This window comes from Streptomyces sp. MST-110588, from assembly GCF_022695595.1.
Classification (GTDB): Bacteria; Actinomycetota; Actinomycetes; order Streptomycetales; family Streptomycetaceae; genus Streptomyces.
In genome coordinates, this window is sequence record NZ_CP074380.1 from 283,283 (window position 1) to 340,953 (window position 57,671).

42 protein-coding genes and 4 pseudogenes (2 of these 46 running past the window's edge) are annotated in these 57,671 nt (G+C 73.4%); 37 read left to right on the plus strand and 9 right to left on the minus strand.

Annotated features, from left to right (window positions below):
• Nucleotides 1-291: the 5' portion of a DUF393 domain-containing protein gene (locus tag KGS77_RS01305; RefSeq protein ID WP_242578281.1), read on the minus strand. Its footprint begins 105 nt before the window's first position; 291 of the gene's 396 nt are visible here — the first part of the coding sequence; the start codon lies at nucleotides 289-291; its stop codon lies beyond the left edge, outside the window.
• 24 nt (nucleotides 292-315) lie between these two features.
• Nucleotides 316-699 carry an STAS domain-containing protein gene (locus tag KGS77_RS01310; RefSeq protein WP_242578282.1) on the minus strand — a complete coding sequence of 128 codons (384 nt, stop codon included), beginning with the start codon at nucleotides 697-699 and terminating at the stop codon, nucleotides 316-318.
• 541 nt (nucleotides 700-1,240) lie between these two features.
• Here KGS77_RS01310 and KGS77_RS01315 point away from each other — a divergent pair.
• The 13 genes and pseudogenes from KGS77_RS01315 to KGS77_RS34520 all read left to right on the plus strand — a co-directional run bounded on the left by KGS77_RS01315 (nucleotide 1,241) and on the right by KGS77_RS34520 (nucleotide 27,865).
• Nucleotides 1,241-2,338, plus strand: a complete 1,098-nt coding sequence (locus KGS77_RS01315; protein ID WP_242578283.1) for a PP2C family protein-serine/threonine phosphatase — start codon at nucleotides 1,241-1,243, stop codon at nucleotides 2,336-2,338.
• A gap of 440 nt (nucleotides 2,339-2,778) precedes the next feature.
• Nucleotides 2,779-3,717, plus strand: coding sequence for a 3-oxoacyl-ACP synthase (locus tag KGS77_RS01320; RefSeq protein WP_242587237.1), 939 nt, complete (start codon nucleotides 2,779-2,781; stop codon nucleotides 3,715-3,717).
• Nucleotides 3,714-4,067 carry an acyl carrier protein gene (locus KGS77_RS01325; RefSeq protein WP_242578284.1) on the plus strand — a complete coding sequence of 118 codons (354 nt, stop codon included), beginning with the start codon at nucleotides 3,714-3,716 and terminating at the stop codon, nucleotides 4,065-4,067. Before KGS77_RS01320 ends, KGS77_RS01325 begins: the two co-directional genes overlap by 4 nt.
• Entirely contained in the window at nucleotides 4,064-5,368 is a 1,305-nt protein-coding gene (locus tag KGS77_RS01330) for an acyl-CoA dehydrogenase family protein (RefSeq protein WP_242578285.1), read from the plus strand. The genes KGS77_RS01325 and KGS77_RS01330 overlap by 4 nt, the downstream gene beginning before the upstream one ends.
• Nucleotides 5,365-6,630, plus strand: a complete 1,266-nt coding sequence (locus KGS77_RS01335) for an HAD-IIIC family phosphatase (RefSeq protein ID WP_242578286.1) — start codon at nucleotides 5,365-5,367, stop codon at nucleotides 6,628-6,630. The genes KGS77_RS01330 and KGS77_RS01335 overlap by 4 nt, the downstream gene beginning before the upstream one ends.
• Nucleotides 6,627-7,649 (plus strand): 3-hydroxyacyl-CoA dehydrogenase NAD-binding domain-containing protein, encoded by a 1,023-nt coding sequence (locus KGS77_RS01340; protein ID WP_242578287.1) that lies wholly within the window; start codon nucleotides 6,627-6,629, stop codon nucleotides 7,647-7,649. Before KGS77_RS01335 ends, KGS77_RS01340 begins: the two co-directional genes overlap by 4 nt.
• A complete protein-coding gene (locus tag KGS77_RS01345; RefSeq protein ID WP_242578288.1) occupies nucleotides 7,646-9,622 on the plus strand; it encodes a non-ribosomal peptide synthetase in 1,977 nt (658 codons plus the stop codon). The genes KGS77_RS01340 and KGS77_RS01345 overlap by 4 nt, the downstream gene beginning before the upstream one ends.
• A 17-nt stretch (nucleotides 9,623-9,639) precedes the next feature.
• A complete protein-coding gene (locus KGS77_RS01350; RefSeq protein ID WP_242578289.1) occupies nucleotides 9,640-11,640 on the plus strand; it encodes a polyketide synthase in 2,001 nt (666 codons plus the stop codon).
• A 214-nt stretch (nucleotides 11,641-11,854) separates the two neighbouring features.
• A pseudogene (locus KGS77_RS01355) lies at nucleotides 11,855-16,429 on the plus strand (condensation domain-containing protein); the annotation flags it as partial.
• Between the two features lie 7 nt (nucleotides 16,430-16,436).
• Nucleotides 16,437-23,864 carry a non-ribosomal peptide synthetase gene (locus tag KGS77_RS01365; RefSeq protein WP_277994169.1) on the plus strand — a complete coding sequence of 2,476 codons (7,428 nt, stop codon included), beginning with the start codon at nucleotides 16,437-16,439 and terminating at the stop codon, nucleotides 23,862-23,864.
• Between the two features lie 8 nt (nucleotides 23,865-23,872).
• Entirely contained in the window at nucleotides 23,873-26,563 is a 2,691-nt protein-coding gene (locus KGS77_RS34510) for an amino acid adenylation domain-containing protein (RefSeq protein ID WP_277994305.1), read from the plus strand.
• Nucleotides 26,518-27,333: a condensation domain-containing protein gene (locus tag KGS77_RS34515; RefSeq protein WP_277994306.1), complete on the plus strand. Its 816-nt coding sequence runs from the start codon at nucleotides 26,518-26,520 to the stop codon at nucleotides 27,331-27,333. The genes KGS77_RS34510 and KGS77_RS34515 overlap by 46 nt, the downstream gene beginning before the upstream one ends.
• Complete coding sequence (locus KGS77_RS34520) at nucleotides 27,215-27,865, plus strand: condensation domain-containing protein (RefSeq protein ID WP_277994307.1); 651 nt, start codon at nucleotides 27,215-27,217, stop codon at nucleotides 27,863-27,865. The genes KGS77_RS34515 and KGS77_RS34520 overlap by 119 nt, the downstream gene beginning before the upstream one ends.
• On the opposite strand, the gene KGS77_RS01380 is transcribed toward KGS77_RS34520, so the two are convergent.
• From KGS77_RS01380 to KGS77_RS01390, 3 genes and pseudogenes are all read right to left on the minus strand, one after another.
• On the minus strand, nucleotides 27,804-28,856 hold the full coding sequence (locus KGS77_RS01380) for an FtsX-like permease family protein (protein ID WP_242578290.1): 1,053 nt from the start codon (nucleotides 28,854-28,856) through the stop codon (nucleotides 27,804-27,806). The genes KGS77_RS34520 and KGS77_RS01380 overlap by 62 nt on opposite strands.
• A complete protein-coding gene (locus KGS77_RS01385; RefSeq protein ID WP_242578291.1) occupies nucleotides 28,853-29,473 on the minus strand; it encodes an ABC transporter permease in 621 nt (206 codons plus the stop codon). Before KGS77_RS01385 ends, KGS77_RS01380 begins: the two co-directional genes overlap by 4 nt.
• Nucleotides 29,470-30,248 (minus strand): annotated as a pseudogene (locus KGS77_RS01390) (ABC transporter ATP-binding protein). The gene KGS77_RS01385 and the pseudogene KGS77_RS01390 overlap by 4 nt, the downstream one beginning before the upstream one ends.
• A gap of 232 nt (nucleotides 30,249-30,480) precedes the next feature.
• Between KGS77_RS01390 and KGS77_RS01395 the strand changes: the two are divergent.
• The 4 genes from KGS77_RS01395 to KGS77_RS01410 all read left to right on the plus strand — a co-directional run bounded on the left by KGS77_RS01395 (nucleotide 30,481) and on the right by KGS77_RS01410 (nucleotide 33,100).
• Nucleotides 30,481-31,056: a sensor domain-containing protein gene (locus KGS77_RS01395; RefSeq protein WP_242578292.1), complete on the plus strand. Its 576-nt coding sequence runs from the start codon at nucleotides 30,481-30,483 to the stop codon at nucleotides 31,054-31,056.
• A complete protein-coding gene (locus KGS77_RS01400; protein WP_242578293.1) occupies nucleotides 31,047-31,820 on the plus strand; it encodes a histidine kinase in 774 nt (257 codons plus the stop codon). The genes KGS77_RS01395 and KGS77_RS01400 overlap by 10 nt, the downstream gene beginning before the upstream one ends.
• Complete coding sequence (locus tag KGS77_RS01405) at nucleotides 31,808-32,452, plus strand: response regulator transcription factor (protein ID WP_242578294.1); 645 nt, start codon at nucleotides 31,808-31,810, stop codon at nucleotides 32,450-32,452. The genes KGS77_RS01400 and KGS77_RS01405 overlap by 13 nt, the downstream gene beginning before the upstream one ends.
• Before the next feature lie 201 nt (nucleotides 32,453-32,653).
• Complete coding sequence (locus tag KGS77_RS01410) at nucleotides 32,654-33,100, plus strand: Rid family hydrolase (RefSeq protein ID WP_242578295.1); 447 nt, start codon at nucleotides 32,654-32,656, stop codon at nucleotides 33,098-33,100.
• 53 nt (nucleotides 33,101-33,153) lie between these two features.
• Here the strand turns inward: KGS77_RS01410 and KGS77_RS01415 are convergent, their stop codons facing one another.
• Nucleotides 33,154-33,351 (minus strand): hypothetical protein, encoded by a 198-nt coding sequence (locus KGS77_RS01415; RefSeq protein ID WP_242578296.1) that lies wholly within the window; start codon nucleotides 33,349-33,351, stop codon nucleotides 33,154-33,156.
• A 155-nt stretch (nucleotides 33,352-33,506) separates the two neighbouring features.
• On the opposite strand from KGS77_RS01415, the pseudogene KGS77_RS01420 reads away from it, so the two are divergent.
• From KGS77_RS01420 to KGS77_RS01505, 20 genes and pseudogenes are all read left to right on the plus strand, one after another.
• Nucleotides 33,507-34,228: pseudogene (locus KGS77_RS01420) on the plus strand (GntR family transcriptional regulator).
• 172 nt (nucleotides 34,229-34,400) lie between these two features.
• On the plus strand, nucleotides 34,401-34,982 hold the full coding sequence (locus KGS77_RS01425) for a 2Fe-2S iron-sulfur cluster-binding protein (protein ID WP_242578297.1): 582 nt from the start codon (nucleotides 34,401-34,403) through the stop codon (nucleotides 34,980-34,982).
• Nucleotides 34,979-35,977 carry a xanthine dehydrogenase family protein subunit M gene (locus KGS77_RS01430; RefSeq protein WP_277994170.1) on the plus strand — a complete coding sequence of 333 codons (999 nt, stop codon included), beginning with the start codon at nucleotides 34,979-34,981 and terminating at the stop codon, nucleotides 35,975-35,977. Before KGS77_RS01425 ends, KGS77_RS01430 begins: the two co-directional genes overlap by 4 nt.
• Nucleotides 35,977-38,085: pseudogene (locus KGS77_RS01435) on the plus strand (xanthine dehydrogenase family protein molybdopterin-binding subunit). The gene KGS77_RS01430 and the pseudogene KGS77_RS01435 overlap by 1 nt, the downstream one beginning before the upstream one ends.
• 472 nt (nucleotides 38,086-38,557) lie before the next feature.
• A complete protein-coding gene (locus KGS77_RS01440) occupies nucleotides 38,558-40,540 on the plus strand; it encodes a BTAD domain-containing putative transcriptional regulator (protein ID WP_242578298.1) in 1,983 nt (660 codons plus the stop codon).
• Nucleotides 40,541-40,698: 158 nt separating this feature from the next.
• Nucleotides 40,699-41,520, plus strand: coding sequence for a BTAD domain-containing putative transcriptional regulator (locus tag KGS77_RS01445; RefSeq protein ID WP_242578299.1), 822 nt, complete (start codon nucleotides 40,699-40,701; stop codon nucleotides 41,518-41,520).
• The gene (locus KGS77_RS01450; protein ID WP_242578300.1) at nucleotides 41,517-43,751 is read left to right on the plus strand and encodes a tetratricopeptide repeat protein; all 2,235 of its coding nucleotides are present in this window, start codon (nucleotides 41,517-41,519) and stop codon (nucleotides 43,749-43,751) included. Before KGS77_RS01445 ends, KGS77_RS01450 begins: the two co-directional genes overlap by 4 nt.
• Nucleotides 43,752-43,984: 233 nt before the next feature.
• The gene (locus KGS77_RS01455; protein ID WP_242578301.1) at nucleotides 43,985-45,322 is read left to right on the plus strand and encodes a cytochrome P450; all 1,338 of its coding nucleotides are present in this window, start codon (nucleotides 43,985-43,987) and stop codon (nucleotides 45,320-45,322) included.
• A complete protein-coding gene (locus KGS77_RS01460; RefSeq protein WP_242578302.1) occupies nucleotides 45,319-46,449 on the plus strand; it encodes an acyl-CoA dehydrogenase family protein in 1,131 nt (376 codons plus the stop codon). Before KGS77_RS01455 ends, KGS77_RS01460 begins: the two co-directional genes overlap by 4 nt.
• 88 nt (nucleotides 46,450-46,537) lie before the next feature.
• The gene (locus KGS77_RS01465) at nucleotides 46,538-46,984 is read left to right on the plus strand and encodes a hypothetical protein (RefSeq protein ID WP_242578303.1); all 447 of its coding nucleotides are present in this window, start codon (nucleotides 46,538-46,540) and stop codon (nucleotides 46,982-46,984) included.
• Nucleotides 46,906-47,772 carry a GNAT family N-acetyltransferase gene (locus KGS77_RS01470; protein ID WP_242578304.1) on the plus strand — a complete coding sequence of 289 codons (867 nt, stop codon included), beginning with the start codon at nucleotides 46,906-46,908 and terminating at the stop codon, nucleotides 47,770-47,772. Before KGS77_RS01465 ends, KGS77_RS01470 begins: the two co-directional genes overlap by 79 nt.
• 54 nt (nucleotides 47,773-47,826) lie before the next feature.
• A complete protein-coding gene (locus KGS77_RS01475; protein WP_242578305.1) occupies nucleotides 47,827-48,276 on the plus strand; it encodes an SRPBCC family protein in 450 nt (149 codons plus the stop codon).
• Nucleotides 48,277-48,616: 340 nt separating this feature from the next.
• A complete protein-coding gene (locus KGS77_RS01480; protein WP_242587241.1) occupies nucleotides 48,617-49,624 on the plus strand; it encodes an aminotransferase class III-fold pyridoxal phosphate-dependent enzyme in 1,008 nt (335 codons plus the stop codon).
• Nucleotides 49,582-49,710 carry a hypothetical protein gene (locus tag KGS77_RS34525; protein ID WP_277994172.1) on the plus strand — a complete coding sequence of 43 codons (129 nt, stop codon included), beginning with the start codon at nucleotides 49,582-49,584 and terminating at the stop codon, nucleotides 49,708-49,710. Before KGS77_RS01480 ends, KGS77_RS34525 begins: the two co-directional genes overlap by 43 nt.
• A gap of 30 nt (nucleotides 49,711-49,740) precedes the next feature.
• Nucleotides 49,741-50,049 carry an acyl carrier protein gene (locus tag KGS77_RS01485; RefSeq protein WP_242578306.1) on the plus strand — a complete coding sequence of 103 codons (309 nt, stop codon included), beginning with the start codon at nucleotides 49,741-49,743 and terminating at the stop codon, nucleotides 50,047-50,049.
• On the plus strand, nucleotides 50,046-50,960 hold the full coding sequence (locus KGS77_RS01490) for a beta-ketoacyl-[acyl-carrier-protein] synthase family protein (RefSeq protein ID WP_242578307.1): 915 nt from the start codon (nucleotides 50,046-50,048) through the stop codon (nucleotides 50,958-50,960). Before KGS77_RS01485 ends, KGS77_RS01490 begins: the two co-directional genes overlap by 4 nt.
• Nucleotides 50,930-51,070: a hypothetical protein gene (locus KGS77_RS34530; protein WP_277994173.1), complete on the plus strand. Its 141-nt coding sequence runs from the start codon at nucleotides 50,930-50,932 to the stop codon at nucleotides 51,068-51,070. The genes KGS77_RS01490 and KGS77_RS34530 overlap by 31 nt, the downstream gene beginning before the upstream one ends.
• Nucleotides 51,067-51,324: a hypothetical protein gene (locus tag KGS77_RS01495; protein ID WP_277994174.1), complete on the plus strand. Its 258-nt coding sequence runs from the start codon at nucleotides 51,067-51,069 to the stop codon at nucleotides 51,322-51,324. The genes KGS77_RS34530 and KGS77_RS01495 overlap by 4 nt, the downstream gene beginning before the upstream one ends.
• Nucleotides 51,325-51,350: 26 nt before the next feature.
• Nucleotides 51,351-52,379 (plus strand): SDR family oxidoreductase, encoded by a 1,029-nt coding sequence (locus KGS77_RS01500; protein WP_242578308.1) that lies wholly within the window; start codon nucleotides 51,351-51,353, stop codon nucleotides 52,377-52,379.
• A gap of 118 nt (nucleotides 52,380-52,497) precedes the next feature.
• Nucleotides 52,498-53,139, plus strand: a complete 642-nt coding sequence (locus KGS77_RS01505) for an NAD(P)H-dependent oxidoreductase (RefSeq protein WP_242578309.1) — start codon at nucleotides 52,498-52,500, stop codon at nucleotides 53,137-53,139.
• A gap of 89 nt (nucleotides 53,140-53,228) precedes the next feature.
• Here the strand turns inward: KGS77_RS01505 and KGS77_RS01510 are convergent, their stop codons facing one another.
• The 3 genes from KGS77_RS01510 to KGS77_RS01520 all read right to left on the minus strand — a co-directional run.
• Nucleotides 53,229-54,275 carry a thioesterase domain-containing protein gene (locus tag KGS77_RS01510; RefSeq protein WP_242578310.1) on the minus strand — a complete coding sequence of 349 codons (1,047 nt, stop codon included), beginning with the start codon at nucleotides 54,273-54,275 and terminating at the stop codon, nucleotides 53,229-53,231.
• The gene (locus KGS77_RS01515; RefSeq protein WP_242578311.1) at nucleotides 54,272-57,337 is read right to left on the minus strand and encodes an amino acid adenylation domain-containing protein; all 3,066 of its coding nucleotides are present in this window, start codon (nucleotides 57,335-57,337) and stop codon (nucleotides 54,272-54,274) included. The genes KGS77_RS01510 and KGS77_RS01515 overlap by 4 nt, the downstream gene beginning before the upstream one ends.
• A 327-nt stretch (nucleotides 57,338-57,664) precedes the next feature.
• Nucleotides 57,665-57,671 carry the final stretch of an asparaginase gene (locus KGS77_RS01520; protein WP_242578312.1) on the minus strand. Its footprint extends 983 nt past the window's final position, so the window shows 7 of its 990 coding nt (coding positions 984-990); the start codon falls outside the window, past its right edge; it ends in the stop codon at nucleotides 57,665-57,667.

A 57,671-nucleotide genomic window follows, 5' to 3' on the forward strand; every position in this document is an offset into this window, starting at 1 on the left:
GATCCAGCGCACCGGAGGCAGGCTCAGCGCCGCCCCCAGTACGGCCCAGCCGCCGCCCGCGCTCATGAGGAGCTTGGCGACGGCCCGGGCACCGCCGTACACCGTGCCGGCGGGGGTGACCCACAGCACCTCGTACTCGGCGCGCTCCTGGGTGACGCCCAGCGCGTCCAGCTCCGCGAACTGCCACGGGACGATCTCGCAGCGCGGCCGTACGCGCTTCTCGGCGAACGTCACAGAGGTGGTGCAGAAGCCGCAGTCGCCGTCGTAGACGAGCACAGGTCGGGAGCGCATGGCCCCATGATGCAGTGCCCGGTCTCAGAACCTGTCGCCGGGGTGGGTGACGTCGGTTCCGGAGGTGTCCAGGGGCAGCCGCAGATGCAGTCCGGTGCGGCACAGGGCGACGCGTACGGGGGTGCTCGCGGCGGTGAGTGTCAGACCGCCGTCGGCGGACCGCAGGGCGCCGTGGACGCCGAGCAGGCTGTAGAGGCTCGCGTTGTCGCACCAGGTGATCAGGGACAGGTCCAGAGCGACGCGGCAGCTTCCGCCGGCCATGGTCTCCACGACGGCATCGCACAGCGCCCGGACGGTGCCGGCGTCCAGTTCCCCGGACAGCCGCAGCACGGTACGGCATCCGCCGTCCGTGGACGTCTGACGGATTCCCAGCCGGGTCTGCGGGAAATACGCATCGGGCTTGCGCATGGCTCCTGTTCTGACGCAGTAGGGGCACGACGTCAAGAAGTACGCTCCGCAAAACGGCGTCCGGTCGCGACCGGGGCCGGGCGGACTCCTTATGGCCGTAGCGCCCATATGACGCCCGGATCGCGGCATCCGGTTGCAGTCGAGGCCCCTCAACCGGTATGCGCGAATACCTCACACCCGCACGCAGTCGAAGCACGCGGTTGAAGCCCCCCGTCCCAGCACGCGATCGAGACGGTCACGGGCAGCGGAATGTGCGTACAACTCACTGACCATTACGAAAAGATGACCGGGGAAATCCAGCCGCGCGCCCGGCCCCGTCAGCAGTGACGACGAGGACTTCCCAGAGAATTCGCCCTTATCCGGGGAGGCGCCTCCGGAGGGCCGATGTGATCATCGGAGGAAATCAAAGACGATCAGGTTGGGGTTACGAGTGATCAAATTGTGGCGGATAGCGGGCGATCAGGGATGGTTTGGCGGAACCGGTGGTACGTGTTGATGGTGCGGAGCGGCCACAGGTGAGAATGGGAGGCAAGGGGGAGGTATGCGCGGAATTCACGCGAAGAGCTGGCTGATGCTCACCGTCGTCGTCGCGGTCACCGTCGCCGTGTCCGACATCGTCGTGGGACCGGACACGAGCCTGGTGGGGGCGATGCTGCTGTGCCCGCTGCTGGCGGCCACCCGGCTGGACGGGACGCAGGCCGCCGTCGCCTGCGGCACCGGGCTTCTTCTCGCCTTCGCCGTGGCCGCGTACGAGCACACGCTCGTCCGGCCGGACCAGTGGATCCGCCTGGGCGTCCTGGCGTCCGCCGCGGCCTACGGCGTGTGGGCGGCCGGACAGCGTGCCGCGCGCGTCCGTGAACTGTCCGACGTGGCGTCCACCGCCCAGCGGGCCATCCTGCAGCCGACGTCCTTCCGCCTCGACGGCACCGCTGTCTGCGCCCGTTACCGCTCGGCCGCGCCGCAGGCCGTCATCGGCGGTGATCTGTACGCGTTCGCCCGCACCCCGCACGGGCTGCGCATGGTGATCGGGGACGTACGGGGCAAGGGGCTGGCGGCGGTACGGCTTTCCGCCGCCGCCATCGGGCACTTCCGCGACTGCGCCTACACCCACGCGAGTCTGGCCTCGGTCGTCAAGGAGATGGACCAGCGGCTCGCCGGGGACCTGGGCGAGGAGGACTTCATCACCGCCGCCGTCGCCGAGTTCACCCCCGGCCGGTTGCGGCTGGCCAACTGCGGTCACCACTCCCCCCTGCACCTGCCCGCCGACGGCCCGCCCGCCCTGCTCGACCCGCAGGAGGCGGCCACCCCGATCGGCCTCCAGCCGGACCCCGAGGTGCAGCAGTTCAACCTGGCACCAGGCGACCGGCTGCTCTTCTACACCGACGGCGTCGCCGAGGCGCGCGATCCCTCCGGCGCCATGTTCAAGATGCGCAATGTCATCCAGCCCTGCGTCCTGCCGGATCTGGACGACGCCCTCGACGGCGTTCTGGCGGCCATGTCCCGCCACACACGCGCCGCGCAGGACGACGACGTCGCCCTGGTCCTGGTCGAGCCGGCCACCGCCGTGCCACAGCAGCGGAACGAACGCCGCCGCGCCCTGGACCACGCCGTGTTCCGTACGAGCCGAGCCTCCTCGTAGCGGCGCGCCCTCTCCTAGCGGCACGCCCTTCCGTAGACGCTCACCTTTCCGTAGCCGCACGCGCCCTCATAGCAGCACGCCCTGCTCATAGCAGGCGCGCCCCTCCCATAACGGGTGCGCCCTGCGGCCCGTACGGGACAGGTCATGTCCGCAGGCGGGCGGCAGACCAATTGCGCGGCGTGGATACGGTCCACTTCACAAATCCTTGACCCGGTGCGGGCCGATTCGTTGGACTTCCCGTCGAAGGCGTATCACGCCTTTGGATGGAGTCACTCACAAGGTGAACGACACGGGCGGGCGCTCGCCATCAGCGAGCCGCCCGCTCTGTGCCAAGGAATTCCCCGAAGCGAGGATTCGTGACCGTATCACCCGCACACAGGAGCCGCGCGCCGCTCGCGGTGCGTGCCGCGGCCCAGGAGTTACCGGTCCTCGTGGCGCCCGTGGCGGAACTGCCGGAGACGGCCGGGCTGGGACCGGCCGAGCGGGGTGTCGCTCTGGGCCTGGGAATCGAACGGGTACGGGCCGACGACTCCGTGGACGCGGTGACGCTGGCCGAGCGTGCCGCGCGCGGCGCCCTGGCCGCCGCACGGCTGACTCCCCAGGACGCGGACGCGCTGATCGTCGTGGAGTCCCGGGCGCCGCAGACCCTGCTCAGCTCGGAGGCGACCCGGCTCCAGCACCTGCTCGGGGCCGACCGGGCGATCACGTTCTCGGTGGGCGGGCTGGGCTGTGTCTCCCTCACGCCGGCGCTGCTGGCGGCCCGTGGACTGCTCGCCGCCGACCCCGCGACGCGACACGTACTGGTCGCCCACGGGAGCAAGCCCGCGACTCCCGGACGCTATCGCCACCCGGTGACGGTCAACGGGGACGGCGGGCAGGCGCTGGTGCTCTCCCGGACCGGTCCGGTACGGCTGCTCGACATCGTCCAGGAGACGAACGGGGCGTACTGGGACCTCTTCCACGTCGCTTTCCGGGACCGCCCGACCGCTCGGTGGCGCGAGGAGTGCCAGGACCCGGCCGCGTACTCCTTCCGGCTGGCGATCGAGACCCGCAACCGGCTGCGGGCCCTGCTCGGCGGGCTTTTGGAGCGCAACGGAATGTGTCCCGGCGACATCACCGGATTCATCAGCCAGAACCTGTCGGTGGGCAGTTTCGGGTTCACCGAGGAAGCTCTCGACGTGAAACTCCTGCCGGTCTGCCGGGAAAACCTGCGGGAGTACGGGCACCTCGGCCCCAACGACATCTTCCTGAATCTGTATTCCGCCGTCGAGCGCAAGGAACTGGCCGTGGGCGACCGGGCCGTACTCATCAACGTGAGCCCGGTGGCGGCATGGAGTCTGCTGCTGGTGGAAATCGGAGACTTGGAGCTGACGGAATGACCTCGCCGACGACCTCGTCCGCGGCCACGAACCCGGCCACGGCCACGAACCCCGACCCGTCCACGACCGCGCCCCTCGAAGAAACCCCCGGAGCGACTCGCGAAGCATCCCTCGAAGAAACCCTCGGGGAAGTCACCGCGTTCCTCACCGCGGCCCTGCGGCAGGACATCGCGCCGGAGGACGATTACTTCGCGCTGGGGCTGGCGGATTCGCTGTTCGCCCTGGAGCTGGTGACGTTCGTCGAGGAGCGGTTCGGGCTGTCGGTGGAGGTCGAGGACCTCGATCTGGACAGCTTCCGCACCGCGGCGGCCGTCGCCGCGTTCGTCGGCCGCAAGACCGGCCGGCCATGACGCGCTCTCCTGGCGGTCCCGCGGCCCCCGCCGATGCGGCCCGCGCGGACGCGAGCCCCGTCAGCACGGCCTCCGCGAACACGGGCCCGGACCTGGTCCGTACGGCCGCCGAGCTGGCCGCCGCGCTGCGTGACCGGGCCGCCGACTGGGATCAGCGGCAGGAGCTGCCGCCCGAGGTGCGCCGTACGGTGGCCGAGGCCGGTCTGCTCGGTGTCGCCGTCCCCCCGGAGTACGGCGGCAGCGGGCTCGGTGCCGCCGAACTGGGCGAGGTCTGCGCCCACTTGGGCGGGGTGTGCAGCGCGTTGCGCGGGCTGGTCACCGTTCAGAGCATGGTGGCGGCGGCACTGCTGCGCTGGGGCACCGAGGCACAGCGCGCACGCTGGCTGCCGCCGCTGGCACGCGGTACACGGATCGCCGCCTTCGCCGCCACCGAACCGGACGCGGGCAGCGCGCTGGCACACGTACGCACCCGGGTCGAGAACGTCGAGGAGGAGGCTGCCGGGAAGAACGATAAGGACCGGGCCGAGGCGATCGCCGTCGGGTCCGGGCAAGTGGTGGTGACCGGCCACAAGCGGTGGATCACCTTCGGGCGGTCGGCAGATGTCTTCCTGGTGCTGGGCCGGTCGGCAGCGGGGCCGGTCACGGTCCTGGTGGAGGCGGACCGGCCGGGGGTGCGCAGGGAGCCGGTGAGCGGGCAGCTCGGCATGCGGGCCGCGGACATCGCGCACGTACGCTTCGACGCGGTCACCGTGCCGCGCGAGAACCTCGTGGCGCCCGCCGGGGCCGGTCTGACCCATGTGGCGGCGACCGCGCTGGACCACGGGCGCTTCACCGTCGCCTGGGGCTGTGTCGGCATGGCCGAGGCGTGTGTGGCGGATGCGGCGGAGCACGCCGTACGGCGTACGCAGGGCGATGTGGCGCTCGCCGGCCACCAGTTGGTCGGGGCGCTGCTCGCCCGTGCCGCCGTGGAGACCGCGGCGGCGCGCGAACTGTGCGCGCGGGCCGCGCGGTTGCGGACCGGGAGGGGCCTGCGCGCGGTGACCGAGACCATCGTCGCCAAGTACGCCGCCGCCCAGGCCGCCGGTTCGGCCGCGCACAGCGCCGTACAGGTGCTCGGCTCGGCAGGCTGTGGCCCCGAGAGCCGGGCCGGCCGCTTCTTCCGGGACGCGAAGATCATGGAGATCATCGAAGGGTCACAGCAAGTGGCGGAACTGCACATAGCCGACCGGCTGTTCCGACAGCACGGGCTCGGCGGTACGAGCCATGCGGACGTCACGAGCCGTACGGAGGCGTCGGCATGACCGGCGGCACCGCCGGCACCGTCGGCATACCGGAGGCCACCGCGGCACCGACGGTCAAATGTCTGGTGTGGGACCTGGACGGCACGGTGTGGGACGGCACCGTACTGGAAGGCGATGCGCCCAGGCCCTTCCCGGCGGCCCTGGAAACCCTGCGGACCCTGGACGAGCGCGGCATCCTGCACGCGGTCGCCAGCCGCAGCGACCCCGGCGCCGCCGCCGCGCACCTGGCCGAGCACGGCCTGACCGACCTGTTCACCCTGCTGGACATCGGCTGGGGCGCGAAGTCCGAGGCGGTCCGGCGGATCGCCGGGAAGCTGAACATCGGCATCGACACCGTCGCGTTCATCGACAACGACCCGATGGAGCGCGAGGAGATCGCCGCGGCGCTCCCCCAGGTGCGGTGCTACCCGGCCGACCTGGCCGCCCACCTGCCCGAACGCCCGGAGTTCCGGCCCCCGTTCGTCACCGACGAGTCCCGCCAGCGCCGTGCGCTCTACCGCGGCGAGCTGCGGCGCAAGGAGGCGCAGGAGTCCTACGAAGGGGCGCCCGCGCAGTTCCTGGCGTCCTTGGACCTGGAGCTGACCGTACGCCGGGCGACCGAGGAGGACCTGGCGCGGGCGCACGAACTGACGGTGCGGACCCATCAGCTCAACACGACCGGCCGTACGTACGACATGGACGCGCTGCGGGCGCTGTGCGCCTCGCCCCGGCACCAGGTGCTCGTCGCGAGCCTGCGGGACCGCTTCGGGTCGTACGGGACGATCGGCCTGGCGCTGACGGAGCGGACGGACCGGGCGCAGGATTCAGTAGGAGGCGAGGAGGCTCAAGGCGCGCAGAGGACGTGCGTGCTGCGGCTTCTCCTGCTGTCGTGCCGGGTGATGTCCCGGGGCGTCGGGCCCGCCCTGATCGGGCACATCGCGCGGGATGCGCTGGCGCGGGGGCTGCGCCCGCTCGCGGAGTTCGTGCCCACCGAGGTCAACCGGGTGATGCTGGTCAATCTGCGCTTCAGCGGCTTCGAGGTCGTCGAGCGTACGGAGGACCGCCTCGTGCTGGGACCGGCTCCGGGCGCGCCACTGCCCCCGCCGCCCGCCCACGTACGCGTACGGGTTGCCGACGCCGACGACGACGCCGTGGACACCGACACCGTGCACGCCGTGGACACCGGGAACACCGTCACGAAGAACCACGCCGAGCCCGGTCCCGGTCCCGGCATTCCCGATGTTCCCGGCACCGAGCCCGATGTCACCTGGAGGAACCGTTGAACGGTACGGAGAGCGGTACGGGCGGCGGCGCGGTCGCGGACCCTGTCGGCGCCGACAGACTGGTCGGGGTCGTCGGTGCGGGCACCATGGGCGTGGGCGTGGCCCAGTGTCTCGCGGAGGCCGGTCATCGTGTCGTGGTCGTGGACCCGTCCGAAGAGGCCCGGTCGAAGGGCCCGCGCCGGCTGAACGACGGACTGCGCACGGCCCGGCTGCTGCGTACGCGTACGAAGGGCGCCGCGCCCGCGTCCCCGGCCGCTTCAGCCCCCGCGCCCGGGAAGGGCCCGGCGGCGGACGTCGCCGCCCGGATCAGTTGGGTGCCGCACCTGAGCGGGCTGGACGGCGCCTCCTTCGTGATCGAGTGCGGACCGGAGCGCATTCCCGTCAAGGAGGCGGTGTTCAAGGAACTCGACGCGGTGTGCCCGGCGGACGCGGTCTTCGCCTCCTGTACGTCCGCGATCCCGGTCGCACAGCTCGCCGCGTACACCCAGCGGCCCGACCGCGTCATCGGCACCCACTTCATGAACCCCGCGTACCTCAAGGACGCGGTCGAGGTGATCCGCGGGCCGCGGACCGCCTCGAGCACGCTGGACGCCACGCTCGCCCTGCTGGCCACGATGGGCAAACGAGGACACGTGGTGCGCGATGCGCCCGGCTTCGTCTCCAACCGGATCCTGATGCCGGTGGTCAACGACGCCGCGGCGCTGCTCCAGGCGGGCACCTCCGACGCCGGAACCGTGGACAAGATCTTCGAGGAGTGCTTCGGGCACGCGATGGGACCGCTGCGCACCGCGGACCTGATCGGCCTGGACACGGTGCTCGACTCGCTCCACGTCCTGCTGGAAACCACCGGGGACCCGCGCTTCGAACCCTGTGACCTCCTGGTGGACCTGGTGCGCCGGGGCGAGTGCGGCCGTAAGAGCGGCCAGGGCTTCTACTCGTACACGTCGCACGGGGCGCACGGGGCGCACGGGGCGTACGAGTCGCACGGGTCGTACGAGTCGTACGGGAGCCGGCGATGAACGCGTTCGCCACCGGGTCCGGGCCCGAGGACGTCCTGACGCTGATACGCCGGCAGTTCCGGGCGGCGCCGGACACCACCGCCGTGGTGGTGGGCGATGTGGCGCTGAGCTACCGCGAACTGGCGGCGGCGAGCAGTGCGCTGGCGGCCCGGCTCGCCGCGTGCGGGGTCCGGGCCGGACGGGCCGTGCTGCTGTACCGGCAGCAGAGCGCGGACACGGTGGTGGGCATGCTCGCCGCCCTGTGGCTGGGCGCGCCGTGGTGCGTGGTGGAGCCGGGACAGCCGGTGGGCCGCGTCCATGCGCTGCTCAAGGACGTCGACTGCGCGGCCGTGGTGTTCGACGGTACGGACCCGGCCACGGCACCGGAGGCGGTCCGTACGGTGACGGCCGCAGGCCCCGGCCCGGCGCCGGCGCTCTGCGACTTCACGTGCGCCACATCCGATACGTCCACCGCCACGGCGCCGCCGCCCGCCGATGTGCCGGGGGACTGTGCCGCGTACGTGATCAGCACGTCCGGGTCGACGGGTGTGCCCAAGGCGGTGGTGATCAGCCGCGCCAACCTCGCGCACGTGGTCGCCACCCGCCACGAAGAAGCCGGCCTGGTCACCTTCATGCCGTGCCGGCTGTCCTGGGACGGCGGGCTGATGCTGCTCTTCCCGACATTGTGCACGGGCGGTACGGCGGTGCTGCCGGACGCCCGCCGGCTCCCCGACGCCCAGGCCGCGGCGGCGCTGCTGCGGCACCACCGGGCCGCCGCCGTCGCCGGGCCCCCGTCCTTCTACTCGCTGATGCTGCCCTACCTGGCCGGTGCGGACGAGCATCTGCGGATCGTGACGCTCGGCGGCGAGGTGGTGTCCCCGTCGCTGGTCCGGGCACACCGGGCCGCGCTGCCCGGCGCCCGGCTGGTCAACGACTACGGGCCGACCGAGACCACGATCACGGTGCTGTCCCATCCCCTGCCGGATATACCGGGCGTACCGGATGAACCGGATGTGCCTGGTGCATCGGATGGCGCGGGCGTGCCGGACTCGTCCCGGACCACGGTGCCCATCGGCCTCCCGACGGGCCGTACGACCGCGTACGTGCTCGATACGCGGCTGGCTCCGGCCGTCGCGGGCGCCGTGGGCGAGCTGTACATCGGGGGCCCGCAGGTCGGGCTCGGGTACGCGAGCCGCCCGGCGGAGACGGCCGGACGCTTCGTGGCCGACCCGTTCGCCGGGACCGCCGGGGCACGGATGTACCGTACCGGCGACCTGGCCCGTATCGGCCCGACCGGGGACATCGAGTTCCACGGACGGGAGGACGGGCAGGTCAAGGTGCGCGGCGCACGGATCGAGCGGCAGGCCGTCCGCGCCGTGCTGGAGAGCCACCCGGGGGTGGGGCAGGTGGCCGTACTCGGGGTTCCCGAGGAGCGCGGTGGCAGCGCTCTCGTCGCGTTCTGGACGCCGGCCGGGCAGGACGCCGAGGCCGTGCCCACCGTCCGGGACCTGATCGACTTCTGCGCCGGGAAGCTGCTGGAACAGGCCGTACCCGGTCTCTTCGTGATGGTCGAGAAGATGCCGCTCTCGGCCGCCGGGAAGACGGACGAGCGCGCGCTGCTGGCCCTGCTTCCGGACCTTCCGCCGGCCGGGCAGGCGCGGACATCCGAGACAGCCGGGACAGAAGGGATAGAAAGGACGCCCGGGACGACCGAGACGGTGGAGTCCTTGCAGAAGGCCGTCGCGGACCTGTGGGCCGAGGTGCTGCGGCACGACGGATTCGGCCCGCGCGACAGCTTCTTCGACGCCGGCGGCAACTCGCATCGCGTCGTGGAACTCCACATGCGCCTTCAGGACAGGTGGCCCAACGCTCTCAGAGTGGGCCGGCTCTTCGATCTGAACACCGTGGAGGCGCAGGCCGCCGCCCTCGCCGAGGCGCTCGCCGCCCCCGGCGCGGCCCGGCCCGCCGCGGCACCGATGGCTTACGAGGTATGAGCACCGTGGGAGACACCATGACGAGCGGTACCGTGTCCGCGCCCGGCGACGACGACATCGCGATCGTCGGTATGGCCGTCAGGTTCCCCGACGCCGACGACCTGGCCGCGTTCCGTACGAACCTCAAGGCGGGCCGGGACTCGGTGGGGGCCATGCCCCCGAAGCGGGCGGCGGCGACCGGGCTGGACCCGGCCGCGCCCCACCTCCCCATGGGCCATCTCGCCGACATCCACACCTTCGACTACGCGTTCTTCCACTTCTCCCGGCGCGAGGCGTCGCTGATGGACCCGCAGCAGCGTCTGGCGCTGCTCCTGGCGCATCAGGCGCTGGAGGACGCCGGGTACGCGGCGGCGGGCTTCCGCGATCTCCCGGTGGCCGTCGTCCTCAGCTCCGCGCCCTCCACCTATCAGGTCGCCGCCGCCGACCCGGGCACGCTCAGCGCGCTGGGCAATGTGCCCTTCGGACTGCCCGCCCGTATCGCCCATGTCCTGGGGCTGGCCGGGCCCTGTTACGCGGTGGACACCGGCTGCAACGCCTCGCTGATCGCCGTGCATCACGCCTGCCGTGAACTGGCCTCGGGCGAGGCGGAGTACGCGATCGCGGGCGGCGTCGGCATCCGGGCGGGCGGCGTGCCGGCGCGGGAGGCCGAGGGTCTGACCGAACTGGTGTCCCCCGGCGACCGCTGCCGGGCCTTCGACGCGGCGGCGGACGGCACCGTCGGCGGTGAGGGCGGGGCGGTGCTGCTGCTGACCACCGTACGGCGGGCGCGGGCCGACGGCGCGTCCGTCCACGCGGTGATCCGTGGCAGCGCCACGCTGCACAACGGCCGTGCCGCGGCCACCATCAGCACACCCAGCGCCGACGGTCAGGCGAAGGTGATCGCCAAGGCGTGGCGGGCCGCCGGCCTGGATCCCGTACAGGCCGGGTACGTCGAGGCGCACGGCTCGGGCACGCGCCTGGGGGACGCGGTCGAACTGGAGGGCCTGACAGCCGCGTTCGCCGGGCGGCCGGGCCGGCTGCCGATCGGCTCGGTGAAGACGAACATCGGCCACCTGGACCACGCCGCGGGCGTCGCCGGGCTGGTCAAGGCCGTACTGAGCGTCAAGTACGGCGAGCTGTACCCGTCCCTGCACTTCGAGCGGGTGACCGGCGGCATCGACCTGGAGGCCGCCGGGCTGGAGGTGGTCACCGAGGCCCGGGCGTGGCCGGACGAACAGCGGCTGGCCGGCGTCAGCTCGTACAGCCTCGGTGGCATCAACGCGCACTGTGTGGTGCAGCAGCCGCCTTCGCAGGCGGCGGTCCGGGACCGGCCGGGCCCCCGGCAGTCGGCCGCCGCCCAAGAGCCCGTACTCGTGGGCGTCTCGGCCCGCAGCCGCGGTGCGCTGGCACGGCTCTGCGGCTCCTTGGGACCCTGTTGCGGGACGGCCGTACGGAGCTGGCCGATGTCGCCTTCACCCTCAATCAGGGACGGGCGCACTACAGGCACCGTATCGCCGTACGGGCGCGGGACACCGAGGAACTCGCCCTGCGGCTCGCCGCGCAGGCTACCTGGCTCGGTGCCGGGGACACGGAGGGAAGCGGGAACGGCGGGGGCGACGGGAACGGTGAAGGTGGAGGGAACGGGGGCCGCGGGGCGGTCGAAGCCGCCGGGCCCGCCGCCCCGGCTCCCGCGGTTCCGCCGGCCGTCGTCCTGCTGCTCTCCCCCGACGCGCCGCCTGCGGGGGTACCCCCTAAGGACCTGCCGCCGCAGTTGCCCGCCGAGGGCGCCGAAGCCGCCGTCCTGGGAGGGCAGTTGGCCGTGTACGAGCGGCTGCGCCGCTGCGGCGTGCCGGTCGACGTCATGCTCAGCGGCGGGGTGTCGCGGTACGCGGCCCGCCATCTGCGCGGCGAACTCACCGAGCGGGACAGCGCGGAGCTGGCCGCGGGACGCGGGGCCGCGCCCGCCGACCCCGCCCGGCTCGCCGAGGCGGCCGACCGGCTCCTGGCCGACGGCCGCCCGGTGGTCTTCGTCGAGCTGAGCCCCGAGGGCAGCCTCGGGGCGCTGCTGGCCGACCGGCTCGCGGCGCACCCGGACGCCGAGCTGCTGACGCTGGACGCACGTACCGGCGGGCTCGGCGCGGTGCTCGGCCGGCTCTACGAGCGCGGTGTGGACCTGGACTGGCGGGAGGCGAGCCCCACGCCGCGCTCGGCGCGCCGGGTGCGGCTGCCCGGACACCCGATGAACGGGAGCCGGTGCTGGGCCGGTCCGGTGACGAACGCGGCCGTAACGAACACGACCGTGGCGGACACGACCGTGACCGGCCGAGCGGCGACGACCACGTCGCCGCCCCCCGCCCCGCCGCAGCGGGCCGTACAGCCGGCGCCGGCCGCCCCGCCGTCGGCCGACGACCCCGCCACCTGGCTCCGTACGACTCTGGGGGACATCCTCCAGGCCGAGACCGAGATATCCCCCGAGGACGACTATTTCGAGCTGGGCGGCAACTCGATCATCGCCCTCCAGCTCGTGGAGCGCGTCGAGCAGCGGTACGGGTTCCGGCCCAAGCTGCTCGACGTCTACGAGCACCCCAAGGTGTCCGATCTCGCCGGTCTCATCCGGTCGCACACGGCCACCCCCGGTCAGGGCCTGCCCCCGGTGACCGCGCAGGACGGCCTGGTGATGTCCTTCGGCCAGGAACGCATGTGGTTCCACCATCAGCTCCAGGGCGACAACACGCTCTACAACCTGCCGATGGTCAACCACATACGGGGCCCGGTCGATGTGGCGGCGCTGCGCGGTATATGGGAGGACCTGGCCGAGCGTCACGAGGTGCTGCGCTCCAATTACGTGGAGCGCGACGGCGTGCCGGAGTTGCGTATCCGTCCGGAGCTGGGCGAGGACTTCTTCCGGTACGCCGATGTCTCGGGCGATCCCGACCCGCTGGTCTCCGCGCGCGAGCTGGCGCGCCAGGCGGCCCAGCACCGCTTCGACCTCGCCGTGGACCCGCTGGTCAAGGTGCTCGTGGTGCGGCTCGGGCCGGATGAGCACATCCTCCAGGTGACCATGCACCACTCCGTCAACGACGGCGCCTCGCCGAAGATCTTCCAGCGTGAGCTGCCCGAGCTCTACGCGGCCCGCCGCGAGGGCCGGCCGCACCGGCTGGAGCCGCTGCCGGTCCGCTACCGGGACTACGCGCGCTGGCAGCGGGACCTGCTGGCCTCCTCGGCGCTGGAGGGTGAACTGGAGTACTGGAAGCGGACCCTGCGGGACGTACCGGTGCTGCGGCTGCCGACCGACCACCCCCGCCCGGCGCGCCGGAGCTTCACCGGTGACCTGCACACCTTCACCGTTCCGGCGCCCCTCATGCGGGAGCTGCGGCATCTGGCGGCGCGTGAGTCGGCCACTTTGTTCACCGTTCTGCTGGCGGCGCTGTACCTGCTGCTCGCGCGCCGCAGCGGACAGCGTGACCTGGTCATCGGCACTCCCACCACCGGCCGCAACCGCCCGGAACTCCAGGGCCTGCTGGGTTTCTTCAACAGTACGGTCGCCCTGCGCGCGGATGTCCACGGCGACCAGGGCCTGCGGGACTTCATCCGGCACGTACGGACGGTGGTCCTCCAGGCGCTGGAGCACCAGGAGATCCCGTTCGACCGGGTGGTCAGTGCGCTGGGCGTCGAGCGGGACCTGAGCCGGTCCCCGCTGTTCGACGTGTCGTACGTGCATCAGATACTGCCGCCCATGCAGCAGTTGGACGGTACGGCGGTCGGCTTCTTCGACGAGCGCCACACCTCCTCCAACCTCTTCGGCGGGCTGCCGACCGGCACCGCGAAGTTCGATCTGACGCTGGTCACCTCCGACCGGGAGGGGGACGAGGAGATGGCCGCGTGCCTGGAATACAGCACGGAGCTGTTCACCGCGCGGACGGCCGCCGGGATGACCGAGGAGTACGTCGGTCTGCTGTGGGAGATCGTCGCGGCCGGTACGGCCGATGCGTCCGGTACGGCCGGTGACGCGGGCGATCCGCCGCTGTCACGCTTCCTCGACGGCTCCGCTGAAACGGTTCGGCCGGCGCCGCCCGCCACCATTCCCGCGCTGTTCGAGGCGCAGGCCGCACGTACTCCGGACGCGACGGCCCTGCGCGTGCCCGGGGACGACACCACCAGCACCAGCACCGGCACCGGCACCGGCACGGAGAACACCTCCGGCACCGAACTCAGCTATGCCGCGCTGGACGCCCTGGCCAACCGGACCGCCCGGGAGCTGATCGCCCGCGGCGCCGGTCCGGAGGAGCGCGTCGCGGTGCTGCTGCCGCGCTCCGCGCACCTGGTCGTCTCACTCCTCGCCGTACTGAAGTCGGGCGCCGCCTTCATCCCTCTGGACCCGCACTACCCCGAACAGCGGCTGCGGCTGATGCTCGACGACGCGGCCCCCGCACTCGTGATCACCGACACCGCGCACGCAGCCCGCGCCCCGCTGTCCGGCCGCGCGGACCTCCTGGTCGTCGACGATCCTCGTACGACCGCACGGATCGCCGCCCGCCCCGGCGGAACCGTCCACGACGCGGAACGGCGCGGCCCGCTGCTGCACTCCCACGCCGCGTACATCATCTACACGTCCGGGACCAGCGGCCGTCCCAAGGGGTGGTGGTGCCCCATACGGGGATGTCCACGGTGCTGCGCGGCACCACTCCCGTGATGGGGCTGGGCGAGGGCGGCCGGGCGCTCCAGTTCTGCTCGCCCAGCTTCGACCTGGGTCTGTTCGAGATGGTCGAGACGCTGACCAGCGGGGCGACCCTGGTGGTCGCGCCCGCCGAGCGGCTGCGGCCGGGCGGTCCGCTGGAGCGCCTGGCCCACCAGGAGCGGATCACGGCGCTCTCGCTGCCGCCCTCGGCGCTGGCCGCACTCGTGCCCGGTGAGAGCCTGCCCGTGCGGACGCTGATCCGCAGCGGGGGCGAGGCGCTGCCGCCGGAGCTGGCCGCCCGCTGGTCGGAGCACCACGCCCTGGTCAACGGGTACGGCCCCACGGAGACCACGGTGGTCGCCACGATCTCGGACCGGCTCGACGGCGCCCGCGCGCCCATCGGCCGGGCCCTGCCCGGAACCACCCTCCACGTCCTGGACGGTGAGCTGGCGCCGGTCCCCGAGGACCGGCCCGGTGAGCTCTACATCGCGGGCCCCACCGTGGCCCGGGGCTATCTGGGGCACCCGGCGCTGACGGCGGAACGGTTCGTCGCCGATCCGTTCGCGGCCGACGGCAGCCGGATGTACCGCACCGGTGACATCGTCCGCCGGACCGCCGACGGCGAACTGCACTTCGTCGGCCGGTCCGACCGGCAGCTCAAGATCCGCGGCCATCGCGTCGAGCCGGGTGAGATCGAAGCGGCGCTGCTGCGGCACCGTACGGTCGCCGCAGCCGCCGTCCGGGAGTGGGCCGACGCCGGCGGGGACACCCGGCTCGTGGCGTACGTCGTGCCCGCAGCCCATACCCCGGCGACGACCGCACCGGCGGGCACCTGTCTGGCCGACACCCTGCCGGCGGATCTCGCTACCGTCCTGCCCGCCCACGCCGTGCCCTCGGCCGTCATGGTCATCCCCGAACTGCCGCTGACCCCCAACGGCAAGACCGACCACAGCGCGCTGCCCGCCCCCGGATTCGCCGCGAAGACCGCCGGCGGCTCCAACGGCGCCGACGTCGGTCCCGGCAGCTTTGGCAGGGCACCGCGCACCGAGCGGGAGCGGCGGCTGTGCGCCCTGTTCGCCGAGGTGCTGGGCCTGCCCTCGGTCGGGACCGACGACAACTTCTTCGAGCTGGGCGGCCATTCGCTGCTCACCACCCGGCTGGTCCGGCGTATCGAGGCCACCTTCGGCAGCACGGTCGACGTCTCGACGGTGTTCCTCGCGCCGACCGTCGCCTCCCTGGCGGAGGAGATCGGCGCGGTGGAGAAGGCCGGAGCGGTGGAGAAAACCGGAGCGGTGGAGAAAACCGGAGCGGTACGGGCAACCGACGTGGACGCCCCGCCGCTCGCCTTCGAAACGCTGCTCCCGCTGCGCGCCTCCGGCAGTCGGCCCGCGCTCTTCTGCGTCCATCCGGCGGCCGGGGTGAGCTGGATGTACTCGGTGCTGGCCCGGCAGCTCGGCCCGGACCGGCCCCTGTACGGGCTCCAGGGCCGCGGCATGGACGGCGTCGGGCCGCTGCCCGGCAGCATCGAGGAGATGGCCGCCGACTACGCGGAGCAGATCCGCGCCGTACAGCCCGAGGGCCCGTACCACCTGCTCGGCTGGTCCTTCGGCGGGATGGTGGCCCATGCCGTGGCGACCGCGCTTCAGGAGCGGGGGCAGGAGGTCGGACTGCTGGCACTGCTGGACTCCTACGTCCTTGCGGACCTGGAGGACCCGCCGCTCCAGCCGCCCGAGGGCGAGCACGCGCTGTACGCGGCGCTGCTGGAGTACGCGGGTATCCGGCCCGCCGGGATGCGGCAGGAGGAGGTGACCCCGGACCGCTTCCTGGAGATCGTACGGGGCTCGGACAACCCGCTCTCGGGCCTGTCCGAACGCCATCTGCTCGGAATGGGACGGGTGTTCGGCAACGACTCCGCCATCGCCCTGGGGTTCCGCCCGGCGAAGTTCACCGGAGATGTGCTGTTCTTCCGGGCGGCCAGGGGCCCGCACGATCCCCGGCCGCTGCTGGACCCGGACCTGTGGGCCCCGTACGTCACCGGCGGTCTGCGCATCCACCGGAGCACCTACTCCCACCAGGACATGGGCTCTCCCGCCGCGCTCGCCGACATCGGCCGGGTGGTGGCCGCCGCGCTGGACCAGGACGAGAGGAGCTGACGGCATGGCCGAGGAGCGGTGGCCGCTGACGGCGGCGCAGACGGGCATCTGGTTCGGACAGGAACTCGACCCGACGGGACTGCGTTACAACGTGGGGCAGTACGTGCACCTCCACGGCGCGGTCGACGAGGGCCGGTTCGAGCGCGCCCTGCGGACGGTCCTGGCGGGCAGCGAGACCTTGCGCGTACGGTTCGAGCGGGTGCCCGGCGGGGTCGAGCAGGTCCTGGCGCCGCCCCCCGAACGGCCGCTGCGGCGGGAGGACTTCAGCGGCTGCGCGGACCCGTGGGAGCGGGCCCGGCAGTTCATCGCCGAGGAGTTCGCGGTTCCGTACGACCTGGCGGTGGCTCCCGTCTTCGACCACTACCTGATCAAGGTCGGGGCGGCGGACCATCTGTGGTGCCTGAAGATGCACCACATCGTGTGCGACGGGATGGCCGTCGCCGCGCTCATCCGGCGGGTGGCCGCGGCGTACACCGCGCTGTGCGCGGGCGAGCCGGTCCCGTCCCGGGACGAGGTCTTCGACCGGCTGGAGACGCTGGTCACCGAGGACCAGCGCTACCGCGGGTCCGCACGGTTCCGCGACGATGCCGCGTTCTGGGCGGAGCGGCTCGCCGGGGCCGCGGACGCGCCGCAGTTCGCTGCGGGGCCCGTCCCGGCCGACGCCCGAGGTCATCTGCGCGTCGGTGCGCGGCTGCCGCGGGAGCACTGGGACCGGGTACGGGAACGGGCCAAGGCACTCGACGAGCCCTGGTCCGCCCTGTTCACCGCCGGGGTGGCGGTGGCGCTGCACGCCGACACCGGCCGGTCCGACATCACCGTGGGCCTGTCGGTACCGGCCCGAACCGGCCGGATCGCCCGCGGCTGCCTGGGGACGGCCGCGGACATCGTTCCGCTGCGCCTGGACGTCGATCCGGCGGCTCCGGTGGAGGAGTTGGTGCACGCCGCCGCGTCCGCGACCCGTACGGTCCTGCGCCACCAGCGCTACCGCCTGGAGGACATGCTCAGGGACGCCTCGGCGGTCGGGGACGGCCGACGGCTCCTGGGGCCCACGCTCAACCTGTTGTCCCTGGACCAGGACCTGGACTTCGCCGGGCTGCGGGCCACCGTGCACGTGGTCTCGCCCGGCCTCACCGACGGCTTTTCCCTCGGGGTCTACCACAACGGCGAGCCCGACCTGAGGGTGGACGCCGACGCGGGCGGCAGCCGCTATGCGGAGGCGGACGCGCGGGGCCAGGTGGAGCGGGTGCTGCGCGCGGTGTCGGCCGTGGCCCGGGCGGCGGAGGGCACGGCGGTCGGGAGGCTGCGGCTGGACGGCGGGCAGGCGGGGGCCGGCGCGGGGACGCGTACGGGTACGGATACAGGTACGGCGCGGGCGGATGCCGGGACCGTACGGTCTCCGGCTCCCCGTACCGATACGTACGCGCCGAAGCCAGAAACCGCACCACAACCGCGTCCTGCGTCCGGACCGGAGCACGCCCCGGCCACCATCGTCGGGCTCTTCGCACGGCAGGCTGCGGCGGTCCCTGGTTCGGTCGCCGTGGTCGCGGGCGCGCGACGGCTGACGTACGCCGAACTGGACGAGCGGTCGGAGCGGCTGGCCCACCGGATCGCCGGCCGCGGAGTGCGGCGCGGGGACCTGGTCGCCGTCGCACTGCCGCGCTCGGCCGATCTGGTCGTCGCGCTCCTCGCCGTGCTCAAGGCCGGCGCCGCCTACGTACCGCTGGATCCCGGCTATCCCGCCGACCGCCTGGCCGCGATGCTCGCCGACGCCCGGCCCGCACTGCTGGTCACCGGCCCGGACAGGGACACCGCGCGGACGGCGCCCGAGCTGCCCGTACTGCTGGTGGACAAGGAGGAGACGCAAGAGACCGACGAGCGTCCGGCCGCCGGGGTCACACCCCCCGACGGTGGTCCGGCCCCCGCCGACCCCGCCTACGTCATCTACACGTCCGGGTCGACCGGCCGGCCCAAGGGCGTGGTGGTGACCCACCGCAACGTCACCCGGCTGATCACCGGTACCACCCGGCGGTTCGGCTTCGGCCGCGCCGACATCTGGACGCTCTTCCACTCCCACGCGTTCGACTTCTCGGTGTGGGAGATGTGGGGCGCCCTGCTGCACGGCGGCAGGCTGGTCGTGGTGCCCGAGGACGTGGCCCGCTCGCCGGAGGAGTTCCGGGAGCTGCTGGTCACGGAGCGGGTGACGGTTCTCAGTCAGACCCCCTCCGCCTTCCAGCAGCTCGCCGGGGCCGACGCCCGGTGCCGGCCGGACGCGGGCGCCCGGCTCGCGCTGCGCTATGTGATCTTCGGCGGGGAGGCGCTGGAACCGCGGCGGCTGGCGGGCTGGTACGCGCGGCACGCCGACGACGCACCGTACTTGGTGAACATGTACGGCATCACCGAGACCACCGTGCATGTCACCGACGGTCCCCTGGACGCCTCGACGGCGGCGGAGGGCGGCAGCGTCATCGGAAGGCCGCTGCCCGACCTGCGGGTACATCTCCTGGACGCGGCGCTGCGCCCGGTGCCGGACGGTCTTCCGGGTGAGATGTACGTGTCCGGGGCGGGCGTCGCGCTGGGCTATCTGCACCGCCCGGCGCTGACCGCCGAGCGGTTCGTCGCCGACCCCTTCGGCCCGGTGGGCACCCGTATGTACCGCAGCGGGGACCTGGCCCGCCGCCGGGCGGACGGAACCCTGGAGTACCTGGGGCGCGCGGACCGGCAGGTGAAGATCCGCGGGTACCGCATAGAGCCCGGTGAGGTCGAGGCCCGGCTCGCCGAACTGCCCGGCGTCACCGACGCCGCCGTGCTGATCACCGAGTACGCGCCGGGTGACCGGCGCCTGACCGCCTATGTGGTCGCGGACGGCCCGGCGGCCGAGCAGGCGGCGCAGCGGGCGGCCGAGGTGCTGCCCGCGCACATGGTGCCCGCGGACTTCATCCCGGTCCCCGCCTTCCCCCTGACCGCCAACGGCAAGCTGGACGAGCGCAGACTGCGCGCGTTCCGGCCGGGAAGCGGCGGGGCGGGCGGGACAGGCGGCGGTGGCCGGGAGCCGCGCGGTGCGACGGAGACCGCGTTGCACGCGCTGTTCGCCGAGGTGCTGGGGGTGACGGACTTCGGCACCGAGGAGAGCTTTTTCGTCCTGGGCGGCAACTCCCTGCTGGCCAACAGCCTCCTGACCCGGATCCGTGCCACGCTCCCCGCCGCCCCGACGATCCGTGACGTCTTCCGGTCCTCGACCGTGGCGGGGCTCGCGGCCGTGATCGACGGCGGTACCGATGGCGGTACGGTGGCGCCGCAGGGCACCCGGCTGGTCCCGGTGCCCCGGCCCGACCGCGTCCCGGCCTCGTACGCCCAGCGCAGCCTGTGGTTCCTGCACCAACTGGGCGGCCAGGGACCGACGTACCACATCCCGCTTGCGGCCCGGCTGGACGGGCCGCTGGACGTGGCCGCGCTGCGCGCCGCGCTGGCCGATGTGCAGCGCCGCCACGAAAGCCTGCGCACGGTCTTCCCCGGCACCGACGGCGAGCCCTGGCAGCGCGTCCTGGAGGACCCCGACGTCCCCCTGACCACGCTGGAGATCGGCGGGACCGACGGGGTCGCCGGGGCCGCCGGAACCGACGAGGCCGGCCCGGCGGGCGAGGCAGGCCAAGCCGGTGAGGTCGCGCTGCACGCCGCGCTGGCGCGGGAGTTCCGGCGGGAGCTGGACCTGACCCGGCAGCAGCCGTGGCGCGCCACGCTGTTCACCCTCGCTCCCGACTCCCATGTGCTGCTGATCGTCGTGCACCACATCGCGGCCGACGAACACTCGCTGCACCCGCTGACCCGTGACCTGGCCACCGCCTACGCCGCGCGCCGCGCCGGCCGCGCCCCCGGGTGGCCGCCGCTGCCGGTGCAGTACGCGGACTTCACGCTCTGGCAGCGGCGCGTCCTGGGCCGCGAGGAGGACCCCGGGAGCCTGCTCGCCGCCGAACTGGCCCATTGGCGTACGGCGCTGCGCGGGGCCCCCGACGAGCTGCGGCTGCCGGCGGACCACCGCCGCCCACGGACCGCAGCACATCCCGGCGACGCCGTCCCCTTCACCTGGAGCCCCGAACTGGGCGCGCGGGCCGCCGAGTTGGCGATGTCCCGCGGCGCCACCGTCTTCATGGTGCTGCACGCCGCCGTGGCCTGTCTGCTCAGCAGGCTCGGGGCGGGCACCGACATCCCGCTGGGCACGGTGGCGGCGGGCCGTGACGAGGCGGCGCTGGAGGAGCTGGTCGGCTTCTTCACCCATACGCTCGTGCTGCGGACCGACCTGTCCGGGAATCCCGGCTTCTCGGCCGTCCTGGACCGGGTCCGGCACACCGACATCACGGCCTTCGCGCATCAGCGCGTTCCGTTCGAACGGGTCGTCGAGGCGGTCAATCCGCCGCGTGAGCTGGGCCGTCATCCGCTCTTCCAGGTGATGATCAGCATGCACACGGGCCGTCAGGCCGAGCTGCGGCTGCCGGGCCTGGAGGCCACCGCGTTCCAGCCGCCCCGCTCCATGGCCAAGTTCGCGCTGCTCTTCGACTTCACCGAGCGGGCGGACCACGGCATCGAGGGCGTACTGGAATACAGCGCGGACTCCTTCGAGCGGCCGACTGCGGAGCTGATCGTACGTGCGCTGGGGCGGCTGCTGGAGGGCGCGCTGTCCGATCCGGACCTGCCGTTCGAGGCCCTGGACATCCTGGACGCGGACGAGGAGCGCCGGCTGAACCTGAACCTGGACCTGCCGGCCGCGCAGGGCGGGACGGCCGGGCACGACGGGACGGCCGCGGAGGCGGCGCGGGCGACGGACCCGCTGGACTCGGCGGAGACCACGGGCTCCGCCTCCGTGTCCGCCTCGGCCCCCACGTCCGCCTCCGCCTCCGCCTCCGCGGAACTGCTCGACGCCCTGTTCCGCTCGGTCCTCGGCCGCGACCGGATCGATCGCGAGGAGAACTTCTTCCGTCTCGGGGGCGACAGCATCCTCGCCATCCAACTGGTGACCCGGGCCCGCGCCGCCGGTCTCCTGATCAGCCCCAAGGACGTCTTCACCCACCAGAGCGTCCGGGCGCTCGCACGGGTCGCGGACCGCGCGGTGCCCACCGCCTCCGCGCCCGCCGCGCCGCCCGCCCACCAGCCGCTGGGCACCCTGCCTACCACGCCGATCATGGAGTGGCTCGCCTCGCTCGGCGGGCCGGTGGAGGGGTTCGCCCAGTCCGTCGTGTGCCGGCTGCCCCCGACGGTCACCGACGAGTCGCTGCGCGCGGCCCTTCAGCAGGTGCTGGACCACCACGACGCACTACGGATGCGGCTCATCGGCGAGGCCGGCGAGCCGTGGCGGCTGGAGGTCCGGCCGCCCGGCGCCGTACGCGCCGCATCGTGTCTGCACCGGGTCTCCCTGGCCCGCGAAGGCATCACCGCGAGGACCACCAACGACCCCGACAACCCCAGCGATTCCGGCGATCCACACGGTTCGCAGGACCTGCGGCGCCTCCTGGACGAGCTGCGCCGGGACGCGCGGCGCCGTCTGGACCCGCGCGCCGGGAACCTGCTGCGCGCCATCTGGCTCGACGGCGAACACCCCCTGCTCCTGCTGGTCATCCACCACTTCGCGGTGGACGGGGTCTCCTGGCGCATCCTCCTGCCGGACCTGGCGGCGGCGCACACCGCCGCGCTGCGCGGCGGGTCGGCGGCGCTCGCGCCCGTACCGGTGCCGCTGCGCACCTGGGCGCAGGCGCTGGAGTCGGCGGCGTACGGCCCACGGGTGGCGGCCGAACAGGGCTGGTGGCAGCGCCTGCTGGACCGGGCGGGCGGGGTGATCGGCACCCGCGCGCTGGACCGTACCCGGGACGTCGTCGCAAGCTCCGAGTCGCTGAGCGTCACCCTGGAGCCGGGGGAGACCGCGGCGCTGCTGGCCGACGTGCCGAACCGTTTCCACGCGGCGGTCCCCGACATCCTCCTGTCCGCGCTCTCGGTCGCGCTGCACCGCTGGCGCGGCAACCCGGCCGGCCGGCCCGTACTGGTCGACCTGGAAGGGCACGGCCGTGACGTGTCGCCGGGCGACGACCTGGACGGCGGCCTGGACGTGTCGCGGACCGTCGGCTGGTTCACCGTGCTCCACCCGGTCCTGCTGGACGCGCGGGTGCCGGACTGGGACGCCATGCGCGACCACGGTGACGGCCTGGCCGCCGCCGCCAAGCGGATCAAGGAGCACCTGCGGGCGGTGCCCGGCCAGGGCGCGGGCCACGGTCTGCTGCGCTACCGGGGGCAGCGGCTGCCCGACGTCCACGCGCCCATCGCGTTCAACTACCTGGGGCGCTTCGACACCCAGGGGGCGGGCGAGTGGGAGCCGCTGCCGGGCAGCTTCCGCGGCGAGGCGGATCCGGCGCTGCCGCTCGCGCACACGCTGTCGGTCGACGCCTTCGTCGAACGCGGCCCGGACGGACCGCGGATGCGGGTGGTGTGGACCTGGCCCCGGGAGGTGCTCGACGGCGCGGCCGTCACCGAACTGGCCGAGTCCTGGCGGACGGTGCTGGGCGCGTTCGTCACCCACCACACCGGGCCGTCCGGCGGCGCCCGTACCCCTTCGGACTTCCCGCTCGTGCACGTCGGTCAGGCCCGTATCGAGGCGCTGGAGGAGGAGTACGGCGCCCTGGCCGACCTGCTGCCGGTCACGCCGCTGCAGGCGGGCCTGCTCTTCCACACCCTGTACGACGGGCCCGCCGCCGACGGTCCGGACGGCCCCGCCGACGGTCCGGACGGCCCCGGCGACGGTCCCGGGCGGCACGATCCGTACGTGGTCCAGCTCGCCCTGGACCTGACCGGTGACATCGAGCCGGCCCGGCTGCACGACGCCGTACGCGCTCTCCTCGCGCGCCACCCGCACCTGGGCGGTGGCTTCGTCACCGACGGGCTGGAGCACCCGGCCCTCCTCGTGCCGCGCGAGGTGACGGTCCCCTGGCGTACGGCCGACCTCACCGGCCTGCCCGATGCCGACCGCACGACGGCCGTACGGCGACTGGCGCGGGAGGACCGGCGGCGCTTCGACCCGCACACCCCGCCGTTGCTGCGGTTCACCCTGATCCGTACGGCGCGGCGCCACTGGCGACTGGTCTTCACCCACCACCACCTGCTGCTGGACGGCTGGTCGGTGCCGATCGCGCTGCGCGAGCTCTTCGCGCTGTACGAAGGGAAGTCCCTGGCACCCGCCCCCGCCCATGAGGACGCTCTGCGGTGGCTGGCGGGACGTGACCAGGAGGCCGCGCGTACGGCCTGGCGGGCGGCGCTGGAGGGGCCGAGCCGACCCACGTCGGTGGTGGGACGCGCGAGGACCGGGCCGGGGAGGCCCCGGCGGAAGACGGCGCACCGGACGGGCCCCGCGACGAGCCGGGCGAACCGTACGTCTTCGCCCTCCCCGAGGACCTGACACACCGGCTGACGCGCCGGGCCGCACAATGGGGCGTCACGCTCAACTCGATGGTCGAGACGGCCTGGGCGCTGCTGCTGGCCCATCTGACCGGGCGCGCGGACGTGGTCTTCGGCGTCACCGTCGCCGGTCGCCCCGCCGAGCTCCAGGGGGCCGCCGACCTGGTGGGTCTCTTCGTCAACACCGTGCCGCTACGGGTGCGTATCGACCCCGGGGAGCGGCTGGGCGACCTCGTAACGCGCGTACAGAGCGAGCGCGCGGAGCTGCTGGACCACCAGCACCTGGGGCTGAGCGACATCGAGGAGGCCGTGGGCGCGGGCCGGCTCTTCGACACCGCGCTGGCCTTCGAGAACTACCCCCTGGACGCCGCGGGGTTCAGCGTGCCGGCGGCCGGGGTGCGGGTGGAGTCCGTGGAGGTGCACGACGGCACCCATTACCCGCTCTCGCTCGCCGTCCTGCCACGCGAGAACCGGCTCGTCTTCCGGCTGCGGCTGCGCGAGGGCGCGCTGTCCTGGCCTGGTGACGCCGCCGAGCTGGGTGAACTGCTGCTGGCCTGCTGTGCGGCGCTCGCCGCGGCGGACGACGGGACGGGCGGCGGCGAGACGGCCGACGGCGACACGACCGATGGCAACACGACTGCCGGCAACACGACTGCCGGCGACACGACCGACGGTGACACGGAGGAGCAGCGCACAGGGAACCAGGGACCAGGGAACCAGGGCGCAGGTACGGCGGGGCGGCTGTCCCTCTTGTCCGCCGAACACCGCCGTACCGTGCTCGGTTGGGGCACCGGCCCGGACCCCGACCCGGCCGTACGGAACCAGGACGCCCCTGAGCACCCTTTCTCCCTCCCCGCCGCCTTCGAAGCGGTCGTGGCCCGGCACCCCGGCCGGGTGGCCCTGTGGTCGCAGGGGCAGGAGATCACGTATGGCGAACTCGACGCCCGCGCCAACAGGCTGGCCCGGCACCTGGCCCGCGGCGGCGCCGGATTCGGTACGCCGGTGGCGGTGGAGTCCGAGCGCTCGCCCGAGGTGGCGGTCGCCTACTTGGCGCTGGCCAAGCTCGGTGCCGTCTGCGTCCCGCTGCACCCGGGCCTCCCGCCGGAGCGCCGTCAGTGGATCCTGCGGCACACCGGTACGGAGCTGACGCTCGACGATCTCCCCGCCGCCGAACGCGCCGCCCGCGCCGAGCCCGCGAAGGGCCCGGGCACGCGGGTGCCACCGTCCCTGACCGCCTGCGTGATCTTCACTTCCGGCTCCTCCGGCCTGCCCAAGGGGGTGGCGCTGACGCACGGGAACATCCTGACGCGGGCGCTGGACCCCCTGTGGCGGGGGCCGGAGCACGAGCGGGTGCTCTTCCACAGCCCGCACGCCTGGGACATGGGCCTGTTCGAGGTGTGGATGCCGTTGCTCACCGGGCGGCGGTCCGTCGTGGCACCCGCGGGTGACCTGGAGCCCGCGGACTACCGCCGGGTGATCGAGGCGGGCGGGGTGACGTCCGCGCTGCTGACCGCGGGGCTGTTCGACGTGATCGCGCAGGAGTGTCCCCAGGCGCTGCGCGGGCTGCGTGCCGTGGCCGCCGGCGGGGACGTCCTGCCGCCGGCCGCGGTACGGCGCGCCCGCCGGGCCGCGCCGGGACTGCGGGTGTTCAACCTCTACGGTCCCGTGGAGACCACCGCGTACGCGGCGGGGTACGAGGTCCCCGCCGGGCCTGCGCAGGACCCGCGGCCCCTGCCCGTCGGCGGACCGGCCCCCGGCACCCGCGTCCTGCTGCTGGACCCGGCGCTGCGGCCCGTACCCCCGGGCGTGCCCGGCGAGATCCACCTCGCCGGCGGCGGCACGGCCCAGGGCTACCTCGGCGGGCCCGGCCGGACCGCGGAACGTTTCGTCGCGGACCCGTACGGCCCGCCGGGCAGCCGGATGTACCGTACGGGAGACCTGGGCCGCTGGGACTCGGCCGGGCGGCTGCACTTCCTGGGCCGCACGGACCGCCAGCTCAAGGTCAACGGTTTCCGGATCGAGCCCGGGGAGATCGAGGCGGCGCTGAGCCGCGAGCCCGGTGTGGGCGTAGCCGCCGTGGTCGCGCGCGGAACCGGCCCCTCGGGCAAGGCGCTCATCGGGTACGTGGTGCCCGACGGCCCACTGGACACCGGCGAACTGCGCGCCGGGCTGGCCGCGAAGCTGCCCGCCCATATGGTGCCCGCCACGCTGATCACGCTGGACGCGCTGCCGCTGACCCGCAACGGGAAGGTCGACACCGCCGCGCTGCCCGCTCCGGAGCCCGGGGGAACGGCGGCCGGGGCCCGGCCCGTACGCCCCGCCAGCAGGTGCTGGCCGCGCTGCTCGCAGATGTGCTCGGCGTGCCCGACGTGGGCGTCGAGGACAACTTCTTCGCGCTCGGCGGCAATTCGCTCTCCGCCGTCCGGGTCACCGGCCGGATCCGCGCCGAACTGGGCGGCGAGGTGTCGGTACGGGATCTGTTCGAGGCACCCACGGTGCGGTCCCTGGAACAGCGGATGGAACGGCGGATGGAACAACGGGCTGAACAGCGGACGCAGGGCGCGCGCGACGAGCAGGCCGCGGCACCGGCCGGCCCGCGGTGGACTCCCGGCCCCCGCCCGGCGGTCATCCCCCTCTCCCCCGCCCAGAAGCGCCTGTGGACGGTCAACTACCTCGGGGACCACCGGCCGGACTACGTGACCTCACTGCCCGTCGAGTTCCACGGCGCGCTGGACGTCCCGGCGCTGTGCGCGGCCGTCGGGGACCTCGTCGAGCGCCACGAGGTGCTGCGTACCGTCCTCCCGTACGGACCGGGCGGGCCCGAGCAGCGCATCCTGCCGCCGGACCGGGCACGCCCGGACATCCGTACAATCGAGGTGCCGGAAGCCGAACTGGACGAAGCACTGGCGGCCGGCCTCTCACAGGGCTTCGACCTGGCGACCGAACTCCCCCTGCGGGTACGGCTGTTCCGCTTCGGGCCCGACCGGCACGTCCTGCAGTTCGTCCTCCACCACATCGCCTTCGACGGACATTCCCTCGCTCCGCTGCGCCAGGACCTGCGCACCGCCTACCTGGCACGGGCCGCGGGCGAACGGCCCCGCTGGCCCGCCCCGGCGGTCCAGTACGCCGACTACACACTGTGGATGCGCGACCGCCTGGGCGCGCAGGACGACCCGGACAGCCGGGCGGCCGGGCACGCCCGCTACTGGCAGGAGGCACTCGCCGGCCTGCCGCAGGACCCGGCGCTGCCACGGGACCCGGAACTGCCGGACGACGGCGCCCCCCCCGGCCCTCGACCCCACCCCGGCCCTCGCTGCCGACCGCGGACCGGCGGACACCCTGTCCGTCGTCCTGGACCCGGACACCCACGCCAGGGTCGCGGCGAGCGCGCGGGAGTGCGCCGCGAGCACGTACATGGTGGTGCACGCCGCCCTCGCAGCCGCGCTCGGCGACGCGGGAGCGGGCCGTGACCTGCCCATCGGCCTGCCCCTGAGCGGTCGCGACGAAGCGGCGCTGGACGGTCTCATCGGCTGCGTGGTCAACATGGTGGTGCTGCGCACCGACACCTCGGGCGAACCCACCTACCGCGAACTGATCGGCCGGGTACGCGACCGTCTCCTGGCCGCCCACGACCACCAGGACTTCCCCTTCGACCGGGTGGTGGAGCTGCTCAACCCGCCCCGCTCCTCCCGGCGGCACCCGGTCTTCCAGACCGCCGTGACGTATCTCCACCTGGACCCGGCCGCCGGCGAGGAGACCTGGCCGGACGGTCCGAGCGTCCGTATCCGCCCGATGCCTCTGGCCCACACCGAACTGGACCTCCTCTTCCAGTTCCGTGAGCTGCGCGACCCCGGCAACGGCCCGGGCGGCATCGAAGGAGAACTGCTCTACTCCTCATCCCTCGTCACCAAGGAGACCGCAACCCACATCGTCGACTCCTTCAAGGCCCGGCTGTCCGCCTTGTGCACCGACCTCGACGCCCGCGTCGACGTACGCAGGTGACGGGTGGCCGCCCCGTGACAGCCGTGCCGTCACCCCGGTCAGCCGTCCTCCCGCGCCGCCCGTACGGCGCGGGTGCGCAGGACGAGAACCCCGGCACCAGCACGCCCAGCAGCCCCAGCCCGGCACAGCCCGCCACCACCTTCGCCAGTGACAGCCACGGCAGCACGTCCCACAGGCTGCCGGGGTACCCGCCACCGGCCGGCGCCGACAGCCGCCCGGCCAGCCCGGTGAGACAGCCGGCGGCCACGGCGCCGGCCAGGACCAGCCCGACGAGCACCACGGTCAGCGACTCCCAGCCGAGCATCCGCAGCAGTTGCCCGCGGGTGGCGCCCGCCAGCCGGAGGGCCGCGAACTCCGGTCGTCGCCGGCGCGTGGCGACGACCACGGTGTTGAGGATCCCGGCGCCCGAGAAGAGGGCCAGCGGCACCATCAGGACCCGCATGCCGACCGCGTTGCGCTCCCGTTGCTTCACGGGGTCGGCAGCACGCCGCGCCCCGGGCGGCGGAGCGCCGGCACCCGTCCGCGCCGGGCCGTACGCGGAGACTTGACCGTACGCGGACGTATGGGCGTACACCGGCACCCGGCCGTACGCGGACACATGACCGCGCGCAGACGTCCGGCCGTGCGCGGGCGCGTCAGCCGCCGTCCGCGCGACCGCCTGCGAGGCCGCGTGCGAGACCGCCTGCGAGGCCGCGTTGCCGCACAGCAGCAGCGCGCTCACGCCCGCCGCGAACAGGACCGGACCCGCCATGGCCGCGACCCGCCGTACGGCGCCGGCACCGTTCGCGGCGGCGAGGCCGCCCGAGCAGCGGGACAGCAGCCGGCCCGGCAGCGCGCACACCGCGCCCAACGGCCGCACGAGCGCCGGGGAGAGCAGCCAGATGCCGGCCAGGAGCAACAGCCCCAGCGCCAGAGCACCGTTCACGGCGGCTGCGGGGCCGCTCCGGTGCCCGTACCGGCTCCAGGCGGCCCAGCCGAGGGCGAGCGTCACCGCCCCGCCACCGCGCGCCCCGGCGGCAGCGCGCGGCGCTCCACCGTGGCCTCCCGCAGGGCGGCGACGGCCGGTACCCGCAGCGGTCCGCGCACCGCCGCCAGCGCGGCCGGCACCGAGACGGCCACCACACACCCCGCCCCCAGTACGAAGCCGAGCGGGGAGAAGCCCGCCGTGGGCCCGTACGGCAGCACCTCGTTGCGGATCAGCCACCCGAGGACCGGTCCCGCCACGGCGCTTCCGGCCGCGGCCCCCACCAGGCCGCCCAGCGCACCGGCCACCGCGGCCCCGGTGACGAGCCGGGTGCGTATCTGCCCGGGTGTCGCCCCGATCAGACGCAGCGTCCCGATCTCCCGGCGGCGCTGCTGCACCACCAGGGACAGGGTGTTGGCGACCAGCAGCAGCGTCGCCAGGCCGGAGGTGCCGCCGACCAGGCCGAGCAGCGCCTGCACCGTCTTCTCCGGCCCGTGCCCCGGCCCGGCCCGGTGGACCCGGTCCAAGACCGTGATCAGTACGGTGAGCAGGGCCGCCCCCATGGCGGTGGCCACCGACGCGCCACCGTACCGGCCGGCCCGCGCACGGATACCGCGCGTCGGCGTACTCGATCGGACGGTCACGACGTCACCCCCGCCGTGCAGGCCGCGATCCGCTCCGCCGAGACCTCGCGCCCGGTCAGCCGGTCCGCCAACCGCCCGTCGGCGAGCACCAGCACGTCATCGGCCCACCGCGCCGCGTGCGGATCGTGCGTCACCATCACCACCGTCGTCCCCAGTTCGTCCACGGCGCCACGCAGCAGGGCCAGTACGTTCTGGCCACCGGCCCGGTCCAGCGCGCCGGTCGGCTCGTCGGCGAAGACCACATCGGGCCCGGTGATCAGCGCGCGGGCCAGCGCGACCCGCTGCCGCTGGCCGCCCGACAGCTCGGCCGGCCGGTGGCCGCGCCGGTCCGAGAGCCCGACCCGGTCCAGCAGGCGCGTCAGCCGGCGGGCGTCGGGCCGGCGCCCGGCGAGCCGTAGCGGAAGGGTCACGTTGGCGGTGACGGTCAGGGCGGGCAGGAGGTGGAAGTCCTGGAAGACGAATCCGACGTGGTCCCGCCGCAGCAGGGTCAACTGCCGCTCGGACAGGCCGGCCAGCGCATGGCCGGCCAGCTCCACACTCCCCGGGTGGGCCGTTCCAGGCCGGCCGCGCAGTGCATCAAAGTCGACTTTCCGGAGCCCGAAGGCCCGGTGACGGCGGTGAAGGTGCCGCGGCGGAAATCATGGCTGATCTCGTGGAGGGCGACGACCGCGCCCGGCCCTCTGCCGTGCACCTTGCCCACCGAGCGCAGCCGTACGGCATGGCCGCCGTCCCCCGGTCCGGTTCCGGGACCGGCCCCGGAACCGGGACCGGGCACGGGTGCGGACGCGGACGCGGACCCTCGCCCGTATCCCGAGTCGTCATGAGGCCGTTGCGGGCGTATCGATGTCATGGCCCAAGTCAACGGCGCGCACCGCCCGCCGTCGGTGGAGCGCGGTGGAGACCCGGGGTAGACCTGGGTCTACTCTTGATCAGCCGTACGGAAGCGCCGGGTGTCCGGACCGGAACGGACGTCGGGGACCGGGACGAGGACGCAGGTGGGGGGACGGGTGCCAGGGCGCGCGCCGGCGAGGGCCGTACGGGAGCGGGCGGCGGCGACGGCCGTACGGGCCCGGCGGCGGGCCGCGACAGCAGTCGCACGAGTACGGGGCCCGGCCGCGCGGCTGGGACGCTCGGCCGGATATCTGGCCGGCGGCTTCCCCATCGGCCAGGTCTGGCTGATCGTCGCCGCGCTCGCCGCCACGGTGGGACTGGCGACCGCCCTGCTGCTCGTCGGCCTCCCCCTGCTCGCCCTGGCAGCCCTGTCGGGGATCGCGGTGGGCGCGGTCGAGCGGGCCCGCCTGCGGTGGTTCACCGGTACGCCCGTCCCCTCACCGCACACACCGGTGACCGGCGGGCCGTTCGCCTGGGCCCGGCGCCGGCTGACCGAGCCGGCGACGTGGTGGGAACTGGCCTACGCCGTGTTCCACTGTCTGCTGTCCTTCGCCGACTTCGTCCTGGTCATCGGCGGGCTGTCGCTGTCCGCCGCGCTGCTCGCCGCCCCGTACTGCGCCGCCTGGCCCCGGACGGCGAACTGCGCACCGCGGTCTTCCGTGCCACCTCGGACGTACAAGCCGTGGCACTGACGCTCTGTGGTGCCGTCCTGCTGGCCCTGTTCTCCTGGGTGCTCACCCGGTATGCCGCGGCCCGCGCCCGACTGGCCGCGAGTGTGCTGACCCGGGGTCGCGCCGAGGACGGGGACGGTGGCGGGCCGGACCGGCGCATCGGGCAGTTGGTGCGGTCGCGGGCCCGCATCCTGGGCGCGTACGACGCCGAACGGCGCCGTATCGAACGCGATCTGCACGACGGGGCGCAGCAGCGGCTCACCGGCCTCATCATGACGCTGGGCCTGGCCCGCCTGGAACTGCCGGACGCCCCGCCGGCGGCGCGCGAACTGCTGGAAACGGCGTACCGGGAGGCCCGTACCACCCTGACCGAACTGCGTGACCTGGTGCACGGCATCTACCCGTCGGTGCTCACCGACCGGGGCCTGCCCGCGGCGCTCACGCGCCTGGCGGAGGACTCCGCCGTACCGGTGGAGCTGGACGTGGACCTGCCCGAGCGGCCCTCGGAGGCGGTGGAGGCCGCGACATACTTCGTGGCCTGCGAGGCGCTGGCCAACGTCGCCAAGCACAGCGGCGCGGCCACGGCCCGGCTGTCGCTGCGGCGGCGGGGTGCGCGGCTGGTGCTGGAGGTGTACGACGACGGGGTGGGCGGCGCCGACGCCGAGTCGGGCAGCGGGCTGCTGGGGCTGGCCGACCGGGTCGCCGCTTTCGAGGGCACCGTTCATCTGTCGAGCCCGGCCGGCGGGCCGACCCTGTTGCATGTGGAGATTCCATGCGAATCGTGATCGCGGAGGATTCCGCCCTGTTGCGCGAGGGCCTCGTGCAGATCCTGGAGAAGTTCGGCCACCAGGTGAGCGCGGCGGTCGACAACGGGCCCTCGCTCCTGGCCGCGGTGCGCGAGCACCGCCCCGGCATCGCGGTGGTCGACGTCCGGCTGCCGCCCGGCTTCCGGGACGAGGGGCTGCGCGCCGCACTCGCCCTGCGCGCGGAGTTCCCGGACCTGGCGGTGCTGGTGCTCTCGCAGTATCTGGAGGCGGACTACGCCGCGGAGCTGCTGGAGTGCGGCAGCGCGGGGGTCGGCTATCTGCTCAAGGACCGGGTGGGCGATGTGCTGGAGTTCCTCGACGCGGTACGGCGGGTGGCCGGCGGGGAGACCGTCATCGACCCGGAGATCGTACGGAAACTGCTGCGCAGCCGCCGCGGGCGGTCCCGCGTTCAGGAACTGACGCCCCGTGAGACGGAGGTGCTGGAGCTGATGGCGGAGGGGCGCTCCAACTCCGCCATCGCCGGCACGCTGGTGGTCAGCCAGGCAGCGGTGGCCAAGCACATCGGCAACATCTTCGACAAGCTGGGCCTGCACACCCGCGACACCGACCACCGCCGGGTCCTGGCCGTCCTGGCCTACCTCCGCCGCTGACAGCCCGTGTTCCCCCACCTCTTCGGCGCCTTCGGCATCTTCCGCGTCTTCGGCATCGATCCCCTCCTGGTCGGACGTCAAAGGGACGCCCGGGCCCGAAAACAGGAGGCGGAAGCCGGAACCGACTTGGCAGGATGACCGCACTTCCGCACTTCCGCACTTCCGCGCTTCCACGCCCGACGCGAAAGGACCCGAGCGACCGTGACTCGTGCCGTCACCCTGATCCGCTCCGACTCCCTGTCCGACATCGCCGAGTACGCCTACGCGGCCACGGCACCCGCCGACTCACGGCTCATCTTCCTCGCCGGGGCCTGCCCGCTGAACAAGGACGGTTCCACGGCCGCGGTCGGTGACTACGCGGGCCAGGCGGCGAAAGCCGTCGACAACATGCGCACCGCGCTCGCCGCCTCGGGCGCCTCGCTGGAAGACGTCATCAGCACCCGGGTCCTCGTCGCGTCCACGTGCCGGACGGACCTGGTGACCGCCTGGCAGGTGGTCCGCGACGCCTTCGGCGACCACGACGTCCCCAGCACCTTGATGGGCGTCACCGTCCTCGGCTACGCCGACCAGCTCGTCGAGATCGAGGCCGTCGCCGCCGTCCTCGATTCTCAGGCGCCCGGAACGAGGCACAGCCGACTCGGCGCGTGAGAGCACAGTGGCCGACGGAACCCGAGTCTTCGTAGGGGCCGGCCACAGGGGACTCACTGGTGTCCCTCCGGGTGGCGTCGCATGTAGACGTTGCAGTCGCTGACGGTGGTCATGTCACCTACCGCGCGGGCCCGGTCGCGCACCTTGTCCAGTTCGGCGCACCCCGCACAGCCTTCGACCGGTGTCGGCTCCACGTCCAGGCGCAGCGGGAGATCGACCGGCGGGGTCGAGTATCTGATCGGTTCCGTCACTGCTCATCGCCACCTTCGAACGACACATGGCCGACCCCTTGACAGGCCGGTGCTCCAGTTCAGTATTCGAGTGGCCGAAGCGCTACCGCTACGGTTCGCAGTGCACTAGCGTACTCTCGGTGACGGGTCGTCAACTCTATGGAAGGGCAGGCCCCATGCCCAGCCCCAAGACGTTCACGAAGGTCGCGGATCACTTCCGCGAGCGCATTCTGTCGGGGGAGCTGGCACCCGGCACCAAGCTGCCGACCAACCGGGAGATCGCCGGCCAGTGGCAGGTGGCAGCCGCCACCGTTTCGCGGGCCTTGCAGGCTCTCCAGGTGGAGAACTTCATCCGTACCACCCGCGCGGCACCTACGTCGCCGACGATCCTCGCTGGACCCTGTCGGCGCGGGACCGGCTGGCCAGGGTTCAGCGGGTGAAGTCGTTCCTGGCGGAGGGGGAGACGAGCCGGGTGACGGCGGCCGAGCTGATCGTGCCGCCGCTGTACGTGGCGGAGATCTTCGATCTGGCGGCCGGGGATCAGGTGGTGCGGCGCGAGTGGCTGGCCGGGCGGGGCAGGACCAGGACGGTGTTCGCGGTGACCTGGTATCCGGCTCCGTTCGCCGCGCTGGTTCCGGATCTGCTGAACACCGCTCCGGGTCGCAATCACGGACTTTCGGCCCGGGTTCTGGAGGCGACCGGCCGCACGGTCACCCACGCCCGTGACGACCTGCACGCGCGCCCCGCCGACGCCCGCGAGGCCGGTGCCCTCGCGCTGCCGGTCGGCTCGCCGGTGCTGGCCGGTGCCCACAGGTGGTCGGATGCGGAGGGGGTCATCGAGTACGGGGAGTGGTGTCTGCCGCCCCGGTTCACGATCGGGTACGAGTACCAGCCCTGACGGGCGGCGGCCCGGGGTGGGCTCCGTGGGAGCGGTGGGAGGCCCGCGTCGGGTGGTGGGGCCGTACCGGTGGGTTTGCCGGCGGCAGGTTTAGTGGTGGCCGTCCCAGGTTAGCCCGAAGGGCTGTGCCGCGGTATGCCGCGGTCCCGGCCCACCGGAAGGAACCGGCGACGTGAATACGAGTACCGCGCTGTCCCTGCGGATCAACGGCGAGCTGTTCTCCGCCGTCCTCGACCACCGCACCACGCTGCTGGACCTGCTGCGCGAGCACGCCGGGCTGACCGGCGCCAAGAAGGGGTGCGACCACGGGCAGTGCGGGGCCTGCACCGTCCTGCTGGACGACCGGCGGAGGGGAGAAACAGCAGGGGAAGGCGGGAGGCACGGGGACGGTGGTCAGGCGGGGGCGCCGCGCCGGGTCAATTCGTGTCTGGTGCTGGCGGTGTCGGTCGCCGGGGCGCGCGTCACCACCGTCGAGGGACTGGCGGACGGCGACCGGCCGCACCCGCTCCAGCAGGCGTTCGTCGACCACGACGCCTTCCAGTGCGGCTTTTGCACGCCCGGCCAGCTCTGCTCCGGTGTGGCGGTGATCGCCGAGGCACGGGCGGGGCGGCCCAGTGCCGCATCCCCGCCGGGGGTGCCGGACGGTCCGGTGGAGCTGACCGCGGCGGAGGTACGGGAGCGGATGAGCGGCAACCTGTGCCGCTGCGGAGCGTACGCGCACATCGTCGACGCCGTACAGGAGGTGGCGCGATGAAACCCTTCCGCTACGAGGTGCCCAACGACGCCTTCACGGCCGCGGCGATGCTGACCGACGAGCCGGGAGCCGCCTTCCTGGGCGGGGGTACGAACCTGGTCGACCTGATGAAGCTGGGGGTGGAGACGCCCGCGTTCCTGGTCGACGTCAGCCGGCTGCCGCTGGATGAGGTGACCCGTACCGAGACCGGCGGGCTGCTGATCGGCGCCACGGTACGCAACAGCGCGCTGGCCGCGCACCCCGCCGTACGGGCCGGTTATCCGGTGCTCTCCCAGGCGCTGCTGGCCGGGGCGTCCGAGCAGTTGCGCAACATGGCCACCACCGGCGGGAACCTGCTCCAGCGCACCCGCTGCCTGTACTTCCAGGACGTCGCCAAGCCCTGCAACAAGCGGCGGCCGGGCTCGGGCTGCCCCGCGCGTACGGGTGTCCACCGCGATCTGGCGGTGCTCGGCGCGTCGGAGCACTGTATCGCCACCCACCCTTCCGACATGGCCGTGGCGCTGGCCGCGCTGGACGCGCAGGTCCACTGCACGGCGGCCGGCGGGTCCCGGTCGCTGCCGCTGACCGAGCTGCACCGGCTGCCGGGGGACGCGCCCGAGCGGGACACCGTGCTGCGGCACGGTGAGCTGATCACCGGTGTCGAGCTGCCCTCCCCGGTGCCCGGTGCCCGTTCGGCCTACCGCAAGGTCCGCGACCGGGCCTCCTACGCCTTCGCGCTCGCCTCCGTCGCCGCGGAGCTGCGCGTACGCCAGGGGCGGGTGGAGCACGTACGGCTGGCGTTCGGCGGGCTGGCGGCCAAGCCGTGGCGGGCGGAGAGCGCGGAGGAGGAGCTGCTGGGCGCGCCGGCCACCGAGGAGAGTTTCGTGCGTGCCGCCGAGGCCGAGCTGCTCGCCGCGCGCCCGCTGAGCGAGAACGCCTTCAAGGTGCCGTTGGCGAGGCGGCTGGCCGTCGCCGTGCTGACGGATCTTGCCGCACCCGACGCGAGGGATCAGTGATGAACACCAGCTCCTCCCTTCCTCCCTCCGCCGCGCTGGGCTCGCCCGTCGCCCGTCTGGAGGCCGGTGAGAAGGTCACCGGCGCAGCGCGTTACGCCTGCGACCACCTGCCGCAGGGCATGCTGTACGCCTGGCCGGTCCCGGCCGGCATCGCGCGCGGGGGTCACCTCCGTGGGCGCCGAGGCGGTACTGGCCGACCCGGACGTGGTGGCCGTGCTCAGCCACGAGAACGCGCCGCCTTTGAAGGAGGGGGACGACGCGACGCTGATGGTCCTGCAGTCGCCGCACGTGGCGCACCGCGGCCAGATCGTCGCGCTCGTCGTGGCCCGGACCCTGGAGGCGGCGCGGGACGCGGCCCTGACGCTGCCCGTCACTTATCAGGAGGAACCCCACGACGTTGTGCTGACGCTCGATCACCCGGGGGTGTACGCCCCGCAGGAGGCCAACGGCGGGCAGCCCGCCGACCGGGAGCGCGGGGACTTCGACGCCGCCTTCGCCGCCGCGCCGGTCCGTATCGACGCGCTCTACACCGTGCCGCCGCTGCACAACCACCCGATGGAGCCGCATGCGACCACCGCCGTGTGGGAGGAGGACCGGCTGACCGTCTACGACTCCAACCAGGGGTCGACCGCCGTCCACAAGGCGCTGACCGGGCTGTTCGGGCTGTCGCCGAGCCAGGTGCGGGTGGTCACCCCGCATGTGGGCGGCGGGTTCGGTTCCAAGGGCACCCCGCGGCCGGTGGTCGTCCTGGCGGCCATGGCCTCATGTGTCACCGGCCGTCCCGTGAAGCTGGCGCTGCCGCGTCAGCAACTGCCGGCCGTCACCGGCCACCGCTCCCCCACCCTCCAGCGCCTGCGCCTGGGAGCCGACCGTGAGGGGCGCATCCAGGCGCTGGCCCACGAGGTCACCACGCAGACCTCGACCGTCAAGGAATTCGTCGAGCAGGCCGCCTCTCCCAGCCGTGTCATGTACGTCTCCCCGCACAGCCGCACCACCCACCGCGTCACCCGCCTCGACGTGCCCACGCCGTCCTGGATGCGGGCGCCGGGCGAGACGCCGGGAATGTTCGCGCTGGAGTCGGCCGTCGACGAACTCGCCCAGGCGTGCGGCATCGACCCGGTGGAGCTGCGGCTGCGCAACGAGCCACGGACCGAGCCGGACAGCGGCCGGGCCTTCAGCAGCCGGCAGCTCACGCGGTGTCTGCGCGAGGGGGCCCGGCGCTTCGGCTGGGAGCGGCGCGATCCCACGCCCGCGAACGACCGGCGGGGACGGCTGCTCATCGGAACGGGAGTGGCCGCCTCCACCTATCCGGTGATCGTCTCACCCGCGAAGGCCCGGGCCCACGCCACGGAGGACGGCCACTTCCACGTACGGGTCGACGCCACCGACATCGGCACCGGCGCCCGTACCGTCCTGACCCAGATCGCCGCGGACGCCCTGGGCGCGCCGATGGCGCGGGTGCGCGTGAGCATCGGGTGCAGCGACCTGCCCCCGGCGGGGTCGCGGGCGGCTCCAGCGGCACCGCGTCCTGGGGCTGGGCGGTCCACAAGGCGGCCACGGAGCTGCGCCGGAAGCTGGCGGAACACGGCACTCCGCTTCCCGCCGACGGCCTGACGGCGGACGCGGACACCGCCGAGGACGTCAAGGCCGGGCAGGAGTACGCCCGGCACGCCTTCGGCGCGCAGTTCGCCGAGGTGCAGGTCGACTCCGCCACCGGTGAGACCCGGGTGAGCCGTCTGCTGGGGGTCTTCGCCGTGGGCCGGATCCTCAATCCGCGCACCGCCCGCTCCCAGTTCCTGGGCGCCATGACCATGGGCCTGGGCATGGCGCTGACCGAGGGCAGCACCATGGACGCGGAGTTCGGTGACTACGCGGAGCGCGACCTGGCCTCGTACCACGTGCCCGTGAACGCCGACGTCCGGGACATCGAGGCCCACTGGCTGGAGGAGGAGGACCCCCACCTCAACCCGATGGGCTCCAAGGGCATCGGCGAGATCGGCATCGTCGGTACGGCCGCGGCCGTGGCGAACGCGATCTGTCACGCGACCGGCCACCGCCCGCGCACCCTTCCCGTCCGACCCGATTCCCTTTTGCCGCATTTGCCCTGAACGCCGGGACGTTGGGAGGGGACAGGAGAGAGAGTCTGGACGGTCCGCGGAAAAAATACCGGAAGGTTACTGGAGGTAACCTCCAGTTCCCGTATCGGAACACGGCCGAAAACCGCTGGGCACCCGGATATCGCAGGAATGTTTCACAAGGCGCACAGGTTCCGGCGGGCAGGCCCGCGGGCCGCCCGCAGGCCCCCTTCGGGCACCGCCCGATGTCGGCCAACTCGTTCTCGTACTGCGAAGAGCGCATATGGGATGACGTATAAAGGAACCACCGTCGGCGGGAGCCCGTCATGCTCATCGAAGAGCCGCCGGGGAGTGCGGACCGTGCGCCGCCGGGACATCGAGGTCCCGAAAGATCCGGTGGATTGTCCGTGGCGCATCGGGGGGATGCACTGCACATGCAGGTAATGGGCCCGGGGGCGCGGTGGCAGTCCTGGCACCGCCCTCCCATCGGCAACAGGGACGAGGAATGACCGGCGGCGAGTTGCTGCGTTTCACCGTGCTCGGCCGGCTGCGTGCGTGGCAGGGCGACAATGAGGTGCAGTTGGGTTCGCGTCAGCAAAGAACTTTGCTGGCGTTGCTGTTGCTGCGCCAGGGAGAACCCGTCACGACCGACGCGCTCGTGGACGCCATGTGGGGGCAGGACCCGCCCGCCCGCGCGGTGGGTACGTTGCGTACGTACGTCTCCCGGCTGCGCAAGGTCCTGGAACCGGAGCCGGGCGGTGGCGCCGCCCCGAGCATCCTGGTGTCCGTATGGGACGGATATGCGATACGGCTCCCCCGGGAGGCCGTTGATCTCGGCGATTTCGACAGCTATGTCGCCGGGGCCGAGCGGGCGCGCGCCGCCGGACGGCTCGCCGAAGCACGGGACATGCTCCGCGCCGGCCTGGCCTTATGGGGGGACGAGCCGCTACCGGGGCTCTCCGGACCCGGGATCCAGGCACAGCGCGACCTGCTGACCGAGCGTCGGCTGATGGCGCTGGAAGCCCGCTTCGACCTGGATCTGCGGCTGGGTGAGCATGCCGCGGTGATCGGCGAACTGACGGCGCTGGCCGCCCGGCACCCGCTGCGCGAGCAGCTCTGCGGCCTGCTCATGCTCGCGCTGCACCGCAGCGGGCGTACGGCGGAGGCGCTGGCCGCCCATGAGCACACCCGGCGCACGCTCGCCGACGAGTGCGGGCTGGAGCCGGGGCCCGAGCTGACCGCGCTGCTGCGGCGCATCACGGCGGAGCAGGCCCGCCCGGCCGCGCCGGAGCCGGAGCGGGCGCCCGGGACCGCCCGCGGGCCCTCGTCGCCCGCGCCCGCCCAGTTGCCCGGGGACATCGCGGACTTCACGGGCCGCGGGCGCGAGGTGGCGGAGCTGTGTGCGCTGCTGGACGCGCCCGAGGGGTCGGCCGCGACGGTGGTGGCGGTCTCCGGCATCGGCGGGGTGGGCAAGAGCGCGCTGGCCGTCCACGCCGCCCACCAGGTCCGTACGCATTTTCCGCAGGGCCAGCTCTACGCGGACCTGCGGGGCCCGGACGGGCAGCCGGTCGATCCGGCGACCGCGCTCGGATCGTTTCTGCGCGCCCTGGGCGTGCCCGACACCGACGTGCCCGAGGGACTGGCGGAACGGGCCGGGCTCTTCCGTACCCGTATCGCCGACCGGCGGCTGCTGATCCTGCTGGACAACGCCCGGGACGCCGGACAGATCCGGCCGTTCCTGCCCGGGACGGCCTCCTGCGCCGTCCTGGTCACCAGCGCCACGAAACTGGCCGGCCTGCCCGCCGCCCGGCTGCTCCACCTGGACGTCATGTGTCCCGAGGAGGCGGGCGCGCTGCTGCGGCGGGTGGTCGGCGAGGAGCGGGCCGACGCGGAGCCGGAGGCGACCGCCCGGCTGGCCAGCACCTGCGGCTGGCTGCCGCTGGCCCTGCGCATCGCCGCCGCCCGGCTGGTCACCCGCCCGTCCTGGACGCTGTCCTACCTGGCCGAGCGGCTGTCGGACCAGGAGCGGCGGCAGGCCGAACTGCGGGTCGCCGATCTGGCGGTGGAGACCGCCTTCCAGCGGGAGTACGGCCGCCTGGACGACCAGCAAAAGCGCACCTTCCGGCTGCTGTCGCTCGCCGACGCGCCGGACATCACCTCGGCGGTGGCCGCCGTGGCGCTCGACCGGCCGCAGGAGGACGTCGAGGCTTTATGCGAGTCGCTGGTCGACGCGAGCCTGCTCGAATCCCCCGCGCCCGGCCGGTACCGCTTCCACGACCTGCTCAGATCCTTCGCCCGCGGCTGCGCACGGGCGGAGGAGAAGTCGGTGACCCGCGCGGAGGTCCGGCGTCGGCTCGTAAGGAGTTATGTGCCGCCCTGCGGCCGGTTTCTGCAGGCGGTCATCCCCTCACGAACCGCCCTGCGAGAGAGCGCGGCGGCCGGACCGGCCCTCCGCCGCGTAGTGGCCGTGTCGGGCTGCTCGGCGTGACGGGCCGTCACCGAGCAGGGTGAGGGAGGCAGGGAAGGCGAGGGAGGCCGGAGCCAAGGGGCGACACGGCCGGATGGAGCCTCCGGTAGGAGCGCGGAAGAGAGCTAGGCTAATGGGGCATTCCATGGCAAACCGCTCTCCCCGTCTTGGAGTTGACCATGCGCGCCCCGTCCCCCTCCCCCTCCCCGTCCACCCCTCTCCCTTCCCCCCTGCGCTTCTGTGTCCTTGGCCCGCTGCGCGTGCTGGTCGACGGAAAGGAGACGCCGGCCGGACCGCCGCAGCAGCGCGCGGTGCTGTGCGCGCTGCTGCTGCGCCCCGGCCGGCGCGCGTCCACGCATGCGCTCGTGGACGCCGTGTGGGGCGCCGACGCCCCGGCCCTGGCGCTCGGCGCGCTGCGCACGTACATATCGCGGCTGCGGCAGTCGCTGGAGCCCGAGCGGCTGCCGCGCGGCGCGGCGCGGGTCCTGGTCTCCGGCGACTTCGGCTACGCGCTGCGGCTGGACCCGGACGCCGTGGACCTGACGGACTTCGACCGGCAGGTGCGCGGGGCCGACGAGGCCCGCCGGGCCGGACGGCTGGAGGAGGCGCGGCGGTCTCTGGTCTCGGCGCTGGAGCTGTGGCGGGGTGAACCGCTGGCCGGTATCCCCGGGCCGTACGCCGCCACCCAGCGGCGCCACCTCTCCGAGCGGCGGCTGACGGCCCTGGAGGCACGCTGGGAGGTGGAGCTGGAACTCGGCGGGCACACCTCCGCCATCGTCGGCCTCGGTGCGGTCGCCGTCGAACATCCCGTACGGGAACGGCTCCAGGAACTGCTGATGACCGCCCTGTACCGGGCGGGCCGCCAGGCCGAGGCGCTGGAGGTCTACGCCCGCACCCGCAAGGCACTGGTCGCCGAGATGGGGCCGAGCCGAGCCCCGCCCTCGCCGGCCTCCAGCGGCGCATCCTGGCCGGCCAGGAACCGGCCCCCGACCGATGTGTGACCGCGGAGAGCAGCCCCGTCCCCGCCATCCCTTCGGCACGGACCGCCGCGTCTCCCGCCGCCTCCCTGGTACGGACCGCCACCTCACCCACCACCGCGCTGCGGCTGCCCGCGGACACCGCGGACTTCACCGGGCGCGAGGAGGTCGTGGCCCGGCTGTGCGAGGCGTCGGCCAACGGGCAGGTGGTGGCCATCAGCGCGATCAGCGGTATGGGCGGCGTCGGCAAGACCGCCCTGGCCGTGCATGTCGCCCATCGGGTACGTGACCGCTTCCCCGACGGGCAGCTCTTCGTGGACCTGCGGGGCAGCGAGACCAGCCCCGCCGAACCCGCCCGGGTCCTGGGCGACTTCCTGCGCGCCCTGGGCGTGGACCCCGGGCACGTCCCGGCGCTGACCGCCGAGAGCGCGGCCCTGTACCGCTCGCTGCTGGCCGACCGCAAGGTCCTGGTCGTCCTGGACAACGCCCGCGACCTCGCCCAGGTTCGCGATCTGCTGCCCGGTGGCCCGGGCTGTGCGGTGCTGCTGACCAGCCGGGCCCGGCTGGTCGGGCTCAGCGGGGCCACGCTGGTCGACCTGCGGGCCCTGTCGCCCGATGAGGCGATGGCGCTGTTCACCCGGATCGTGGGCGTGGAACGCGTACGGGCCGAACGGGAGGCCGCGCTCGCGCTGCTCGCCGACTGCGGCCATCTGCCGCTGGCGATCCGTATCGTCGGGGCCCGGCTGGCCGCGCAGCCACGGCAGCGGATCGGGCGGACCGCGACGGCGCTGGCCGACGAACGCCGCCGGCTGGCCGAACTGTCCGGCGGCAGCGACGCGGTGGAGACGACGTTCCGGCTGGGGATCAGCCAGCTCGACGCCGAACAGGGGCGGGCCTTTCGGCTGCTGGCCCTGCCCGACGTGCCGGAGGTGACGCTGTCCGCCGCGGCGGCGCTGCTGGGCCGCTCGGAGCAGGACGCGGAAGCCCTGTGCGAGACCCTGGTCGACCTGAGCCTGCTGGAGTCCGTGGCGGCGGGCCGCTACCGGTACCACGACCTGCTGCGGCTGTTCGCCCGTCAGTCGGCGGCCGAGGAACTGCCGGCCGAGGAGCGGGACGCCGCGCTCGCCCGGCTCCTGGAAGCCTCGCTCGCGGTCGCCCGGGACGCGTACCGCACCGCGACGGCGGGCGACGCCTTCCCCACCGACAGCGGCTCCAGGAGCGGTACCAGGTCCCCCGCGTCCCTGCGCCCGGTCGGCCGCTTCGCCACCCAGAAGCAGGCCACCGCCTGGCTGCTGGACGAGCAGCCCACCCTGCTGGCCCTGGTGGAGCAGGCGTCGGGCATCTGGCGGATCCCGGCCGGCCTGTGTGCCGACCTGCTGCTGGCCACCGATCCGCTGGGGCGCAACAGCACCCAGCCGTACGGGCTGGAGCGGGCGGCGCGGGCGGTGTGCGCGGCGGCCGAGCGGGCCGGCGACGCCGGGGCCGAGGCCATCGCCCGGTACATGCTGGGCGGCGCGTTCGCCATCCGCTTCGACCTGGCCGCGGCCCTGCCCGATCTGCGCCGGGCGGCCGACATCTGCCGCCGTACCGGCCGGCCCGCGCTGCTCGCGCACGTGCTCAACGCCCTGGGCGGCTGCGCCTTGGGGCTGCGCGACTTCCCCGCCGCGCTGGCCCATTTCTCCGAGGCGCTGGCGCTGACCGAGTCCGCCGGCAGTCCGAGCTGCCGGGCCTTCACCCTGGGGTTCCTCGGTATCGCGCAGTTGGCGACGGGTCAGCCGCAGGCCGCGCTGGAGTCCGGACAAAACGCCCTGGCGATCACCCGGGAGACCGGTGACAGCTCGGGCGAGGCCAACGCGCTGCGCAACCTCGGCCAGATCTGCCTGTGGACGGGGCGGACGGAAGAGGCCCTGGACTGTCTGCACCGCAGTCTCGACCTGTGGCGCGGGGCCGGGTCGCTGTTCCGCGAGTCGCTGCTGCTGGGTGCGCTCGCCGAGGCCCACAACATGGCGGGGCGGCCCGAGGAAGCACTCGGGTACGCGCAGGAGGCCCGGGACATCGCCGCACGGCACGGCGACGGCTACTTCCTGGGCCGGGCGCTCGCCCAGCTCGGCCACGCCTGGGCGGCCCTGGGCCGGCCCGAGCAGGCCGCCCCCGCCTACCGGCGGGCACACGAGTTGTTCACGGGGCTCGGCATGCCCGACGCCCAGGACATCGCGTCGCACGTACAGAATCTGAAGGACGTAAAAGGCGCGTAAAGGACGTACGGAGCAGACGAGTTCACATATCGAATACTTGACCGCATCAACGGAAAAGTTGACGACGGCATCAACAAGCTGTTGATCGAGGATCGACGCAGGTACGGCGCCCATCGCGCAAGGCGGTGGGCGCCGTCGCGCGTCCGGCGCCCGGCTACCCGCTGATACCTCGTTGACAGTTCATTGACCGGTCGCTGATTTGCCCGTGCCAGGCTCGTTCCTGCCTGCCCCCGATGCCCCGACCGCACCCGACCGGTGCCGCGACGGAGGCACCGCCCGCCCGGCCGGCGGGCGCGGGCCGCACCGACCGCCCTTCCCCCGAGATTCCCGAGGTTTCCCTGGTGGACCCCCAAGCCGTTCTCTTCTCCGTCTTCACGCCCGAGGGACGGGAGAATCCCTTCCCCGCGCTGGAGACCCTGCGCGAGATCGCCCCCGTCTACTACGAGAAGGAACTCGACACCTTCTTTCTGACCACCTACGCCGACTGCCAGGCCGTCCTGACCGACCCGACGTTCAAGACCCCCGACCTGACCTGGTGCGAGGACCACCTGCCGGACTGGCGCGAGCACCCGGCGGCCGACTTCTTCTACTCCTCGATGCTGCGCGCCAACCAGCCGGACCACACCCGGCTGCGCAGGCTGGTCAGCGGCGGCTTCACGGCCCGCCGGGTGGCCGCCCTGGAGTCGGCCATCGAGAAGATCACCGACAGTCTGCTCAACGACCTGGCCGACGCCACCTGCGACGGCGGCAGCGCCAACTTCCAAAACCTCGTCGGCTACCCGCTGCCGGTGGCGGTGGTCGGCGAGCTGATCGGGGTGCCGGAGGCCGACCGGCCGCAGTTCTGGCAGCTCGGCCGGGACGCCAGCCGCCTGCTGGAGCCCGTACGGTCCGAGGAGGACTGGGCGCTCGCCGACCGGGCCGTCACCCAACTGCGGGAGTACTTCCGCGAGCTGGCCGCCCGGCGGCAGCGGGTCCCGGCCGACGACCTGGTCACCACCTTGATCAAGGCCAAGGAGGGTGACGAGCGGCTCACGGAGGACGAGGTGATCGACACCCTGGCCCTGGTGTTCGTCGCCGGCTTCGAGACCACCACCAGCCTGCTGGGCCTGACCACCCACGCCCTGCTGACCCACCCCGACCAGCTCGCCCTGATCAAGCAGGACCCGGACCTGGTACCGCAGGCCGTCGAGGAGTCGCTGCGCTGGGACACGCCCGTGCAGATGACCGAGCGCATCGCCGGGCGGAAGACCGAGATCGGCGGGGTGACCGTCCCGGAGGGCGCCAACGTCACCACCGTGATGGCCGCCGCCAACCGCGACCCGCGCCAGCACCCCGACCCGCACCGCTTCGACGTACGGCGCACCGGCACCAAGGTCCTGAGCTTCAGCGCCGGGCCCCACTACTGCCTGGGCGCCGCGCTGGCCCGCCTGGAGGGCTCGGTGGCCGTCCGCCGGCTGTTCGAGCGCTTCCCGGACCTGGCGCTCGCCGGCACCCCGCAGCGCCGCGAGTCCTTCAGCCTGCGGGCCTACGAGAACCTCCCCGTCACGACCTCCGGAAAGGCCGGTAAATGAGCTTCCTCGATGTGGAACGGTCCGTACTGGACACGCTGCTGCCGGGCCTGGACGCCGCGCTGGCACAGCACCCGCTGATGGAGCTGGAGGGCCCCTCCAGCCCGGCGATCCCCCTCTTCCGCGAGGCCAACGGGCCGGCCCTGCTGGTGCCCGCGCAGAACACCGGCATCGGCGCGACACCGTTGCAGGCCGTACGGGTCCAGCGGGCCCTCGGCGCCCGCTGCCCGTCGCTGGCGGTGGCCACCACCATGCACCACTTCTCCGTCGCGAGCCTGGTGGAGACCGCCAAGCACGGCGCCGGCTTCGAGTGGATGCTGCTGGAGGCCATCGCGAACGAGCGGATGCTGCTCGCCTCGGGCTTCGCCGAGGGCCGTACCGGGCAGTCCATCCTGCGCCCGGCGATCACCGCGGAGCGCCGTGGCGACAAGGTCGTGCTCAACGGCAGCAAGAAGCCGTGCAGCCTGGCCCGTTCGATGGACCTGCTCACCGCGTCGGTGACGATGAAGGACGAGGACGGGGTGGAGCGGCTGGCGGTGGCGATCGTCCCGGCCAAGGCCGAGGGCGTGTCCGTACGGCCCTTCTGGCGCAGCACCGTGCTGGCGGGCGCCGAGAGCGAGGAGGTCGTCCTGACCGATGTCGCGCTGGACTCGCAGATGGTGGTGCTCACCGACGTCACCGCGGACTCCGTCCTGGACTCCCTGAACGTCGCCGGCTTCCTGTGGTTCGAGCTCTTGATGACCGCGGGCTACCTGGGAACCGCCGGTGCCCTGGTGGAGCGGGTGCTGCGGCACGGCGGCGGCTCGGCGGCCGACCGCGCCGCGATGGTCACCGACCTGAACGCCTCGATGCTGGCCGTGGAGGCGGTGGCCGGTGCGATGGCGGACGAGGAGTGGTCCGAACGGCTGCTGGTCAGCGCCCTGACGGCCCGTTACGCCGCGCAGGACGCGATCGCCCGGACCACCCAGGCCGCGCTGGCCGCTCTCGGCGGGATGTCGTTCATCAGCTCCGACGAGGGGACCTACCTCGCCTCGGCCGCCACCGGGCTGAACTTCCACCCGCCCTCCCGCGGCCGGATGGCCGAGCCGCTGTGTGCGGCTCTGGACGGCCACCCGCTGCGCGTCGGCTGACGGCCCGCCCGGCACCGCGGCCCGCGCGCCGCACGTGTGGCCCGCGCGCCGCACGTCCACCTCCTCATCCCCTCGGACAGGTGAATCCATGACTTCGGACAGCGGTCGCCCCACGGCACCGGACCGCGGTACCCTGGCACCCTCAGCACCCGCACCCACACCCACACCCGCGCCTTCCACGGCCCCGGCCACCGGCACCCGCCGTACGGTCCAGGTGCTGCCCAGCGTCCAGGACATCCCCGCGGACGTATGGGAGGAGCTGGCTCCCGCGAACGACCCCATGTGGGGCCGGCAGATCTTCGCCGCCATGGAGAAGGGCGCCATCGGCCCCGACTCCTACGGTTACGTGGTGGTCCGCGAAGGGTCCGACATCGTGGCGGTGCTGCCGATGAGCGCCCTGCGGGGGCTGCAACTGGACAAGGTGGTCGGCCCCGTGAGCGCCGGATGCTGTCCCCGGTGCGCAAGGTGGCCCCCGGCCTGCTGCGGGTGCCCATGCTGTTCTGCGGCAACTTCATCGGCCAGGGCCACGTCCTGAGCCGGGGGCCGCTGACGGCGCCGGTGGCCGAACTGCTGGTGCGGGCCGTCCTGGGCCACGCCCGGCGCCACCGGCTGGGCACGGTCGTCTTCAAGGACTTCGCCGACGAGGCGATGGCCACGCTGCGCCCGGCCCTGGAGCGGCACGGCTTCTTCTTCATGCCGAGCCTGCCGGACACCGAACTGCGCCTGGGGCATGCCTCGTTCGAGGAGTACCTGACCTCGCTGTCCGCCAAGCCGCGCCGCAACGCCCGCAGCAAGCTCCGCAAGTTCCGGGCCCGTACGGACCTCCGTATGGAGGTGCTGACGGACTTCGCCCACCTGGAACCGCAGATGCTCGGTCTGTACGAGCAGGTGATGGAGCGCGCCGACCAGACGCTGGACGTCCTGGACGCCACGTTCCTGCGGGCGCTGCGGGAGAGCGACGGGCTGGACCAGCGCCTGGTCGCCTGCTTCGAGGGCGAGCGCCTGGTCGCGTATCTGCACTGCTTCTTCCGCGGCAGCGGCGCGATCGGGGCGCGGATCGGCCTGGACTACCGGCTGGCGCACGAGGCCCGGCTCTACCACAACGTCCATTACGCGGCCATCGAGCTGGCCATCGCCGAGAAGTGCGAGCACATCAGGTTCGCGCAGACCGCGTACGAGCCCAAGCGGGAACTGGGCTGCGAACTGGTCGAGCAGTCCTACGCGATGACCCACGTCCGTCCGCTGCCGCGGGCCGTCCTGCGGCGTCTGCTGCCCCAGGCGCTGGCGGCGGCGCGGGCGGAGGCACTGGCGCCCAAGTCCTGACCTGCCCCGCTCCCTTACACCTCACTCCCCTCCTCTACCGGAAAGAAGATCCTCATGCCCCGAGTCGAAGTTGAACTGCACATCGCCGCGCCGCCCGCCCAGAGCTGGGATGCGGTCGTGGACGTGGAGAGCTACTCCCAGTGCATGGACAGCGTCCAGTCCGTGAAGATCGTCGAGCAGACCGGCCCGGACACCAGGTCCACGGCGTGGTCGGTCCACCTCAAGGGCTCCGTCCTGGAATGGGTCGAGGCCGAGCGGATCGACCACGAGGCGCGGCGCTTCGACTTCCACCAGCTCAGCGGCGACCTGGCGCACTTCGTCGGCCACTGGGCCGTCCGGCCGGCCGACGGCGGCGGCAGCCTGGTCTCGCTGCACGTCGAGTTCGAGATCGGCATACCGCTGCTCGCGGAGATGCTCAACCCCGTCGCCGCCACCGCGCTGCGGGAGAACGCACAGCAGATGCTGGCCGCCCTCGAACAGCGGCTGACCGCCGCCGAGCGCTGACCGCACCCTCCCTCCCCAACGCCCCCCTTTACCCGCTCTATTCACTTTCCTCCCCTTTACCCCCCTTCCCGGCCTTTCGCGCATCGCGCACGGCGGCCCGGCACGGCCCGGGCCGCCGCCCACCGACCAGGAGGTCACCTGTGGTTGCCGCACCGCAGCCCGTACGTCAGCACACCGACCCGGCAGGTCAGACCGGCCCCGTACCGCCCGCCGAGGTCTTCGACAAGCTCCGTGCCCACCTCTCCCCAAGCTCGCGCTGACCGGCAAGTTCGCCGGCCGGGGCGCGGTCGAGGCGTCCTCCGAGGGCTCCCGCGTCACCCTCTCCGACGGCCGCTCGGCCCTGGACTTCGGCTCCTACGCGGTCGCCCTGCTCGGCCACCGCAACCCGGACGTGGTGGCCGCCGTCCACCGGCAGCTCGATGTGATGCCCACCTCGACCCGGAGCCTGGCCAACCCGGTGATGGCCGAGGCCGCCGCCCAGCTCGCCGCCTACCTCGGCGGCACCCTGCCGAAGGTCTACTTCGGGCTGAACGGCGCCGACGCGGTGGAGGTCGCGGTCAAGCTGGCCCGGCTCGCCTCCGGGCGCGACCGGGTGCTGGCGGTGCACGGCGGCTACCACGGCAAGTCGCTGGGCGCGCTCGCGCTGACCCACAACCCGATGTTCCGCACCGGGCTGCGCGGCGCCACCGTCGACGTCGTACACATCGACCCCGAGGACCCGCAGGCGGTGGCCAAGGAGATCGCGCGCGGCAACATCGCGGCACTGGTCTTCGAACCGGTGCAGGGCGAGAACGGGGCCCTGCCGCTGCCGCTGGACGTCCTGCGGACCTGGTCGCGCGATGCCAAGGAGCACGGCGCCTTCGTCATCGCGGACGAGATCCAGTGCGGTCTGCGGCGCTGCGGCGAGCGCTCGGTGGCGCTGGCCGAGGGGCTGCCGGTGGACGCCGTACTGGTCGGCAAGCCGCTGGGCGGCGGTGTGGTGCCGCTGTCCGCGGTGGTGTGCTCCCAGGAGATGTACGAGCCGCTGAGCGCCGACCCGTTCCTGCACTCGGCGACCTTCGGCGGCCACCCGCTGAGCTGCGCGGCGCTGCCCGCCGCACTGAAGGCCATCGAGGAACTGGCCGACCACGGGCGCTCGCTGGGCGAGACCCTGGCTGCCGGACTGCGCTCGCTACGCGAGCGGCACCCGGAGGTGATGCGCGGATTCACCGGGCGTGGCCTGCTGTGGGGCATCGACTTCAGCGCCGCGCACGCCGCCGGTGAGGTCGTGGTCGAGCTCGCCAACGCCGGCCTGCTCGTCTCGCCGTGCCTCAGCCGCCCCACCACCGTACGGCTGCTGCCCCGCTGACCACCACCCACGCCGAACTGGAACAGGCGCTGGAGATCCTCGACCGGGCCCTGACCGCCGCGACCCGTGCCGTCGCCGCCGCCTGACGCGGCGACCGGACATCCAAGGAGCTTGACATGAGCGACATCACCCAGACGGCAGACCCCCAGGACAGGACAGCGGTGACCGGCACCGCCGTACCGGACCGGGAACTGGCCGACATCGTGCGCGCCACCATCGCCGACGTCCTGGGCACCGAGACCGACGCCATCAAGGACAGCACCGACCTCCAGGCCGAGTACGGCATCGACAGCCTGGAACTGATGGCGGTGGGCGCCCAGTTGGAGCGCGCACTGGGCATACGCATCGAGACCGAGGACCTCTTCAAGGCCGAGACCGTCGGCCATGCCATCGCCCTGCTGGCCGCACGGAAGGCCGAATCATGAGCGTGTCCGTAGGAGATTCCCTGCGATATCCCGGGCGGGCCGGGCGGCCCCGGGTGGTGGTCACCGGCATCGGTGTGAAGTCACCGGCGGGCACCGGCCTGGAGGAGGCGTACACCACCATCATGGCCGGCAAGTCCACCGCCGCCGTGGTGGAGGAGCTGGTCGAGCAGGACGCACCGGTGCGCTTCGCCTGCCGGGTACCGGAGTTCGACGTGGAGCCGTACATCACCCGGCGTGAGCTGCGGCAGATCGACCGGCCCACCGAACTGGCGCTGTGCGCGGCGGTGGACGCGGTCCAGGACGCGGCGCTGCCGCCGGGCCTGGCGCCCGAGCGGGTCGGCGTCCACCTGGGGACCGGCATCGGCGGGCTGCCCAGCATGGAGGCCACTGCGCTCAATTACGGCCAGGCGCCCATGACCATGCCGGTGCACACCGTGCCCCGTACGATGGCCAACTCGGCCGCCGCGCGCATCGCGATGCGCTACGGCTTCCGCGGGTCGTGCAACACCTACGTCACCGCCTGCGCCAGCGGCACCACCGCGATCGGCGAGGCGGCCCGCCGCATCCAGTACGGCGAGCTGGACGCCGTGGTCACCGGCGGCTTCGACTCCGCCATCACCACCGTCATGCTCAGCGGCTTCGCCCGGATGCGGGCCCTGTCGGACCGCAACGACGATCCGGAGCGCGCCAGCCGGCCCTTCGACGCCGACCGCAACGGCTTCGTCATGGGCGAGGGCGCCACCGTCCTGGTCCTGGAGAGCCTGGAGGCGGCGCTGGCCCGCGGGGCGCGGATCTACGGAGAGATCGCCGGGTACGCCACGAACTCGGACGCGTTCCACATCGTCGCCCCCAGGCGGACGGCGCCTCGGCCGCGGCCTGCATGGCCCTGGCCGTCGCGGACGCCGGGCTGACCACCGCCGACATCGGGCACATCAACGCCCATGGCACCTCCACCCAGCTCAACGACAGCGCCGAGGCGGCGGCCATCCACCGCTTCTTCGAGGGCCAGGCGCCCCGGTGACCTCCGTCAAGGGCGTCACCGGCCACCTCATCGGCGGCTCGGGCGCGCTGGAGGCCGCCATCGCACTGCTGTGCGCCGAGCGGCTGACGGTGCCTCCGGTGGCCAACCTGGTCACCAATGCCGAGGCCGACCGGATCGACGTGGTGGCCGAGGTCCCGCGCACGGTGGCCAAGGCGCCGGTGCTCTCCAACTCCTTCGGCTTCGGCGGACAGAACGCCTGCCTGGTCCTCACTCCCGCGACCGACGCCAACTGAACTCCCCCTCACCGGAAATGGTTACCATGCGCATCCTCATCACCGGAGCGACCGGCGTCGTCGGCAGCGAAGTGGTCGACCGGCTGCTCACCGCACCCAACCCCCCGCTGCTCGCGCGCACCGCGCGCCGGGCCACCGACGACACCCTCGTGAGCTGGAACATCGGCCACGAACCGGCGCCCGCCGAACTGACCGGCCACTGGGACGCCATCATCCACACCGCCGCCTCCACCCGCTGGACCATGGCACGGGACGAGGCCACCGACGCCAACATCCGCACACTGCGCGCGGTGCTGGCGCTGGCCGGCCCGGACACCCACTTCGTCCATGTCTCCACCGCCTATGTGGGCGGCACGCGCAACCCCGAGGACCTGCGGGGTGCCGAGTTCGAGGGCTACCGCAACGGTTACGAGTGGTCCAAGGCGCAGTGCGAGAGCATCGTCACCGCCGAGCACCAGGGCCCGCTGACCGTGGTCCGGCCGCCGCTGATCATGGGCCGGCGGGCGGACGGCGCGATCACCCGCTTCTCCGGCCCCTACACCCTCTTCCCGGCGCTGGTCTCCGGGCTGGCCGCGGTGGTCGTCGGCGACCCGGACGGCTACGCGGAGATCAGTCCGGTCGACGAGGTGGCCGAGGTCATCGCCGCCGCCGCGCTCGGCACACCGCCCCCGACGCCCCGTACCGAGATCGTCACCGCGGGCCGGGCCAGCATGCGGCTGAGCACCCTGGTCGACATCACCTGCGAGACGATCAACGAGTTCCGGGCGGCCAACGGGGCCGAGCCGATCGCCGTACCCCCGATGGTCTCCACCGATAGCTGGAACCGGTTCTTCCTGCCGCTGGCCCGGCAGTGGCTCTCGCCGGTGCAGCAGCACGCCGTCAACCTGCTGGCGATGTTCCAGAGTTACACCAGCATGACGGAGCCGTTCGAGCCGACCCACCCGGTGCGGGACCCCGCCGAGGTGATGGCCACCTCCGTACGGCACTGGGCGCGCAGCAAGCCGCGCCAGGCCCTGGCCACGCCCAGCCCGTGGACGCTGGTCGCCGCCCGCTGAGGGCGGCGCGCAGGCCCCGGCCCGCCGCCCCGGCCCGCCCGCGGCCGACGCGTCACCGGCCGCTCCGCCACCGGCCGTCCCGTCACCATCGGCAGACCAGCAGAGAGGAACGCCGCCTGTGCGCGCGCTCGTGATAACCGGCAGCCCCCACCTGAAGTCCTCCACGGCCGCACTCGCCGCGGTCGCGGGCAGCGCGCTGACCGCGCTGGGCGCCACCGTACGCACCATGGAGCTGGGCGCGCCGCGCGGAACGGCCCGGCCCGCGGACGCCGGCGGTTCCGCTGATGTGGCCTTCCCCGCCGGGCACCCCGACGGCACCCGTGACACCGGTGCCCTACGGCACACCGTGGACGGCCAGGCGGCGCAGTTGCGCCTGGCCGTGGCGGACGCGGACGCGGTGGTGCTGGCCAGCCCCGTCCACCACGCCGGCTACTCCGGCCTGCTGAAGACCGCCCTGGACCAGCTCTCCGGGGACGCCTTCGAGGACAAGGCCGTCGGGCTGCTCGCCCACGGCAGCGGGCCGCGCACCGGCAACGTGGTCTGCGAGCAGTTGCGTACGGTCGCCAAGGCGCTCGGCGGCTGGGTGGTGCCGACCCAGGTCGCCGGCTGCCCGGAGGACTTCACCACCGGCCCGGACGCCATCCGTACGCCGTCCCCGGAGCTGCTGCTGCGCTGCCGGGCGCTCGCCGGGGAACTGCACCGCTGCGCCACCATGCTCGGCACACCGCTCAAGGCCGTACGGGAACGTGCGACGGCCTGAGAACGCGTGACCGCGTCCCGCCGCACGGGCCGTGCGGCGGGACGCGGTGCGCCGGGGACGTTTGTCGCGCCCGGTGTCCTGTAACCCCGTTACCCCGGTACGTGCGACGCGGGCGTGTGCTGTGCGGCGTCCGACGCGTCGAGGTGTGCGGCCAGCGTCCGGCCGATGTGGGCCAGCGGTCCGGCCTGTGTCATGGCCTGGTGGGTGCAGGCCACGTCGTGCGCGGTGATGCGGCCGGTGACCAGCGGGCGCCACGCGCGGGCGTCCGGCGCGTGCGCCGGCTTGCCCTGCGTGGCGTGGAAGAAGAGCAGATCACCGTCGAAGACGCCCTCGACGAAGGTGGGCAGGAGTTTGACGGAGTGGGCGAAGACCTCGGTGATCGCCGCGATCCGGTGCTCTTCGAGCCCGTGATGGTCCCGCTCGCCGCCGCCCCCGGACCCGGACCCCGTACCGGCCCCGGACCCGGACCCCGCGAGGATCGCCGTGACCTCGGCGACGGTCAGCGTACGGTCCGGATCGAGCCGTTCGGGGCCGTGCCCGGCCGCCTCCAGCAGCAGCGCGAGCACATCGTGCTCCCGCGGCACCGCTCCCGCCGGCCCGTGGGGGTCGATGGGCCGGGAGTCCAGCATGGCCAGCAGCGCCACCTGTTCGCCCTGCTGCCGCAGCCGTACGGCCACCGCATGGGACAGCGCCCCGCCCAGTGACCACCCCAGCAGGTGGTACGGCCCGGACGGCTGGACCCCGCGGATCTGCTCGACGTAGTCGCTGATCATCTCCTCGAACGTGGTCGGCAGGTCGCCCGGGCGCGCCAGGCCGCGCGCCTGGAGCCCGTACACCGGCCGGTCCGGGCCCAGGTGCCGGAGCAGCCCCGCGTAACACCAGCTCAGACCGCCGGCCGGGTGCAGGCAGAACAGCGGCGGCCGACTGCCCGTCGTACGCAGCGCGAGCAGCATCTCGAAGGTGTCCCGCGGCCGGCCGCCGGTGTCCAGCACGGGCGCCAGACCGGCGACCGTGGGGGCTTCGAAGAGGGTACGGATGGACAGCTCGGCGCCAAGGTCGGCGCGGATCCGGCTCAGGAGCCTGGCGGCCAGCAGGGAGTGCCCGCCCAGGGCGAAGAAGTCGTCGTCGATGCTCACCCGCCGCTCTCCGAGGACCTCCGCGAACAGCCCGCACAGGACGTCCTCGCGCCGGTTGCGGGCCGGCCGGCCGCCGGGGCCGGACGCGCCTCGGGGACCGGCAGGGCGGCGCGGTCCAGCTTGCCGTTGTGGGTCAGCGGCAGCGCGTCGAGCACGACGAACGCGGCGGGCACCATGTAGTCGGGCAGTTGGGCGGCGGCCCAGGCCCGTAGTCCGGCGGGCTCCAGAGGTCCACCGGCGGCCGGTGCGCCGCGCTGGGCGGGGACGACGTACGCCACCAGGCGCCGGTCCCCGGGCGCGTCCTCCCGTACGTCCACGGCCGCGCGGGCGACCCCGGAGTGCCGGGCGAGCGCCGTCTCGATCTCGCCCGGTTCGATCCGGAAGCCCCGCAGCTTGATCTGCTCGTCGGTGCGGCCGAGGTACTCCAGGACGCCCTGTCCGGTCCGGCGTGCCCGGTCGCCGGTGCGGTACATCCGGCTGCCCGGCGGGCCGAAGGGGTCGGCCAGGAACCGCTCGGCGGTCGTGCCGGGCCGGTTGAGGTAGCCGCGGGCGATCTGGCCGCCCGCCAGGTACAGCTCGCCGGGCACGGTGTCCGGCACCGGCTGCAGTGCGGCGTCCAGCACGTACGCCCGGACGTTGCGGCCGGGGCGGCCGATGACCGGACGGTCCTCGTCGTGGTCGGCGAGACGGCAGTACACGGCGTCGACCGTGCATTCGGTGGGGCCATAGTAGTTGTACGCGCTGACGCCGGGCAGCTCGCGCAGCGTCCGCCACAGTGCGGCGTCGACGGCCTCGCCGCCCACCATGAGGAGCCGCGGCCGGTGCTCGGGCCGGTCGAACAGCCCGGCGCCGATGAGCTGGTGGAGGTAGGAGGGGGTCACGTCCAGGAAGTCCACGCGCCGGCGCACGATGTGGTCGACGAGGGCGGGCGGGTCGAGCCGTACGGAGTCCTCGATCAGGTGGAGTTCATGGCCGGCCGCCAGGAAGAGCGGCCCCTCCCAGGCGGTGTCGAAGGAGAACGCGGCGGTCAGCCCGGCGCGCAGCCGGCCCGCCCCGGCACCGTCGGCATCGTCGGCCGCCCCGGCACCCTCGGCCGCCCCCGGGCTCTGGCGGCCGATCAGCTCGTCCCGGTGGTCGAAGAAGAGGTTGGTGAGGTGACGGTGCTCCACCACGACTCCCTTGGGCCGGCCCGTGGAACCCGAGGTGTAACTGACGTACGCCGGATGGGCCGGCCGCAGCGCAGCCGTGCGGTCCGCGTCGGTGGGGTCGGTGTCCGGCCGGCCCCCGAGATCGCGGACGGTCGCCGCGTCGTCCAGGGCCAGGACGGGGCTCCCGGGCGGCAGGGCCGGCGCGGTGGCGCGGGTGGTGACCACGCAGACCGGGCGGGTGTCGCCGAGCAGGAACCGGACGCGCCGCTCCGGATGGCTGAGGTCCACGGGCACGGACGCCGCACCGGACTTCAGGACCGCCAGCAGCGCGACCAGGTGGTCGGCCGAGCGGGGCAGCGCGAGCGCCACCACGGTCTCCGGCCCGGCGCCGCGCGCGATCAGCAGCCGCGCCAGCCGGTTGGCGCGGGCGTTCAGCTCGGCGTACGACAGTTGCACGGACCCGCAGACCAGGGCAGTCGCCGTGGGCGTACGGCGGGCCTGCTCCTGGAAGATCTCGTGCAGCGGCGTAGCGGGTACGGCCCGGTCCGTGGCGTTGCGGTCCGCCACCACCGAGCGGCGCTCCGCGTCCGGCAGCAGGCCGATCCGGCCGATGGGGCACTGCGGGTCGATGCCGGAGAGGGTCTCCAGCAGGGCCAGGAAGCGCCGGTGGTGGGCGGCGGTCGTGGCGGCGTCGTAGCGGGCCGGGTCGGCGTTGAAGTCGATGCGCAGCGATCCGTCACCGATCCGGTCGTAGACGTTGACCCCGAGGCCGGTGACCGGTCCGTTGGACAGGTTGTGCAGCGTGGCCGGGCACCTGCCGAAGGACACCTGCGGGTCGTAACCCATGATGTTGATGCCCCAGTCCTCCAGATGCCCGCCGGGCTGCACGATCCCCAGCTCCTGGACGAGGTACGGCGAGGGGTAGCGCTGGTGCCGGAGCAGGCCCCGGGCCTGGCCGGCGGTGTGGCGCACCAGGTCCTCCACGCTCGTCTGCGGCCCCGTGCGCACCCGCAGCGGCAGGACGTTGGCCAGCATGGAGGGAACGGTGCGGGCGACGGCTCCGGCGCGGCCGGTCACCGTCAGATCCAGCGTCACATCGGCGTTGCCGCTCATACGGTGCACATAGAGGGCCAGGGCCGCCATGGCCGCCGACGGCAGGCTCGACCTGGCCCGCCGGGCCAGGGCGCGCAGCCCGTCGGCGGTCTCGGCGGACACGTACCCGGTCTCGCGCAGGAAGGTGTGGGACATCGCCGTCATCCGGCCCGCCAGACCGGCCGCGGCGGGGTGGCCGGCCAGTTCCGCCGCCCAGTACGCGCGGTCACCGGCGAACCGTTCGGACGCCTGGTAGCCGGCCTCGTCGGCCAGCAGCTCCGCCAGCGACCCGAACGGGCTGGGCGGGACGTCCTGGCCGGCTTCCAGGGCGGTGTAGATCTCGGCGATCCGCTGGATGAACAGCGAGCAGCCGTAACCGTCCAGGATGATGTGGTGGAGGCTGAGGTAGAGGACGAGCCGGTCGGCGGCGAGCCGCAGCACCGCGAAGACGAACAGCGGCGACCGCCCGATGTGCAGCGGCCGGCCCAGGTCCGTCCGCATCCATTCCTGCGCCGCCTCCCAGGGGTCCGCGGCGTCCCGCAGGTCCACCACCTGGAGCGGCCAGTCCAGGGACCGGTCGGCCCGCTGCCACACACCGCCCTCCTCGTCGGCCTCGAAACGGACCCGTACCGTCTCGGTGTCCTCCACCGCGCGGCGCAGCGCGGCGCACAGCAGGTCCAGGTCGACCGGGCCCTGGATGTCCACGCACTCGGCGGCGCGGTAGAGCGGGTTGTCGGCGTCCAGCGCCTGGGTGAACCACATGCCCGTCTGCGCGGCGGTCAGCGGCAGACGGTGCCCGTGGTCGCCGGACGTGCTGTTCATCGTTGCCCTCTTCGGGGGAAGGTGCTGGTGCTCACCGGCGGCCGGGCCGCTGCGCCCAGCGCGCTCCTCGCCGCGCCGCGCCGCGTACCCTGCCGTCCCTGCCGCACTCGACTCACTCGCCATACAGGGCCAACGAGCGTTCCACGACGGGTGTATCGGCCGACCGGCAAAACTCTTCGCGCCGGTCTCCAATACCCGGCCCATTCCGGCATCTCGCCGGTGCGGGAGCCGCACGGGCCGAACTGATGTTTCACGGGAAACGGAAAGGCGCGAGAAGGCGGGCCTGTCGGAGAAGGCAGGCCGGCCGGAGAAGGAAGGCCGGCCGGATCAGCCG

Bases quoted from the DNA above. Each gene is read 5' to 3' on its own strand.
- KGS77_RS01330 (WP_242578285.1), top strand. From the start codon at position 4,064: ATGACGCGCTCTCCTGGCGGTCCCGCGGCCCCCGCCGATGCGGCCCGC.
- KGS77_RS01475 (WP_242578305.1), top strand. From the start codon at position 47,827: ATGCCCCGAGTCGAAGTTGAACTGCACATCGCCGCGCCGCCCGCCCAG.
- KGS77_RS01365 (WP_277994169.1), top strand. From the start codon at position 16,437: ATGGCCGAGGAGCGGTGGCCGCTGACGGCGGCGCAGACGGGCATCTGG.
- KGS77_RS01310 (WP_242578282.1), bottom strand. From the start codon at position 699: ATGCGCAAGCCCGATGCGTATTTCCCGCAGACCCGGCTGGGAATCCGT.
- KGS77_RS01500 (WP_242578308.1), top strand. From the start codon at position 51,351: ATGCGCATCCTCATCACCGGAGCGACCGGCGTCGTCGGCAGCGAAGTG.
- KGS77_RS01325 (WP_242578284.1), top strand. From the start codon at position 3,714: ATGACCTCGCCGACGACCTCGTCCGCGGCCACGAACCCGGCCACGGCC.
- KGS77_RS01460 (WP_242578302.1), top strand. From the start codon at position 45,319: ATGAGCTTCCTCGATGTGGAACGGTCCGTACTGGACACGCTGCTGCCG.
- KGS77_RS34530 (WP_277994173.1), top strand. From the start codon at position 50,930: ATGGCCCTGGCCGTCGCGGACGCCGGGCTGACCACCGCCGACATCGGG.
- KGS77_RS01465 (WP_242578303.1), top strand. From the start codon at position 46,538: ATGACTTCGGACAGCGGTCGCCCCACGGCACCGGACCGCGGTACCCTG.
- KGS77_RS01345 (WP_242578288.1), top strand. From the start codon at position 7,646: ATGAACGCGTTCGCCACCGGGTCCGGGCCCGAGGACGTCCTGACGCTG.
- KGS77_RS01515 (WP_242578311.1), bottom strand. From the start codon at position 57,337: ATGAACAGCACGTCCGGCGACCACGGGCACCGTCTGCCGCTGACCGCC.
- KGS77_RS01455 (WP_242578301.1), top strand. From the start codon at position 43,985: ATGCCCCGACCGCACCCGACCGGTGCCGCGACGGAGGCACCGCCCGCC.
- KGS77_RS01335 (WP_242578286.1), top strand. From the start codon at position 5,365: ATGACCGGCGGCACCGCCGGCACCGTCGGCATACCGGAGGCCACCGCG.
- KGS77_RS01315 (WP_242578283.1), top strand. From the start codon at position 1,241: ATGCGCGGAATTCACGCGAAGAGCTGGCTGATGCTCACCGTCGTCGTC.
- KGS77_RS01430 (WP_277994170.1), top strand. From the start codon at position 34,979: ATGAAACCCTTCCGCTACGAGGTGCCCAACGACGCCTTCACGGCCGCG.
- KGS77_RS01490 (WP_242578307.1), top strand. From the start codon at position 50,046: ATGAGCGTGTCCGTAGGAGATTCCCTGCGATATCCCGGGCGGGCCGGG.
- KGS77_RS01440 (WP_242578298.1), top strand. From the start codon at position 38,558: ATGACCGGCGGCGAGTTGCTGCGTTTCACCGTGCTCGGCCGGCTGCGT.
- KGS77_RS01350 (WP_242578289.1), top strand. From the start codon at position 9,640: ATGACGAGCGGTACCGTGTCCGCGCCCGGCGACGACGACATCGCGATC.
- KGS77_RS01485 (WP_242578306.1), top strand. From the start codon at position 49,741: ATGAGCGACATCACCCAGACGGCAGACCCCCAGGACAGGACAGCGGTG.
- KGS77_RS01405 (WP_242578294.1), top strand. From the start codon at position 31,808: ATGCGAATCGTGATCGCGGAGGATTCCGCCCTGTTGCGCGAGGGCCTC.
- KGS77_RS01445 (WP_242578299.1), top strand. From the start codon at position 40,699: ATGCGCGCCCCGTCCCCCTCCCCCTCCCCGTCCACCCCTCTCCCTTCC.